The organism is Kitasatospora sp. NPDC056446, from assembly GCF_042796115.1.
In the GTDB taxonomy this organism is placed as follows: Bacteria; Actinomycetota; Actinomycetes; order Streptomycetales; family Streptomycetaceae; genus Kitasatospora.
On record NZ_JBHTRF010000072.1, the window covers coordinates 1 to 46,994 of the forward strand.

Consider the following 46,994-nt stretch of genomic DNA (forward strand, 5'->3'; position numbering starts at 1 on the left):
CTTCGCCACCGGCCTGCGGCCGGCCCTTGACCCGGACGGCCTCTTTGCCCCGGACCCCAGGCAGCTATCGGGGGGACGGGGGAGGTGCGCCCTCGAATTTGACGGTCTGTCACCCGGCTTTCCCGGGCGCCGAACCTCGCCTTCATGATTGACCAAAAACCCTCTTTGAGGTATTCTTGTCTTGTTGGCCGGGGATGGCACCCCCGACCGGCGGACCGAGGCCACAGCGCCCGTACCGAACCCCAAGAGGAGCAGCAACATGGCAGGCGAGACCAAGATGACCCTCATCGGCAACCTCGCGGACAACCCGACCCTCCAGTACACGGACGGCGGCGCGGCGGTGGTCAACATGACCGTCATCGCGAACGAGAAGACGTACGACAGCACGGCCCGCGTCTGGCGGGACGGCGACTCCCTGTCCATGCCGTGCGTTGCCTGGCGCCAGTACGCCGAGAACATCGCGGCGAGCCTGACCAAGGGCACCCGCGTGATCGTCACCGGCACGCTCAAGCAGCGCTCGTACCAGCCCGCAGACGGGCCTCGTCGCATCTACACCGAGCTGCTGATCGACGAAGTCGGCCCGGCCCTGCGCTTCGCCACCGCCGAGGTCGCCAAGGCGGCCGGAAAGCGCCCCGCCACCCAGCAGGCCGCGCCCGCCCAGGGGGCGCCCGCCGCGACGTGGCCGCCCCGCCCCACCACCCCGCCCGCCGTCAACCCTTGGCCGACCCCGGCCATGGCGGGATGATCACCAGGGCCGGGCGGCACCGAGCCGCCCGGCCCGCCGAATCCAGGCACCGAGAGGCCGCACCCGTGAGCAGCACCCCGCCCGAGTCCGGGCTGACCAGCACCATCAACACCATCCAGCGCGCCCTGTTCGCCGCCGTCCTCGCCCTCACCGGGCTCGGCGCGGCGTGCGCCATCTACGACCAACTCCTCATCACCGGCGCACTGCTGGCCGTCGTCGGCGGCCTCCTGTGGCTCCAGACGGTGGCCCTGCGCCTGCCGAAGCTCATCAACGCCGCCGCCGAAGCGCACGGCATCCCGCCGATCCTCCCCAGCACCCCAGCCGCCAGGCGCTGAACCCGAGCCGGCCGGGCCACCACGGTCCGGCCGGCCACCCGGAGAACCCTTGATCACTACCTACACCGCAAGCCGCCTGTTGCTGCGCTACGACGTCGAATACGCGCAGAACGGTCTCACGTACTACACCGTCCGTGCCCCGCACGTCTTCGGAACCGTCACCGTGCACCCCGAGCCCGCGCCAGGCGAACGCGATGATCCCGACGCCTACACCAGCCTTCGCCTCATCTCCGGCCGCTACGACCCGACCGAGAACCCGAGCGGGTACACCGACCGACTCGCGGTCTACAACGCGTGGATCTACGACGGCATCACCCTGCCGCCGCCCGGCTCGACCAGCACCCGCGACCCGTGGGAACGGCTCCACCGCAGCCCCTACGAAGTAGCGACCCAGAGCGCCCGCGCCCGCGCCCGGGACATCGGGGAGAAGCTCATCGCCGAGTACCGCGCCGACCCCCATCGCCACGCCCAACACACCAACTACCTGCGAGCCGCAGCCGACGAGCAGCTCACCAGGGCCGCACGGGAGGCGGACGAGCTTCGCCCCGCCGTCCGCCGCCTGGCCCAGCTCGAAACCCTCCTCACCCGTTGGACCCGACTCCGAGCCCCCCAGACGAGCCCGACCACCGTGGAAGTCGGCGGATTCCTCGCCGACTGGCTCAGCGGCCAACTCGCCGGACACCAGCCCCTCACCCCCGGCGCCCAGGAGTTCTACCGGGCTTGGACCGCCGCCCGTCGACTCGGCGACCCGGCAGCGGTCTTCCAGCCCCGCCGGATCATCCTGCACACCCCCGCCGCGCTCGCAGCGTTCACCGCCCACCTCACCGAGGCCGCCCGGCAGGCGCCCAGCCCCGCTGCCCGCGCCGACGCTCGCACCCGTCTGCGCCGCATCGCCGCCACCCATCCGGCGCTCGCCGTGGACATCCCCGCCCCCGAGGAGGAAAGCCCGCTCGCGGCGTGAGCCCGTGATCACCACCACCGGATCGGGCCTGGTGGTGGTGGTCGCCGCCGGGGGCGGCGGGGTTCGGGCGCGCCTTCGGCGCGGCTGCCTTTTCTGGTCCGGGCGCCCCGCTGCGCGGTTCCCCCGGCCCCCCTTCGCGGCCCAGTATCCGGAGCCGGCCGCCCGCTTCAAGGGCGCTGCGCGTGGCTTCGCCACCGGCCTGCGGCCGGCCCTTGACCCGGACGGCCTCTTTGCCCCGGACCCCAGGCAGCTATCGGGGGGACGGGGGAGGTGCGCCCTCGAATTTGACGGTCTGTCACCCGGCTTTCCCGGGCGCCGAACCTCGCCTTCATGATTGACCAAAAACCCTCTTTGAGGTATTCTTGTCTTGTTGGTCAGGGAGGGCAACCCAGACCACCGACCCACGAAGAACGGCCCGTCGAGAGGCAGCGCATGACCGAGCTGAACAGCATGAACGTCGAACCCGGGACCTGGTCCTGGGGGGCGATGCCGGAGCAGAACCGGCAGGCCAGGGGGCACGAGTTCTACCCGCCGTTCGCCGACCTCGCCAAGATCCCGGAGCTGTACGCCACGGACGGCCAGCCGTTCGAGCAGAAGGTCTGCCACCTCCACTACTTCACCGGCGGATCGGACTGGTACATCGCCGAAGTGGACCCGTCCAGCGGCCTCGCCTTCGGCTGGGCGCGGGTCAACTACCCGGAGGGCGAGTGGGGTTACATCCACCTGGTCGAACTGGAAGAGCTCTACCTCACCCCCGCCGCTCGACCCGGCGCCCTGGCGCTCCCGATCGTGGTCGAACGGGATCTCCACTTCACCCCGACCCGCGCCGCCGACATCCCCGCCATCGCCTCCTAGGTCCGCCTGTTCACCCCTTCGAGTCCGGTCGAACCGAGGAGCCCCGTCATGTCCAGTCTTGGCCCCGAGCGCACCGCCGCCGACGAAGCGGCCCGCGCGCTGCTCGCCACCCATGCGTTCACCGCCGCCACCCCCGGCACCTACCGGTGCGAACCCACCATCCCCGAGGGCGTATCCGTGGTCGTCCGCGACCTGATCACCGCACTCCTCCACCTCGCCGACGTCACGGGTGTTCAGGGCGACCGCCAAGAACTCACCTACAACGCGTACCTGCGGTACCGCGAGGAAGCCGCCTACGAGCGGCTCGCCGAACTCGCCCCCTTCTGAGCCCAGTTCCCCGGCGGTGGTGGTGGTCGCCGCCGGGGGCGGCGGGGTTCGGGCGCGCCTTCGGCGCGGCTGCCTTTTCTGGTCCGGGCGCCCCGCTGCGCGGTTCCCCCGGCCCCCCTTCGCGGCCCAGTATCCGGAGCCGGCCGCCCGCTTCAAGGGCGCTGCGCGTGGCTTCGCCACCGGCCTGCGGCCGGCCCTTGACCCGGACGGCCTCTTTGCCCCGGACCCCAGGCAGCTATCGGGGGGACGGGGGAGGTGCGCCCTCGCATCTGACGGTCTGTCACCCAGCTTTCCCGGGTGTCAGGCCCTGCCTTCATGCTTGACCAAAAACCCTCTTTGAGGTATCCTTGTCTTGTTGGTCAGGGAGGGCAGCCCAGACCAGCGACCCACGAAGAGCCGACCGAAAGGTGCCACGTGACCACGATCGACCTGGTCCGCCTGCGCGAGATCAACGACGACAAGCGGGCCGAGTGCGGCCACGCCGAGGGCCCCGGCTGTGCCTGGTGCTGGCTCACTCCCGAGGCGATCACCGAACTCCCCTTCGCCGATCGCCTGGCCGCCGCCGTCGAACTCGACCACATGCTTACCGAGATGGGTGTCCCCCGCGCGCCCCGGACTGTCGTGATCGTCCACGGTGCCCGGACCTACGCCGTCCAGATCATGTGCCAGGAACTCGGCACCTGGGAGCTGCGAATCCCTGCGTCCGGCGAGGAGTACACCCTCTATCGCGGAGCGATCTACGCCGAACCCGCCGCGCAGGTCCGCGACGAGAAGGTCCCCACGTGGACCCGGGGCAGTGACGATCTCGCCGACGTCGCCCGCAGCTTCGCGGGTCTGCTCTGGGCATCCGGCCTTCGGCGCTGATCTACCACCCGGCCCGGTGAGCCGCCGGGCCGGGCTCCGCCCTCGCTCCCGAAGGAAGACGTATGAAGATCATCGACGTTCACCACGACCTGACTGTGGACCGCCCGGCCCGCTCTCGCGAAGTCCTCGCAGTCCTGTCATACATCGGCTCTCGCTTCGACGCTGCCGCTGTCGTCGTCCGGGAGGTGGCCCCGGAGGAGCTGGCGGAGCTGCCTCCCGTTCCGGTGCTAGACATCGCCGACTGGGAGCAGGCGTGCCGCGCGCTAGTCGCGCTAGATGCCTTCCTGGCAGGTGCCGAGGCCAGGCTTGCGACCGTACGCGAGGGCGGCAGGGTCGTTGTCCCGTGGCAGGTGCGCCTGTCATTCGTCTGCGGTCTCGACACCATCGCCAGGGCTTGGAGGGATGCCTACCTGCCCGGCGCGCACTACGTGATCAGCCCCGAACTCCCAGTGCGGCCCGACCTGCGCGCGACGGCCGCGTGGGGTTCGAGCGCAGGGGGCGCCATCGCCTGCGCCCGCCGCTGGTCAAAGGTCGTCACCGTGTCCAACTTCCGCGAGCTGTCGGACGAGGCGGACGCGGGAACCGGGCATCCGCATAACCAATGACTTGACCAAAAACCCTCTTTGAGGTATTCTTGTCTTGTTGGTCGGGGAGGGCAACCCCGGCCGACGCCCGCGAACCGAACCCGTGTGAGGGGACCTCGTACATGACCATCTCCCTGGCCAAGACCTCCACCCGTAACGCCAGTCTGCGCGAGATCGTGGACATCCTGCGGGAGCAGCAGCCCCGCAAGGCCGACATCATCACCCCGGCGCAGAGCATCCGTGCCGAAGGCGGTCGACTGATCGTCAACGGCGCGGACTACGACTACGACATCACCCCGGACGGAGTCACCCGCAAGGCCGCCGAACTCCGCCTCACCGGCGTCGCCGAGTCGGGGCTGGCCGAGAAGCTGGGCATCCCGGTCGGCTACCTGCGCAAGACCCGGGTCGAGGCCCCGGAGCTGTGGGACCAGAACGTCAACGGCTGGCTCACGCACGAGAGCCGCGAGGCCAAGAGCTACATGATCCGTACGCTCCGGCCCGGCCAGGGCGAGGACACCGGTACGGCCCGCGCATTCCTGAGCGCGAGCTACCGGATCATCGACAACCTGGACATCCTGACCGCCGCCCTCCGAGGCGTCTACGACGCGGGTGTTCAGGTCCGCCTGGACAGCTGCGACCTCACCGACCAGAAGATGTACGTCCGGGTTGTCGCCGACGAAGTCCGCGCCTACGCCCCGGAGCTGCTGCGCAACTACCGCTCCCCGTTCACCGAGGCGCGCGGCAGCGACAACCCGACCGTCTTCGCCGGGTTCGAGATCAGCAACAGTGAGACCGGGTGCGGGGCGTTCACGATCGTGCCCCGGCTGGTCGTCCAGGTCTGCGACAACGGCATGACCATCACCAAGGACGCCATGAAGTCCGTGCACATCGGCGGACGCCAGGCGGACGGCGTGATCCAGTGGAGCGGCAACACCCAGGACCGCACCCTCGACCTGGTCACCTCCCAGACCGCCGACGCCGTCCGAACCTTCCTCGACCGTGACTACATCCTCCGGCAGATTCGTGACATCGAGGACAAGGCCGGAGCCCGCATCACGGACCCCGAGAAGGCGATCACCACCGTCAGCCAGCGCCTGCGCTTCTCCGAGGCGGTTCGGGCCGACGTGTTCTCCCACTTCATTCGGGGCGCCGACCTGTCCGCCGGTGGCGTCATGCACGCCGTGACCTCCGTCGCCCAGACCCTGCCCGATGCCGACGAGGCCCACGAACTCGAATCGCTCGGCATCCGCGCCATGGAGCTGGCCGCCGCGCTGTGACTGCCCCGCCGCCCGGCCCGAAAGGGCCGGGCGGCCCGTCACAGACCACCAGCCGCAGCCAGCGCGCCCGAGGGAGACCCCGCCATGAACACCACCGCCGACCGCCTGCGCGATCTGGTCGCCGAGGTCACCACCTTCGAAGAGGAGTGGGAGGAGGAGTTGCGCGCAGCTCTCCCGACGTACGACCCGAACCGCGACGGTTGCCCCGTCGAACCACGCGACGAAGTCCGGTACTTCGAGCTGTACGACGTCCGCGCCGCCGCCGCCCGTGACCTGCTCCACAGGACGACCATCGGCATCGAGAAGGTCATCAGCGAGCTGACGGAAGCCGAGCCCGAGCCCGAGGCCGACCAGCCCGGTTAACCGGTCCAACCGCCGCCCAGCGCGACGCTGGGCGGCCCACCGGCCGGGAGCGCCGAGGAGCGGGGATCGACCCCGCACCTCGGCCCAACCCCTCCCGCCGCTTTCCCATCGCAGCACCAAGCGCCGCACCGCCCGCCGGCCTCTGCCGCCCGTGGCCAGCCGGCCCCGGCCCGGGGCGCCGAGCTGCGGGGATCGACCCCGCACCTCGGCCCAACCCCGCGCGGCGCCTCCTGCTGCCCACCTTCACCTTTCGCACCACCAGGAGAACGACGTGCCGACCCTGCCCCACACCGGGCTCCAGACCCCTGACCAGCCCTGCTACGAGGTCACCGCCTGCCGCGAGTTGCTACTGCTCCGCGGAACGCCGTTCCTGGCCACCATCAGCCACGGCCGCCGCGAGATCGGCACCGCCCAGAACTACGGTGACGGCGACCTCACGGAGTTCGTGCCGCACGGCGACTTCGACACGGGGGACTTCGCGAGCTTCGCCGACGCCTGCCGCCTCGACGGCGAGCCCGTCAGCTTGTCGCTGCTGCTCGACCTGCTGATCGAGGAGTACAACGTCGCCCGCTCGCTCCGGGCCCAGCTGCGCAACGGCCGCACGATGCTGCGCGAGGTCACCGCGGCAGGCACCCGCATCACCGGCACCGCCGCGATACCTGACACCGCCGCCGGCCGAAAGCGGCTGCGCGAAGCCCTCGGCCAACCGCTGACCCCCGGCGCCGTCACCGAGTTCTGGAACGGCAGCAGCTGGGAGCCCCTGAGAGGCGCCTCCGAGTCCTGAGTCCACTCCGGGCTTGGCCCGGCAACCTCCCGGCCGCGCCGAACTCGGCCAGCCCCAAGCCCCCAACTGCCCAGGAGACCAGCAGCATGCCGAAGTACATCATTCCCATCGACGTCATCACCGTGCACGTGGTGCCCGTCCTCGCGTCCACCCCCGAAGCTGCTCAGGCTGAGGCCGAGCGCATCGTCACGGGCGACTGGGAGACCTGGTTCGACCACGCCGAGCCCGTGGTGGTCGGAGACGCCCACACAGAAGCCGAGTGGGACGCCGAGCAGGAGAGCACGAGCCGCACCGGCACCAGCGGTCAGCCCGGCCCCCTCTCGGCCAGCCGGCCGAAGGACACGGGCCCCGCGGCCAAGCCCCGCGCGCCCCGTACCGATCACCACGCGAACGGCAGCGAGTGCCCGCCCACCCACAGGCACACCAGCGCGGGCAAACCCCTCACCGAGGGGTGCCCCGGGCGGGCGTACTCCAGTGCCAGGTGCACGTGCGGCTGGACCACACGCAGCATGGTCAAGGGCTACGTCGACGAATCCCGAAAGCGGCACCTCAGCCAGCACCGCTGAGACCAGGCACACCCGGCTGATCAACCGTCGCGGCCCGGAGGGCAACCGGGCCGCGACGACCTCCCACGAACCCGGAAGACCAGCACCACGTGACCACCCCAAACCACCCCGGCGACATAGCGGGACGCGACACTGCGCCCGCAGAGTCCCCACCCACCCGGCTCCAACTCCCGCGCGACGGCGACGCGCTCACTGCGGACATCGTCGTCGGCGTCCTCGGAGTCGCCGCGTTCGCGGTCAGCTTCAAGCACGTCGTCCAGACCGCCGACCGCGCCGGCCAGACCGGATGGGTGGCCTACGCCATCGCCGTCTCCGTCGAACTGATGGCCTTGGGCGCCGTCTCCGAACTCCGTCGCCGCAAACGCCACGGACACCCCGCCCGCTGGCCCCGCGCCGTCCTGGTCCTCGGCGTCAGCATGAGCCTGGCCGCAAACCTCGCCGTCGCCCAGCCCACCCCGTGGGGGTACGTGATGGCCGCCTGGCCCGCCGTCGCATTCCTGGCCGCCGCCGGAATCATCGAGTCCCGCTCCTCGGCTCGGCCGGCTCCAAAGGCGATACCCCTCGCAACCTGCGGCCCGCCCGCCGACCCCGCCGAAGAGACCGGAGCCGACCAGGGCCCCGAGGCCGCTGCGCAGCAGCCTGGCCCAGCGCCGGCCGACGAGCCCCAGCAGCCGGAGGCGGCCGAACCGGACGTCGAGGACGAGCCCGCCGAGGACGAGCAGACCGACCCGGCACAGCCGCTCCGGCAGCGCCCGAGTCGGCTGCACGTCATGACCGAGCTGCTCGCCGCGATGACGGCCGACCCGGACTGGAAGCCCGACTACGACGAGTTGATCCGTACGACCGGCTGGGGCCGGTCGTGGTGCGAGAAGCGTGTGGGCGAGGCCCGCACGCTCCATCGGGGCCGTACGGAACCTGCCGCCCACGAGGAAGCCGCCGCCCGCACGGGCGAGCCGCAGCCCCTTCACCCGGTCCGTACGCCCCGTGACGCCGACGACCAGCCCGTACCCCCGACCTCCCAGCCCGCACCGAACCCGTACAAGGAACCCGCACGTGAGCACCACCCTCCACATACCGCCGCAGCTGCGTGACGCCGACGCGTACGTGCTGAACAACAGCGCGGGCAAGGACAGCGCCGCGATGCTCCACCTGTGGGCGAACACCGCCACCGAGGAGATGTTGGAGCGCACCGTCGTGCTCCACCTCGACCTCGGCGACGCCGAGTGGGACGGAGTGCCCGCCCTCGCCAGTGAGCAGGCGGCCGCGTACGGACTGCCCTTCGAGGTCCGCCGCCGCGAACGCGGCGGCCTGCTCGACCTCGTCCGGGCCCGCGGCCGTTGGCCTGGGCCCGGCACCCCCTTCTGCCGCAGTTACCTCAAACGGGACGTGGCCAGGAAGTTCTACACCGAGCTGACCACCCGACTCGGCATCACCGGCCGACCCGCGCACATCGTCACCGAACTCGGCCTGCGTGCCGACGAGAGCACCGTACGGGCCCGCCGCCCCGCCATCGCCCTGGACCGGGCGGCCAGCTCCGGACGACGCCAGATCACCACATGGCTGCCCATCCACCAGCTCAGCACCGACGACGTGTGGAAGACCGTACGGACCAGCGGCATCCCGCCCCACCCCGTCTACCAGCACCTGCCCCGTCTGAGCTGCCGCCTGTGCCCGTTCGCCGGACGCGCCCACCTCATTACGGCCGCACGGATGGCACCGGACACCGCACTCGACTACGCCCTGGTCGAGGACGAGATCCGCCAGCCCTTCCGCCGCGACCTCTCCATGGCCGAGATCATCGATGCCGCCGAGCGTACGGACGACGACCCCGTACGGGCCCTGCGCCCCTGCGGGACGCCAACCCGTACGCTCCGGCGCCGTACGGAGGGTTGCGCCGCATGAACCGCACCGCCCCTGTAGGGGCCGACACCGAGATGCCCATCGTGCTGAGCTACGGGATGGGCCTGGACAGCGCCGCCGTCCTCACCCGCTGGCTCACCGAGCCGGCCACCCGCACCTTCCCGCTCGACAAGTTGACCGTGCTCACCGCGATGACCGGCGACGAGCCGGACGTCACCCGGCGCCTCAACGAGAACCACGTGCTGCCGCTGCTGCGCGACACCGGCACGCGCTTTGTCCAGATCAGCCGCACCAGTCAGAGCGGCGGGTACACCGTGCTGGACGACTCCCGCACCGCGAGCCGACTGATCATGAAAGGCCCGTGGCGGCTGTCCGACGAGCTCCGCACCAGCGGCACCGTCCCCCAGATCGCGGCCAAACGCCGACTGTGCAGCCTGCACGCGAAAGGCCAGGTGCTCGATGAGTGGCTGGCCGACGAGTTCGGCGGCCGACCCTTCCGACATGCCCTCGGCTTCGCCGCCGAGGAGCTGCGCCGCGCGGAACGCGACGAGGGATTCACCGCCACCGGCCGCCGCCCCGAGTACCCGCTGATCGACCCCTGGGGATGGGACCGGCACCAGTGCGCGCAGTACCTGCTCGACCGCTTCGGCGAGCCCTGGTCGCGCTCCGCGTGCGGCTACTGCCCCTTCTCCGCCGGGCACCGCGGCCGGGCCGAGCTGGTCGAACGCTGGCGCGCGGAGCCGGCCATCGGTGCCCAGGCCCTCGCCCTGGAGTACACCGCCATGGCCCTCAACCGCCGCTCGAAGCTCTACGGCACCGTCGCCGCCCAGGACCTCGCCCGCACCCACGACCTGACCGACGTCCTCGCCCGGTTCGAGGAGGACCTCCAGCGGCAACGGTGGAGCGTCTACGAGGTGCGCCGCATCATCCACCCCCGCCGCGACGACCCCGCGGCCAAGGGCCCGGCCTGGCGCAGCGTCCGCACGGTGTTCACCGGGCACCGAGACGACGCCCAGCTCATGCTCCGCGCGGCCTCCGCCGGAACCGCCGTCACCGACACGTACGGCATCACCAGGGCCGAGATCATCCCGCGGACCAGCGGCTACCCGGCGATCGAGATGGCGCTCGCCCTCGCACCGGCCGGCGTTCGCGACAAGGAGCGGCCCGCGTTCGGCTCCTGGTGGGAACGACTCCACCACCAGGCCGCGCCCGGAGCCCGGCGCAGGGTCACCCTCGCGGCGTGACCGAACGGAAGACGGGGGCCAGCAGCACGGCCGAAGCCGTGCCGACCTCGCGGATCGGCTGGGCAAGCCGCTGGCCCCCTCCCACGAAGTCGATCCCGAAGGAGCGCTACCTCGCGTACGTAAACTAGTACACGCCGAGCCGGGGAAGCGCGTCCCCCTGAACTCTCACCCAAAGGAGACCCGCTGATGGCCCCCGCCCCGACGCTCGCCGAGCGGCTGGCCGCCGCCCCCACCGACCGCCTCAGCGTCGCCGACATCGCCAGCGTGACTGGCCTGTCCGAGCAAACCGTCCGCCGCCTCACCCAGGACCCGCAGTGGCCCGGAGCAGACGGAACCGGTGACCGTGGCGAGCAGCGGTTCGAGCGCGACGCCTGCGCCCAATGGATGCGCGACCACCAGGCTGCGCGGGTCGACGTCACCGAGCTGCCCGGGGCCGACACCGACCGGGTCACCATCACCGACATCGCTCACCGAACCGGCATCCCGCGCGCCACGATCAGCCCGATGCCCGCGAAGTACAAGGACAGCAACGACCCGTTCCCGGCCGCCGATGTCCTCAGCACCTACAACTGGGGCGAGGTCAAGTCGTGGCTGGGCCGGCGGTCCAGCCGCACCGGCCCGCGCGGCACTACCGCGGTCCCGGTTCCGGCCGAGGTTCCGACCACCACGCCGGTGCTCGACGTGCTCACCACCGCCATGATCGAGCGGCTCACCGGCCGGGGCAAGGAAGCCGTCAAGACCCTGGTCCGCCGCCCCGAGATCGCCGACCTCAGCAGCGGCAAGGTCGGCCGCTCACGGGTGTGGCCCGCCGCTGCCCTGCTGCCGGTGCTCTGGCGACTCGGCTACCTGCCCGAGACGGGCCCGCTCTCCCTGGAGCAGACCGCCGTCCTCGTCGAACTCGGTTACCTCCCCGCGAAGGGGAAGCCAACCCCCGAACAGGCCGCCGTGCTGCTTGACTTCGGCTACGACCCCAAGGGCACCGTCGAGCACAGGGCGTGGCTGGCCGGCCCCCTCCGCTCGGCGACCGAGCTGGCCGCCCACTACGGCGTCACCATCAGCGCGGTCAGCCGACGGCTCAGTCGCGCTCGGGACGCAGGCGAGCCGGTCCCGACCCCGATCGACACCGAGGACGGCAAGCGCTATGACCCCCGGGTGTTCGACAACTTCTGGAAGTAGAAAGCCCGGACCGGCAAGTGCCGTCTCTGCGGGCTCAGGCGGTTGTCGCCTCGGGCTGGCCGGAACCGGTTGAGTCCTCCTGCTCGTCGCCAGCCGTCTCGGTGGAAGGCAGGCCGGCTCGGGCGCGCACCATCTCAGCGCGAGCCTGAATCAAAACGGCGCAAGCCTTGATGATTCCTGCCACGCCTGCCGCTCCTGCTGCGACTGCACCACCGATCGCAGTGATCACCTGTGCTGTGTCGGACGGGCTGAACCGCGCGGTAGCGATGTCTTCGAGAACGGAGTACGCGGCGATGTAGGCGACCAAGTAGGCAACCGCTGCGACCAGTAGAAGCACAGCTGCTTCGACTAGCTCAGCCCGGCGCCGCTGGTTGAGGCTCGGCGCGAGCAGTGGGCCACGATGCGGCGTCCCGGCCGTGACGAGGGTTGCGCCGCCAGCGCCCCAGTCGTGCGCCGGGGCCACCAGCTCGGGGTCGACAAGGTTCAGAGTGGTCTGCGGATCACTGGTCGGCTGGGCAACGTGTTGAAGGACCGAGGCAATGATCGCCACGAGCTGTCGATGAGATTCCGGATCACCCCACAAGCTCTGTTCCCGCAACGCGAGAACGCGTTCAACGACCTGCCGGGCCCGCTCCCGAAGGTGGTCCCGGTGGGCTGGGTCTGTTCGGCGCGGTTCACATTCCGCATGAACGGTCAGCGCGGTGCAGAAGCGGCCCACGGCGTCCGAGACAATCGATGCCCTCGATTTCCCGCGTACCTCACCAAGATCAGGAGCTGTGAGAGCCTCCAGCGCGGCCACCGCCGCCATTGCGGTGTGCTCGTGCGGGACCGAGCGGGTGTAGGCCCGTCCGTCGAGAGCAGCCAGAAATCCGGTCACGGCAATGAGCACGAGGATCACAGCGAGCGGCCACACCGACGCGTGAACGGCGATGCTCAGCTGCAGGGACACGACCAGAGCCAACGCCGGGATCGTCCAGCGCGCCCCAAGCGCAATGCGGCCGGCGATCGCTCCCGCGAGTCGCCGCCGCATAGCGCTTAGATTCGGCACACCAGACTCTGGAACGCCGGCTTGCAACAAGCGTTCCCGCGTACGGATGGCGCGTTGCGCCGCAGCCCTCCGAACTAACCTGTTTCGCTCCAGGGCAAAAGCCCTGCCAGGAACGCGTGGTCTGCCTCCCCACGGCAACAGGAAGATAAGCACGACCAGCAGGTCTGCGATGTAGACCACCAGGCACCACGCGAGGACGTTCACGGCCATGAGCGCGATGCTAGCGACCGTGACAGACAGGTACGGCGGATTCGTCAGGAAGAGACGCTCTGAGTGCCCGCGCAGTGCAACGCTCAACTCGGATCTCCGCACGTCGTTCTGCGGCTGCCTGGCGGACCCTCGTCGAAGCACGCCGAGACCAACCGATGGCTCTCGTTGCGACGCTGCCAGCCGACCGAGCTCTACCCTGCTGTGGTGCCACTGCCGCCCGATGACTCCGGCCGCTCTCCAGCAACCGGGACCGACGCAACGGCCAAGGTGCCCCCCTCGTCAACAGGCGGCTTCTTGTCGCCGGCCGCCTCTGCTAGGACCGCCCGCACCTCCGCCAGCGGCAGCCCCGTCAGCTCCGCGATCTGATCGCGCGGCTCACCCAGAGCCTGGAGCCTCACGACGGCCAGCTTCGCCCGCTGTTCCGGCTCCTTAGCCGCCGCCTCCGCGTCCGCCAAGACCTTCGCTGCCCGCGCGCTCGCGCTCGCCCGCAGCTGCTCCGCCCTCCCCGTCTGCTCGTAGAAGTCGGCCAGCGCCGACTCCACCCGCCGCTCGCGCTGGAGACGCTCCGCGTCCCGCGCTGCCTTCGCCTGCTGCGCCGCTCGAACCGCACTGGCCCGCGACGCCGAAATTCGTCCGCTCATGCCGGAACCATAACCGCAAAACCCCAGGTGATAAACCCCGTAGATTCCCTATCGATAAGCGTTGATAAACGTCGAGAAGTCTCGATAGGAAAACCGAGACGCGCATCACCGGAGCAGTCACGAAGGCGCTCTGACCTGGCCATCTGCTAGCCATGACAAGTCATCCAGACACCTCTTGCAGATATTCTGAGCATGGTCCGCTGCGCGGGGCTAAAGTGCCTGTATGACATTTGGTGGGGCAGGTGAATCGGCGGCGCGAATAGCCGTCGAACCCTGCCTTACTCGGGATCGGAAAAGCAGCTGGGGGTGGTCGCGTTGATGACCATCCACAAGCTCACCGCAGGTGCCTACACGTACCTGACGCGGCAGGTCGCGGGCGGCGACGTGCAGCGCCAGCGGGGACAGTCGGCAGCGGACTACTACACCCAGAAGGGCAACCCCGCGGGCATCTGGCTCGGCCGCGGTGCCCCGCTGCTCGGAGTCGACGGCACCACCGTCACCGAACAGCACATGAAGCACCTGTTCGGCCTCGGCCAGCACCCGGACGCCGAGCGGATCATCGCCGAGCACCTGGCCGCCAACGTGCGCGCCGACATGGACGCCGAGCAGCTCGCCGACGTACGCGCCGCCGCGATCAAGGCCGCCACCCTCGGCCGCAAGTACCCGGAGTACAAGCCGCTCGACGCGTTCGCCGAGCGCGTCGAGAAGCGCCTGGCCGTCATCGAGAAGCAGGCCCGCCGCGAGCCCACCCGCGCCGAGATCAAGAAGGTTCAGCACGAGGAGTCGCGCCGGCAGCGCTCCACCGTCGCCGGCTTCGACCTCGTTTTCGCCCCGGTTAAGTCCGCCGCGGTGCTGTGGGCGCTGGACGAGCGCGAGGAGGTCCGCGCCGCCGTCCGCCAGGCCCACGAGGCCGCCCGCGACGCCGCGCTGGAGCTGCTGGAGGAGCACGCCGCGTTCACCCGCACCGGCAGCACCGGCCAGGCCCAGATCGAGACCAAGGGCCTGATCGCCGTCGCCTTCGACCACTTCGACTCCCGGGCCGGCGACCCCAACCTGCACACCCACGTCGTCGTCAGCAACAAGATCCAGGGCATCGACGGCCGGTGGCGCTCGCTGGACGCGCGCCCCCTGCACGCGATGACCGTGGCCGCCTCCGAGTACTACAACTCGCGCTTCGAGACCGAGCTGACCGCCCGGCTCGGCGTCACCTTCGAGGCCCGCGAGGACGCCGTCACCAAGCGCCAGCCGGTGCGCGAGATCGTCGGCGTGCCCGTCGAGACGATCACCCACTTCTCCTCCCGCCGGACCGAGATCGAAGCCCGCTACGAGCAGCTGCTGCGCGAGTACCGGCGCGACCACGGCCACGACCCGTCGACGGGCACCTCCCACAAGCTTGCGCGCCAGGCCAACCTCGACACCCGCGAAGGCAAGAAGGCCGCTCGCTCGCTTGAGGAGATGCGCGCCGACTGGACCACGACCGTCACCGCCGCCCACGGCCAGGACGTCATCCGCCGCGTGATGGCCGCCGTTCCCGCCGCCGGAACCAGCCCCGCCCACGTGGAAGAGCAGGCCCAGAACGAGGTCGACATCCCGACCCTCGCCGGCACCGTGCTGCTCACCGTCGCGGAGGAACGCGCGGTGTGGACAGTGTGGAACCTGCGCGCCCACGCCGAGCGCCTCGCCCGCTCCGAGCACCCCACGAACAGCACCGACGAGCACCACCAACTGGTCGAGGCGATCGTCACCGAGGCGATCTCCCCGGTCCACAGCATCCGCGTCGACGCCCCGGCGCTGCTCTCCGAACCCGAGGAACTCCGGCGGTCCAACGGCGACTCCGTGTTCGTCCAGCACGCGTCCGCCCGCTACACCAGCAGCACCATCCTGGACGCCGAGCGCCGCCTGGTCGACGCCGCCCTCACCCCCTTCACCGGCGGCCTGAACCCTGCCTTCGTGGGTGCTGCGATCGACGGCTTCGAAGCCCGCAACCGCGCCCTGGACGACGGCCAGCGCGCCCTCGTCACCAGCTTCGCCACCGACAAGCGACTGCTCGCGGTCGGCCTCGGCCCGGCTGGCTCCGGCAAGACCACCGCCATGCAGGCGTACGTCCACGTCGCCGCCCAGGCCGGGCAGCGTGTCGTCCCGCTCGCCACCTCCGCGGCAGCCGCCGCCGTCCTCGCCAAGGACCTCAAGCAGCCCGCCGAGAACCTCCACAAGTTCCTCTGGGAGTACACCGGCGGCACCTACGCCCCCCAGCTCAACCGCGGCCAGGACGTGCCGAAGAGCCGGGCCGGCTTTGCGCTGAACCCGGGCGACGTGGTCCTGGTGGACGAGGCCGGGATGGCAGGCACCCTCAACCTGGACACCCTCACCCGGATCGCCGCCCAGCGCGGCGCGACCGTGCGCCTGCTCGGTGACTACCACCAGCTCAGCTCCGTCGAATCCGGCGGCGCCCTGCGCCTGATCGCCGCCGAAGCCGGCGCCGTCGAACTGACCGAACTCCACCGGTTCAGCAACAAGGCCGAAGCCACTGCCACCCTCAAGATCCGCGTCGGCGACGGCAGCGGCCTGGACTTCTACTTCACCAACCAGCGGGTCGTCAGCGGCTCGCGCACCGCCATGATCGAGGCCGCGTACGACGGCTGGAAGACCGACATGCTCGCGGGCAAGACCACACTGATCAGCGCCGCCGCCGGTGCCGACGTCACCACCCTCTCCGCTCGCGCCCGCGAGGAGCGCGTGGCCGCCGGCCAGGTCGAGGCGGACGGCGTCCTGCTGCGCGACGGCAACCGCGCCGGCCGAGGCGACTGGATCGTCACCCGAGACAACAACCGCAAGATCACCACCAACCGGGGCGCCGACTTCGTCAAGAACGGCGACGCCTGGCAGGTCCTGCACCGCTCCGAGGACGGCGCCCTGCGGGTCCGGCACATGGGCCACCGCGGCTGCGTTCAGCTTCCCGCCGAGTACGTCGCCGCCCACGTCCAGCTGCTCTACGCCTCCACCGTCATGCGCTCCCAGGGCGGCACCGTGGACACCGCCCACCCGCTGGTCACCGAGGACATGACCCGCGAGGACCTGTACGTCCAGCTCAGCCGGGCCCGCCACAAGACCACCATCTACACGGCCACCCACGACCTGCTGCCGTTCGACACCGACGACCAGCTCGACAAGCCGAAGAACGACCCCGACGCCTTCGCCGCCCGCGAGGTGCTGGAGCGCGTTCTGAGCCGCGAGGGCGCCCAGCTCTCCGCCACCGACACGATCCGCAACGCCCAGGAGGACGCCGTCTCCCTGGCCACGCTCGCGCCCCAGCACCAGCACGCCACCGAGGCCCTCACCACCCCGCACTACCACCAGCTCATCCACCGGCTCCTCGGCCCCGCCCTCGCCGAGCAGATCACCACCGACGACGCCTTCACCGCCGTCGCCCGCGCCCTGCGTAACGCCGAAGCCGGCGGCTGGCAGCCCGAGCGACTCCTCGCCGCCGCCACCTGGCGAGGCGACCTGACCACAGCCGACTCCCCGGCCCAGACCCTCGCCTGGCGCCTGAACACCATCACCAACGACCGCCCGGCCCCGGCCCACCTCAACGCCCCGACCGCCGCCGACACCACCCGCTACGCCGCCCTGGTCGCGGCGCACACCGACCTGCCCGCCCACCGCTTCGACCCCGAGGCCGCGACCACCGAACCGGCCGCCCTGCGCATCGCACCCGCCGCTGCCCAGGCCGCCGACGCGCACCCGCACGTCTCCGCCGACACTCTCAACCACTACGCCGTCACCGCCGCCACCGCGCTCAACACCACCACCGACAAGGTCACCGCCCACCCCCAGTGGCCCCACCTCGCAGGCGCCCTGGCCGCCGCCGACCGAACCGGCCACGACACCACCAACCTGCTCACCGCCGCCGCAATCCAGACCACCGGCACGAGCGACCCGGTCACCGCCCTGACCCGCACCGCCCGCACCACCCTGGCCGCAGCCGGCATCCCCGAGAACCACCAGCAGGCCCCCGAAGCCCTCCGCCACCAGGCCCTCGCCGCCGATGTCCTCGGCAACGAGAACGCCACCCGCGCCCGCAACGAGAACACCTGGCCCGCCCTCACCGCAGCCCTGCGCCGCGCCGAGACCGCCGGCCACGAACCCGCCACCCTGCTGCGCCAGGTCGCCGAGAGCCGTCCGCTCACCGGCGCCGACAGCCTCAGCCAGGTCCTCGCCTGGCGCATCGGCCGCTCCCTTGCCGTGCAGGCCCCCGCGACCGTCGACCAGCAGAGCGACCGCGCGCAGACCGAGCTGTGGCGCACCCTCGCCTGGACCCTCAAGGCCATCGAGAACACCGGCACCACCGCGGAAACCGCCTTCGCCGAGGTGACCGGCCGTACCGCACTGCCCGAACTGCTCCACCACGCCCAGCAGCAGGCCCTCGCCCACACCCGCGCCGCCTCCGGCCGCGCTGACCTCCCGGCGTGGATCAGCGCCGTACCGCGCTCCACCACGGCCAACCCGCTCCACCACGAGTACCTCACCGACAGCGCCGCCCTGATCGCGAACCGGCTCTCGGTGCTCGCTGACCGCACCGTGGAGACCCGCCCGGAGTGGAGCCGGACCCTCGGCGAAGCCCCGGCCGACCCCACCCAGCGTGCCCAGTGGCAGCGGCAGCTCGCCCTCGTCGCCGCCTACCGCGACCAGTACAAGGTCACCGACGACAACGCCGCCCAGCCCGCTGGCCCCTACATCGAGGAAGGCCGCACCGGCCACGACGCCTACTGGCAGGCCACCGCCGCTGCGATCGCCGCCCGACGCGCCGCCTCCGCACCAGCGAGCGCGGAGACCACTCCCGTGACCACCGACCAGCAGGCCCGCCGCCAGCTCGCCGCCGACGTGTACCGCGCCCTGCCCGAAGCAGACCAGACCGAGATCCTGCGCACCGTCGCGGCCCGGACCGGCGCCACCTGGCTCGCCAGCCTTCCGCGCCTGGACGACGCCGCCCTCGCCCAGCAGAACGTCGCCGAGCAGGTCACCACCGTGCTCGCCGAGCGCCGCCAGCTCACCGCGGAGGCCGTCCGGCCCGAGCAGCCGCAGGCGGAGGAACAGCGTCAGCCGACCCTCGCCGAGCGCCGCCGAGCCGGCCGCCAGGCCGAGCGCCAGGCCCACCGTGACCAGCTCCAGCAGCGCGGCGGACAGCCCACCCGGACCGCCCGACACGTGCCCGGCCGCCGCCCCGAGCCCGTCGAACAGCGCCAGGTTCAGGCCCCGGCCCAGCGCCATGCCGCTCCGCAGCAGCAAGTCCAGCCGCCGCCGCAGGCCCGCCAGGACCAGCACGGTCCGCGCATCCGCTGACGATCACGACGCTTCGAGCCCGAGGCGCCCAGGCTCGGCGCAGGGGTCAGAGCCGTCGAAGCGCCCGCTCGCACTCACGGCATCGCCGGTCCTCGAACTCTGCTGGATACCACGCCTCCCCGTAACCGCCCCGGTAGTGCGTGTGCACCAACGGGTCGGTACGGATGCCACAGAGCGTCGTCGGCAGCGGGTCCTCCGGCACCTCAGGATCGCTCGCGGCGGCGTGGACCGACCGGATGAAGCCGGGGTCTGCTTCATCCGGGTCGAACCCCTCAAGAACCTCCAGTAGCACCAGTACACCCATACCTCGACGGTGCCCGCAGCGACTGGAGAGCGCACGCTGAGAACCCTCCGAGCGGGGTTGCCGAACGCGGCTCGGTAACCCCGCTAGCTGGGGCGGGCCAGCTCGATGGCGGCCGGCCCGAGCCTCAGCACACTGACGTCGAGCCCGTCAGGGTCGGAGACGTGGACAGCGTCGGCGATCCGGATGGCGCTGTTGACGAGAAGTTCCCCCACCTCCGTGCAGGACGGCCCCTTTCGCCAGGTCAGGCAACGGCTGGTGTTGCTCCGGCGGGCGGGAACGATCTCGGCGGTGTGGGGCCAGTGCCTCCACCAGGTGCTCGCGCGCACCATCAGCCGACTGCGCAACGGCGTACACGGAGTGGGGGCCCAGTGCGGGGAAGCACTTTCCTCTGCACCCGTGACACCCGAGGTGTGCCAGAACGAGAGGTTCTCCGGGGTCTCGTCGGAGCCGGTTTCCCACCGCAGGCGGTGGTTCATCGAACGCACGCTGCCGCGGTGGAATTCGCGCAGTTCAAGACGCCCTTGCGTGGGCAGGTGGAGCAGGTGGACGGCGCGAGAAGAGACGCGTTCGATCCGCAGGCCGGGGATGCCGAAGTGCACATGTGAGCCGTCAGCGTAGGTCACGGTTTTCGGTAGCAGGTAGTTCGCTACCCGTGGGGCCACGCTCACCTGCATCGTCAGCTGATGTGGCGCGGGCATGATCCACTCGTAGTACCCGGCGAGACCACGGAAGGACCGTCCGCCGCGATGGTCCCAGGGGTGGGAGTGACTGGAGCTGAACAGCAGGTCCCACAGCAGGGCCTGGAAGTTCTCCTGGCCGGCGTCCTTGGTGTCCAGCTCGATCCGCCCGTTGACTGCGGTCGCCCACAGCACACGCTCGGGCACGGACAGCAGAGCCAGGTACGACTTGAGGCGCGCACGGTCGTTGGCATGCGGCATTGAAGATCCTCGCTGGCGACAGCCCGGACTGCGCCGCGAAGTGAGACGGTGGTGTCGTCTGAGGGCACGGCGAATCTTGAGGAGGTTGGGCATCCCACCCGTCGGCTCCGAGCACAATTCGTCCGGGCGAACGGCCAGCCGTGGACCACCTCCGGGCCCAAGTAAGAGGGTAGGGGTACCTGCTGCGATCAGCGCCTCGCCACGCCGCGGACCAGCAGAGCCCACGCCTTCGCCAGGAGAACCAACCTGACCGAGCGTGCCGACCCGGTTGGTTCTAGTGAACCTGCCGGTGGCTGTCCGAGGCGCGGCGTAGTCTTCGCGCGGGCACGGACGTCCCGACGCGCGGTGCGCCGGACTCCTGCCGTTGAGGAGTGGGGCATGCCACTGACGTCGCAGCAGCGGATCGAGAAGCTGAGCCGCTGGACGAAGCCTCCAAGTAAGGCAGAGGAGGAACGCCTGGACCGTGCAAAGCGCATGGTCACCAACGCGGTCCGTCGACACCCGCCCTTCGCGAACTTGGGGCTGATCGTTGAGCCGAAGGGCTCCTGGGCGAACAACACGAATGTCAGCAGCGACAGCGACATGGACATCAAGGTGGAGTTCACCCAGCGAGTCTTCCGCGGCAACGTGGGCGGGATGGAGTTCTGGCAACTGGCCTTGCAGAAGGGCAGTTACACGGGCTCCTGGACACCGGAGGTATTCAGGAGCGAACTCAGGATTGCGCTCAAGTCGGCCTCCGACCGCGTCGACGCCAGCCACAACGTGGCCTTCTACGTCCCGAGCGTTCCCGGTAGCCGGCCTGACACCGACGTGGTGCCCTGCTTCACCTACCAGTACGAGCCCGTCTTCGGCCCGCCCAGCCGGGGCACAGTCGTGTTCACCCAGGACGGCAAGCACATAGTGAACTGGTCCCAGCAGCAGTTGGAGAACGGCCGGGCGAAGAACAACCGGACCGGCCGCGGCTACAAGTTCGCGGTGCGCGCGTTGAAGTCGGTGGAGAACGACCTCGCCGCCATGGGGGCGATCAAGGAACTCCCCTCGTACTTCATGGAGTGCCTGATCTACAACGTCCCGGACGACGTCTTGAAGGCGCCCTCGTTTGACAGGACCTTCGAAGGGGCCCTCGCACATCTCAGGTACCAGTTCAACTTCTGGGCGTGGAACGCTGACCCGAACGGCATGGTCGAGCCCAACGGCATTAAGAAGCTCTTCGGCCCCACTCAGAAGTGGAGCAAGGACGACGCCAAGCAGCTGCTCGACGCTGCCTGGAAGTACCTCGGCTACGAAGGATGACACCGCGATGAGCTCGCCTGCCCAGTCGGTCCGATGGGGCGCCGGTACCGCCTCCACCCTGTACGGGGTACTTCTCTACGTCCTCGGGCTACACCCCGAGGAGCACCTCAAGTACGCCTTCGCCTACACCCCCGCCCTTCTCAGCTACCTGGTCATCGTCTTCGACAAGTGGGCCTGGAGATGGCCGGGCATCCACCGCATCGTCGGGCACCCGCGTATGGAGGGTACTTGGCGCACGACCCTTCATCCCAGCCCGGAGAGCCACATCCCGGCCGGCGGGAACCGCGGCCCGATACGGGCATACCTGACGATCGAGCAGTCCTACTGGACGCTCCACGCCACCTTGAGGACGGCGGAGAGCGCCTCCCGCTCCAGCAACTCGACGATCGAGAAGCGGGACGGCTCCGGCATCACCGAGCTGAGGTTCCTCTACGAGAACACCCCGCAGGTCGTCCACCAGAACCGCAGCCCGGTTCACACCGGCGCGTGCCGGATCACGCTGGCCGGTAGGTCGCCCAGGTCCATGAACGGCCGTTACTACACCGACCGCTTCACCGCTGGCGACATGGAGCTGGTCTTGGTCGACAGGAACACCGAGCACAGCACCTTCGCAGAGGCCGAAACCGCGGATACCTCCAACACGTGAACCAAGCGGGCCTGTTGAGCCCGCTTGGCCAGGCTGTACGCGGAGGGTGCGGGTGGCGTTGCCACCCGCACCCTTGCGATAGGCCAGCCAGCTGGTACCGGTCAGCCCCCGGTCGCGGTCAGGACCGCCGGTTGCCCGGTCGGGATCGGTCGCCAGTCCTGCGCCGCGGTGCCAGCAGGGGCCGTGCGGGAACCACCGGCGCGGGCTGTGCTGCCCGGCGGGTAATGCGGTTCTTCACGCGGTGCAGTTCCTCAGCCCGGCCACGGTGTTGGCGCTGCACCGTGCGCGGGGACGACTTCGAGGGCTTGGCCGTAGGCTCCTCGCGCCACGGCCGGTCGGTAGTGGACCGCTGGCGGCCCGTCCGCGTCGCCGCCCGCTGGCCGAGGGCCTGCCGGATCAGGTCGACGATGAAGGTCAGGGTGAAGACGAGCACCTTCGCGGTGACCTCGTCGGAGAACGTCGGCAGGAGGTGGTGCACGGTGGGCCCCCAGTGTGAGGTGGTGCCGCCTCGATGGCGGTGATGTGACGGCTCGTCCGGCCCGCAGTCGGTGGGACGGTGTGCCGAGGCGGCACCGGGCGGTGGCCTGGACCGGAAGTGGCCTGGGCGCGAACGGGGTCGGGAGAGATGCCTCTAACACCCGGTGGCCTGCGGTTTCCGCAGCCGGGAGTGGTCGGACATACTGGGGGCGCTCCTGTTCATGGGAATGGCGGTGAGCAGGCTGACCCGCGGCGCCTGAGAAACGTGCGGGTGGCCAAGGTTGGACTGAGGCCGGGGGCTGGAACCCCTGGCCTCAGCTCTTGGTCGAGGTGAAGGTGCCGTCTGGGTTGGGCCAGACAACTTCGATCCCGAGTCCCGCGCACAGGTCGCGCAGGTCGGAGAGGGGATCGGACGGCAGGAGGACCGCCATGTTGGCCGGTGCGCCCGGTCGCCGGTGTAGGTCGAGAAGGTAGCCGATCGCGGATCGTACGGCTTCGCGAGAGACGGAGGACTTCACCTCGTACACGGTGTCGCTGGTGGCGTCCACCAAGTCCGTAGTGATGGTGTTGCTCCCGTCTCTGGTGGTGAGCCGCAGCCGGGTTGTGGTGTGACCGAGATTGGCCAGGTGGGCCCCGAGGCTTTGGAGGAGGACACCTTCGCGTCGGACGCTCGACTCCCGGGCGACAACCGCGCTCGGCCGGCGGGCCAATGCGGAGGCTTCCTGCCACATCCGCTCGGAAGGGCGAGGGGGAATCGTCTTGTGGGTTTCGGCGGCGGAATCGGACAGCACACACGAGAGATGGATGACGCCGGGCTGAGGGCGCAACCGGAAGATGATCACGCGCCGGTCCTGGCCGCGCTTGTCCGGGGAGTCCACCAGGTAGTAGGGCTCGTTGTAGTCGATCTCGTACCGACCGACGTACCGGAAGCGCTCCTCAGCGAGGGAGCCGTCGTAGAGCGCAGTACACGCCTCAAAGACGTGGATCGGGCGGCCGGTTCGCTTGTGGTCCAGGACTGCCTTGTTGGACTGAGCGAATTGGTGGTCGCCGTCGTTGCCCTCTCCGAGCAGGTGCAGGACGCCCTCGCCGTCTTGTGCGTTGACGGGGAGGTTGGGGTCGATGTTGTGGTCGTGTCGGTAGCTGAGGAAGACGAGGATGCCGTTGTCCTTGGTGGGCGAAATTGCACCCTGAGGGCGCCCGCCGAAGGTCTTGTGAACCTCCCTGCGGGTGAGCTCAGCACCAGGTTTCAACTTCTCCGTCATCGTCACCTCCATGCCAGTAATCTACCCCCCTCCAAGCTTAGGTGCAACAAGAGCTAAACGCGTCACCTAGGTCTTGTTGCACCTTCCCTTTCCTGTAGTGGGTCCGGCATGAGCGATGGCCAGGTGCCGCCGCAGGTGCCGCCATCGCCTGGCGGCTGGCCGACGCCGCCGAACTGCGGCCCGCCATGCCGACTTGCCGCGCTCCAGCGGGTGCAGTACGGGGGCGGGAGGCGGCCCCATCGCGGCCCGCCGCCGGTAGCGGATAGGACCGTCGCCTGGATCGAGCGGCTCATCGAGCCGCCCCAGTGCCCCTGGCCGACGCATGGCTGCTGGTGCACGCTGCCTTGAGCTGCGAATCGCACCGACTGTCAAGACACCTTGACAGCGCGTCACAGGCTGAGAACCCTGGTGCCCGTACTCCCTGGACGCGAGGGGCACGGCATGCCATGGATTGACGAGAGCAAGCGCCACCGGGGTTTCCCGGCGGCGGTGTTGGCGGACGGCAGCGAGCCGGCACCGCTGCCGGACGGACGCACCACCTGGTGGCTCTACAACGGTGCGGATGGCCCGCGGGCCACTGCGGTGCGCGGCGGTTGCGGCTGCGGCTGGCGGGGTGAGCGGCTGCACCTGTTGGACTTCGGTGACGACGTGGCGACCGAGGCGGTCGGCGAGGCTAACGGTCCGTTCGCGGACTGGGAGTGTCACGTCGACCTGGTCGAGGGTGTCGTGCCGCGCGAGGTCGAGGAGCTGGTCGCGGCTCTGGTTGACCAGATCTGCGACCTGACGGAGAGCAGGCCGTACGCCGCCGCCCGTGCGGCGGCCCGGTTCGAGCGCGCCGCCGGCTCGACCGCGCTGCTGGCAGGCCGCAAGGCCCGCAGCAGCATGATGACCTGGGAGTACATCGGCCGCGCCTTCGGCTGCTCGCCAGAAGCGGCGTTGGAGCGGTTTGGCGAGGAGCTGCCCGACGTCGACCAGGGTGAAGAGGTGTAGGTCGCGAGCCATCACGCGTCGCGCCGGTCGCCGGTGGCAGGCCCGATTGGCTGATCGGAGCCCTGGGCCCGGACGCCGCGGTCCGGGCCCGCCATGCTGTCGAGAGGTTCGGCACCGTACCCGCCGGGCTCTGTCGGCCGACCCTCGCCGTGCCGCTCTCCTGGTCCGGCCAGGTTGGTCACGCACCAGCCCTTAGCGGAGGGCCGACCGCCCGACCGTCTGCATCGCGAGCGCGTGGGCGAGGTGCGCGCTTGTGGCAAGGAGGTCTTCGCGCGCGAGACGGCCGACGTTGTCCAGGACGGTGCGCTCCTCGGAGATCAGTTCGCTCGTAAGACGAGTAAGGACGGGCGTGCCGAAGTCGGCAAGCCGGGTGTCGGCGGCGTCCCGGAATTCCAAGGAGGGCTGGGGATGCCCGCCCGCCGGAACGAGAATCAGGCCGGCCACCGGGATGTCGTTTGCCAGTGTGCGGAGATTCCGCTCTCGCCATACCGTCGCGGACTCGGCTGGAGTCAGATCCACGTGGCGGCCCGAGTCCGTGGCATGTAGGCCGCCGGCACTCGCGACAGCGATCGTGGTTGTGTAGCCCGGGTCCTCCACCGCGACCACGAACCGATCGGTGATGCCGTCGAGCATCGTGGGACCCAGGAATCCGCGGTAGTTGTCCGAGATGCTGTCCGCCAGGATGATCCAGTCGAAGTCGGCTCGGGCCTGCGGGATGAGCTTCTCCAACGTTTCCCAGGAGTGGCTTCCCACGTGGAGGTGAAGCTCTCCCGGGCCATTGGTGAGGCGAAGACGCTGCCAGGGTGCATCGCCTGTCGGGGCCATCGGACGGGTGCGTACCGGCCACGTCGGAGCGGGATACGCCGCTGGCTGCCTGGATGCCTCCATGACGTCGTGAACGACGAGCACCCGCCACCCCTGCAGGGCCCAGCCGGCGGCTACATGCAGGGCGATCTTCCAGGACGAGGTCTTGCTCAGGGAGCAGCCCACCGACTCAAGCTGCACGACCAGTCCGGGGTTCCGGCCGTGCCCGTCCGAGGGCGGAAGCATGCTCTTGCGTCCGGGATGGAGCGGCGAGATCTTGTTCCTCACAAGGGTTTCCGCGAGGACGGTGAACGGCCTGGGACGGCGTGCTGGCCGGTGCTCTGAGATGGCCCGAACAGTTCGTACGGTCAGCACTCCGTTCCACCCGTGGCCAGACTCCCGGGGGACGAACCGCATCCGGCACTCCTCCGGTCCACACGCGTGGCTCGCCCGATCCCAGATGAGGTCGGGCCCTGCAATCGCGTCGCCCAGGAGTCGGGGAATGCGTTCGTCGTGGACTGCGGTCCTCGGGGTGACGATGCGGTCGAGCAGCCAGTCGACGCCGTGCTCGACTTCCGAACTGGAGATCCTCAGATCCAGATGGCCCTCCAGACGTGTCCAGATTCCAGGACGGCGCAGCAGGGTGCTAGCCAGGAACTGCGAGGTCCTAACCGGCGGTGTGACGGGGCTGGGCTTTTGTCGGCTCACCCGAAGAACGGCCCTGCGGCCGTGCACAAGCTTCGGCTTAGGCAGCGGCGAACTGGTGCTCCAGAGAACCCGATGCCCTCGCGCTTTGGTGACTACCGCGTGTTCTGCCAGGAGTTCAGCCAGGTCAGCACCTTCGGTCCACAGCCGCAATTCCCCGCTGGCCTGCTTGTGGTCGAAGGCCACGTGCACAGCGGTACGGACGGGTCGGGCCAGGAGGCCGGCGATCCCGTGGATTGTCTTGTCTCGGGCCCGGGCCGGGAGTAGATCGAGCACTGGTCGGAATGCCTCGGGCCCGGCGAGATGGACGTCCAGCCGATTCGGCAGCGGGCTCACATCGATGACGCCGAACGGAGCCGTGCCCAGATCAACGCTAGTTGTGCTGCGGGCGACCGTGGAGAGAAAAAGGGCTTCGAGAAGCGCCTGTGTCCCCTCGGCCTGGGGAATGAGGCGAGCGAAGCTGTCGAACTGGCCAATGTGGAGTCGGACCACTTCGAGCGGCTCTTGGGTGAAGTCGGCGCGCGCGGCTGCCGCTTGCTGGTGCATCATGATCGCTTCCACTCTGGAGAAGTGAGGTGCCCCGACCCGGCGCGAGCTGACGCAAATACGTGATGTGTTGTCCCTGGCGATGGCATGCGGACAAACGCGAAGAAGGTTCTCCGACGGTGCCGACAGGTCGGATAAGGCACCCGGATCTGGCCCCTCGCACGGGCCAGGCTGATGCCAGACAATAGAGCATTGCGGCTGGCGCCTTCCGCGTCCGGTGGACTTATTCACCCGATCGGGGGATGAGGTGAGTGGCCGACAAGCCCGCGGTGCGCAGTCGCCACCGCGGTCCTGTGGAACCGGATGGTTCAGCTGGCACGGCCTTCGGAGGGGCTGTGGGCTGGGGCTGCGCCAGATTCGTGGAGCGAAGCAAGCGCCCGTGAACAAGCAGGTGGACCTCCAAGCGAGATCGCTAACTTGAGCTGAGTCGCTATCACGAGGTCGGATAGTTGTCGACGACGTCGAGCACCAGTGCTGCATGCGAGATGTTGAAGTACTCGCGCCCGCGTATCGGAGTTGCCCCCGAAAGTCGAAGCGCGGCTCTCACTGCCCGCTCCATCTCCAATGCGACACCGTCCGGAAGGTCAGTCAGCACTCGAAGTCGGGTCGTATATCCATCGCTCGCATGATTGTTCAGCCGGGGCTCAGGGGACCCAGAAGTGATTCCGAACTTGAGTGCGCCTATGGGGCCGTTCATGACGACATAGAAGACGTCCCAAGATTTTCCCGCACATGCCGAGCAGATTCCCTGACCGCGCTTTACGTCGCTGGGGGTCGGAGTGGATTGGTGACCGAATTCGCACCGGACGAGGTGGGGAAATTTTGCTCCAAGCCACTTTCTTGTGAGAACCTGCCCGCTCTGCTCTGCCACTAGGCGATGGAATTCTATGAAGGCCGCTGATGGGCTCCGTCTGGCGCATGCGGCGCAAACTCCACCTCCCTGTTGCACGGCACTCGGCGTTGGTGTGCCGGTATGGCCTTGAGCGCAGCGCACTCGATGCGGAACGCTGTTCCCAAGCCAGTCCTGTTCGAGGACAGTCCCGCCTTGCTCGGCCACACGGTCTTGGAACGCCACCCATGCCGTCTCCGAATCGCGGCCTACACAAGTTGGGCAGAATCCGCCGCGCTGCTGCACGTTGTTCGGCCTCGGCGTGCTCGCATGTCCTGCGGAACAGATCACCCGATGGCCCGTCAAGGCGCCGAGCCAGTGTGGTTCAACTACGGTCCCACCCGACTCCGCGATGTGATCTCGGAAATCCCGCCAAGCCACCTCAGGGTCGAGGCCGACGCACGTCAGGCAGATTCCCTGGCCCTTCTTTACATTGCTTGGTGTAGGGGCCGTCTGGTGGCCGTTGCGGCAGATCGCGCGGTGTGGTGATCTGGCGCCGAGCCAGTCGTCTTCCAGGAGGGTTGCACCCATCTGCTCCATCTGGAGTTGGAAGGATTTCCAGGCGCGCATTGATCGCGCGATCAACATTCGACGTTCTTTCGCTAGAGATCGGTTCGACGGATGTCGTTGGCCAGCTGCGGATCGCGCCGGGGGCGGATGCTCCGCCGGTAGCTGCCTAATAACAGAAGGGCGTAGCAGTGGAGCCAGACATTACTGCACACCGAGGATCGGCTAGAATGCGTCGCCGAAAGAAAGCTGGCCCGGTGATTCTTGATGCGACCGCGCCTTGCGGCCGTATCGGAATCGGATTCCCAACAATCTGGCAGGTGGACGGAGTCGATAGTTCAGAAATCGGCCATCCGTAGTGTGGTGGCCTTCGGATGCGTTGCACCAGATGCAAAGATAGCCACGCAGCATGCCGGTGGCGTGATCGTGGTCCTGAACCAATCTGAATTCTCGGAGGCGGCCGACCGCGGACTGATCTTCCCGCCACCAACAGATCGCACAGCGACCCTGCTGCCAATCGAACAGGGAGGCGGTATCCGACGCCCAGTGCGCTCCTCCCGTGTCGGGGAGCGGCCAAAACCAGCATGCCGGCCAGATGTGCGGCAGCCATCGATTGACAAACGGCTCTGCCCATCGGCGCAGCAAGATCACACCTTCCCGCTCCTCGGCGGTCATGCATTGGTGGCAGGAAGGTGTCCCTGCTGCGACGTGTCCATTGCAGCTGCTGGCTGCTTCACAGCGGGCTCCCACCCAGTCGCGCCTCACAATGGCTCGCGCGGCCAGCACCTGCTCCACGAAGTCGGGAGTCATGACGGAAGAGTCAGCGATCAACTGGCCCTCGCAAAGTAGTCGCTCGCCTACCCTGCGCAAACGAGCCCGATTGCATCATGGCTGGCTGCACTGACAACTGACCCAGGTCAGCCGTGACGGCTGGTGGCGGGCAGGGCGACCGACTGCGAGGGCGGCACCGTTCAGCGTCAGGGCGGAGTGTGAGTGACTGGCGGGGGGTGTCCAAGGCTCAGGAGATGACGCAAGTGGGGCCCGTCACCCTCTGTGGCGAGAGCAACGGGCCCCGAGGCCGATCAGTTTGACTGACGCCTCGTTAGCTACTGGCGTCGCCATTTCACACTCGTTTCACACGAGGGCGAGGACGGGCGAGTAAAAGCGAGAGCTTCTGAGAGGCGTTTTCGCAGGTCAGAGGCCATGAAAGGGGCCCCTGGCCAAGTGGCCCATGGAGGCCGATCTAGAGGTCGTAGTAGAGCTCGAACTCGTGGGGGTGGGGGCGCAGGGCGATCGGGGCGATCTCGTTGGTGCGCTTGAAGTCGATCCAGGTCTCGATCAGGTCCGGGGTGAAGACGTTGCCCGCGAGCAGGTACTCGTGGTCGGCCTCCAGGGCCTCCAGGACGGCCGGGAGGGAGGAGGGCACCTGGGGGACGTTGGCGTGCTCCTCGGGGGCCAGCTCGTAGAGGTCCTTGTCGACCGGCTGCAGCGGCTCGATCTTGTTGCGGATGCCGTCGAGGCCGGCCATCAGCATGGCGGAGAAGGCCAGGTAGGGGTTGGAGGACGGGTCCGGTGCGCGGAACTCGATGCGCTTGGCCTTGGCGTTGGAGCCGGTGATCGGGATGCGGATCGCGGCCGAGCGGTTGCGCTGCGAGTAGACCAGGTTGACCGGCGCCTCGAAGCCCGGCACCAGGCGGTGGTAGGAGTTCACCGAGGGGTTGGTGAAGGCCAGCAGCGAGGGGGCGTGCCGCAGGAGGCCGCCGATGTAGTAGCGGGCGGTGTCGGAGAGTCCGGCGTAGCCCTGCTCGTCGTAGAAGAGCGGCGAGCCGTCGGTCCACAGCGACTGGTGGACGTGCATGCCCGAGCCGTTGTCGCCGAAGATCGGCTTCGGCATGAAGGTGGCGGTCTTGCCGTTCCGCCAGGCGACGTTCTTGATGATGTACTTGAACAGCATCAGGTCGTCGGCGGCGTGCAGCAGGGTGTTGAACTTGTAGTTGATCTCCGCCTGCCCGGCCGTGCCGACCTCGTGGTGCTGGCGCTCGACCTCCAGTCCGGCCTTGGCCAGCTCCAGCGACATCTCGGCGCGCAGGTCGGCGAAGTGGTCGACCGGCGGGACGGGGAAGTAGCCGCCCTTGTACTTGACCTTGTAGCCGCGTGCGTCGCCCTCGGCGGTGCCGCTGTTCCAGGCGCCGGCCTCCGAGTCGATGTGGTAGAAGGACGCGTTGGCGCTGGTCTCGAAGCGGACCGAGTCGAAGACGTAGAACTCGGCCTCGGGGCCGAAGAACGCGGTGTCGGCGATGCCGGAGGAGGCGAGGTAGGCCTCGGCCTTCTTGGCGACGTTGCGCGGGTCGCGGCTGTACGCCTCGCCGGTGACCGGGTCCTGGATGAAGAAGTTGATGTTGAGGTGCTTCTCGGTCCGGAAGGGGTCGAGCCGGGCCGTGGCGAGGTCCGGGACCAGGGCCATGTCGGACTCGTGGATGGCCTGGAAACCGCGGATCGACGAGCCGTCGAACATCAGGATCTCGGACGGATCGAAGGTCGCCGCAGGTACGGAGAAGTGCTGCAGGACGCCAGGCAGGTCACAGAAACGGACATCGACGAATTTCACGTCGTTGTCCTGGATGAACTGCTTCACTTCGGCGGCGTTGTTGAACATCCATCCTCCTCGGTGTTGCGAATTTGGCTCACCCTAGGAATGGGGCGTTTCCAGTCGGTGACCCGCTCGTTTCCTAGATGTTAACCGCGCCCCCCGGGCGGGTGGCAAAGGCGTACGGGACGGGGCAAATCACCCCGCCCACCTGGGCGGGTGTCTCCAAGTGGTCTGGACCACTTGGAAAGCCGCCGGGAACGCCCGGCCGCAGGATTCACCCGGTCGGGGACGGCACCCCGTCCGGAGGGGTGCCGGTGACGGCGCGGGCCGTCAGCCCGGTTAGTGTGGATTCGTGGACACCAGAGAAGCGTTGGGATCGTGGATCGACGGCCCCAAGGCGGCCGCCGAGAAGATGGGCACCGACTTCGGCTATCGCGGCGAGCGCCTCGGACTGCCCGAGCAGGGCTCCGGCTCGATCGCCGGGCCCGGTCGCCGGATCGGCGCGCTGTTCGTCGACGGCTGGCTGGTCGCGCTGATCTCCTACGGGCTCATCGCCCGGGGCGACCAGGCCGAGGCCAACCTGTGGACCAGCCCGCTGTACTTCGTCGTCGTGGCCCTGCTGCTCGCCACGACCGGCACCACGGTCGGCAAGCGGCTGTTCGGCCTGCGGGTGATCCGCCTGGACGGCGGCCGCGCGACCATCCCGCAGGTCCTGCTGCGCACCCTGCTGCTCTGCCTGGTGGTGCCCCCGCTGGTCTGGGACCGCGACACCCGGGGCCTGCACGACAAGGCCGTCGGCACCGTCGAGGTCCGGATCTGAGGTCCGGGCCTGACGTCGGGGTCCGAGGTCCGGATCCCGAGGTCGGGGCCTGCGGGCTGTCTGTCGGCACGAGCGGAACGCCGTACACCTGGAACGGCCGGAAACAACGGAACGGCCCCGCTGCGGAGTTTCCGCGGCGGGGCCGTTCCGTGTCGTAGGGGGGAAAGTCAGCGGACCTGGCCGCCCTTGGGCATCCGGGCGCCCTTGGGCATCGGGCCCTTGGGGATCGGCGCCTTGGAGAGCAGGTCGCCCAGCGCGCGCAGGCGGTCGTTGGTCTCGGTGACCTGGGCCGCGGAGATGGCGCGGGGCAGGCGCATGAGGTGGATCTGCAGCTTCTTCAGCGGGATCTCACCCTCGCCGGTGCCCACCACGATGTCGTGGACCGGCACGTCGCCGACCACACGGGCCATCTTCTTCTTCTCGGACGCCAGCAGCTGGCGGACCCGGTTCGGGTTGCCCTCGCCGATCAGCGCGATGCCGGCCCGGCCCACCGCGCGGTAGACCGCGTCCTGGTTGCGGGTGACCGCGACCGGGGTGGTGTTGGAGCTCCAGCCGCGCCGGATGTTGTTCAGCACCGCGGCGACCGCGCCCGGCTGCCCCTCCATCTGTCCGAACGCCGCGCGCTCGGCCCGGCGCCCGAAGACGATCGCCATGGCCAGTACGGCCACGATGAAGCCCAGGATCCCCAGGTAGACGGGGTGGTCGATCGCGAAGCCGATGGCGAGGAACACGCCGAAGGTCAGCAGGCCGACGCCGGCGATGATCAGGCCGATCTTGGTGTCGACCTTCTTGGTCATGGTGTATGCCAAGCGGATCTGCTTCAGCCGCCCGGGGTTCTCGGATGTTTCCCTCGCCATAACGCTCATGGTACGTGGCACGGGTACGGGATATCCAAGCCCGGGTACCCGTTCGCCCGAACCGTGACCCGTGTGCCCGTACTCGGTCGCGCACAGCGACGCTGGGGCGGGGTCGGCGTCGCGCTGAGCGACGCCCGGCCTCCCCGGGGTACGGACGCGCCGTCACATCCGTCGGGACGGTGCCGTCACCGCCGTACGGACCGGGCTCCCGCCGTCCCCGCCGCACCGCCGGCCGTCCCGCTCTCCGTCGCGTCGTGCCGCCGGTCCGCCGCGTGCCGACGGTCCTCGCACACCGCCGTCCAGGCGTTGCGCCGCGCGTGCCGCTGGCCGGGCGCCAGCAGGACGCTTTCGGCGAACCGCAGCGCCACCCCCACCGACCGGATCCGCATCTCCATGCCGAACAGCTCCTCTCGTGGCTGAGAAGAATCGAACGCTTGCTGGGCGTCCATCGTCCCCACCCCGTGTTACCAGTCCGTGACCAGGCAGTCAAAGCGTGGTGAAACCCCGAAGGGCGGAGCCGTGGCTCCGCCCTTCGCATGGCTCGATTCCGGCGGGGTCACCGGAAGCCGGTGGCCGACCGCCCGCAGACGACCGCCCGCAGACGACCGACCGCCCGCAGACGACCGTCAGACGCCGGCCTGCGCGCGCCGCTCCAGCGCCTGCCGGTACAGCCGGCCGGCCCGGTACGACGAGCGGACCAGCGGGCCCGACATGACGCCCGCGAAGCCCAGCTCCTCGGCCTCCTGCTGGAGCTCGACGAACTCCTGCGGCTTGACCCAGCGCTCGACCGGGTGGTGGCGCAGCGAGGGGCGCAGGTACTGGGTGATGGTGATGAGCTCGCAGCCGGCGCCGACCAGGTCGGCGAGCGCCTGGCTGACCTCCTCGCGGGTCTCGCCCATGCCGAGGATCAGGTTGGACTTGGTCACCAGCCCGGCCGCCCGGGCCTGGGTGATGACGTCCAGCGAGCGCTCGTAGCGGAACGCCGGGCGGATCCGCTTGAAGATCCGCGGCACCGTCTCGACGTTGTGCGCGAGCACCTCGGGGCGGGAGGAGAAGACCTCGGCCAGCTGCTCGGGCACCGCGTTGAAGTCGGGGATGAGCAGCTCGACGCCGGTGCGGCCGGCCTCGCGCGCGGCGGTCATCGCGTGGACCTGGCGCACGGTCTCGGCGTACAGCCAGGCACCGCCGTCCTCCAGGTCGTCACGGGCGACGCCGGTGATGGTGGCGTAGTTGAGGTCCATGGTGACGATGGACTCGGCGACCCGGCGCGGCTCGTCGCGGTCGAACTCGGCGGGCTTGCCGGTGTCGATCTGGCAGAAGTCGCAGCGGCGGGTGCACTGGTCGCCGCCGATGAGGAACGTCGCCTCGCGGTCCTCCCAGCACTCGAAGATGTTGGGGCAGCCGGCCTCCTGGCAGACCGTGTGCAGCCCCTCCTTCTTCACCAGCGACTGGAGGGCGTTGTACTCCGGGCCCATCTTCGCGCGGGTCTTGATCCACTCGGGCTTCCGCTCGATGGGGGTCTCGCTGTTGCGGACCTCCAGGCGGAGCAGCTTCCTGCCGTCGGGCGCGACAGCGGACACGTGCGACTCCTAGAACTAGACGGGGTACCCCCAGGGTACGCCTGTGGTTGTACGGCCTTTGCCGGGCCTGCCGCCCTGCAATCGCAGGGCAACACGGCTACCGGTCAGTAGATTCCCAGTGGCTCGGTGCGGGTGCGAAACGCTCCGGTACCGGTCCGATGTCGGCCGGGCGCCGGTGCGGTACCGGCCCGATGTCGGCGCGGTTCCGGCCGGGCGCCGGCCCGGGCCCGGCCGGGCGTCGGCTCAGCGCCGGCTGGGCGCGGGATCGGGCAGCTCGGCGAAGACCTCCGCCAGGTGCCGCTCGACCACCGGCGCCGCCTCGGCGACGGACAGCCGGCGGTTCAGCTCGCCGGAGAGCGAGGCCACGCCCGCGTCCCGGATGCCGCACGGAACGATCTTGTCGAACCAGGTCATGTCCGGGTCGCAGTTGAGTGCGAAGCCGTGCATCGTGACCCCGCGGGCGACCCGCACGCCGATCGCGGCGAGCTTGCGGTCGTCGCCGCGCTGTCCGGCGTTGGACGGCGCGTACTCGGGGCCGGCCAGCCGCGGGTCGATGCCCAGCGGCAGGCCCATCCGCAGGGTCAGCTTGCCGATGTCCACCACCTGCGCCGGGTCCACCACGGCGTCCGGGATGGACCGGCCCAGCACCCAGACGCCGCTGCGGCCCTCGACCCGGGCGGTGCCGACGCCGAACCCGTCGGCGGCGCGGATCAGCGACTCCTCCAGCCGGCGGACGTAGGCGATCACGTCGATCGGGTCGGGCAGCTTGACGATCGGGTAGCCGACCAGCTGGCCGGGGCCGTGCCAGGTGATCTCCCCGCCCCGGTTGACCTCGACCACCGGGGTACCGTCCAGCGGCAGGTCGGCGGGGTTGGTGCGCTTGCCCATGGTGTACACGGACTGGTGCTCCAGCAGCAGGACGGTGTCGGGGATCTCGTCCGCGACCCGCAGCGCGTGCAGCCGCTGCTGCTCCTCCCACGCCTCCTGATAGGGCACGGTGCGCTCACCTATGCCCATGTGAACAAAACGCACGTTCTCGCTCACCGCTTTGAGCTCCTTGCCAGGCGTTCGAGAGACCAACCTCGCCACTGTACGCCCAGCCCGAACCGTCCCCGTCGGCCCTCCCGCTCAGCCGTCGGCCAGCAACTGCAGCCGCAGCGCGAGCTGGAGCTCCAGGGACCGCTCCGGGTGGTTCCAGTCGGGCCCGAGCAGCGCCTCCACCCGGTCCAGCCGCTGGACGACCGTGTTCACGTGCACATGCAGCTCGTCCTTGGCCCGGGTGAGGCTGCCGCCGCAGTCGAAGTAGGCGCGCAGCGTGCGGACCAGCTCGGTGCCGCGCCGGGCGTCGTAGACCAGCAGCGGGCCGAGGGCGGCGCCGACGAAGCCGTCCACGTCGTGGCCGTCGCCGAGCAGCACGCCGAGGAAGCCGAGGGCGCGGGCCGAGGCGCCCTCCCCGGCGCGGCCGAGCACCCGCAGGGCCCGGACGCAGCGCAGGCCCTCGGCGTACGAGGCGGCGAGCGCGGACGGGCCGGCGGACGGGCGTCCGGCGCCGACGGTGACCGGGAACCCGGCCAGCCGGGCCAGCCGCTCGGCGGCCTGCCGGGCGGTCTCCTCGGGGTCGTCGGCGTCCGGGACCAGCAGGACCACGGCCTCGGCGTGCTCGGCGCTGACGCCCCGGGAGCCGAACAGGTAGCGCCGGGCGGCGCCGGCCAGCCGTCCGCGGTCGTCGCCGGCCGGGTCGGCGGGTTCCGCGACCAGCACCAGGTGCGGCCGGGCGAGGTCGACGCCGAGCCGGCGGCCGCGCGCGGTGAGGCCGGCGGGGTCGCGTCCGGGGGCGGTGAGCAGGTCGGTGAGCAGTTCGCCGCGGACCCGGTTCTCGGTCTCGGCGACCGAGCGGCGCAGCAGCAGGAGCAGCGCGGTCACCACACTGGCCCGCTCGAACAGCCGCCGGTCGGCGTCGTCCAGGCCGGGCCGTCCGCGCAGCACCATGGTGCCGAGCGCGTCGTGTCCGGCCAGCACCGCGCAGACCCACAGCTCGCCGTGCCGGACGGACCGGCCCTCGGCGCGGGAGGCGGCGACCGCTCCGGCCAGTTCGGCGGCGGGCGCGGACCGTCCGGCCAGCGGCTCGCCCTCGGCGTCGAGGACCGCTATCTCCCCGTCCAGCAGCGCGGCGACGGCGGCGGCGACGTCGGGCACCTCGGCGCCGCGCAGCACCAGGTCGGTGAGCCGGTCGTGCGCCTGCTCGGCGCGCTGGACGGCGGCGGAGTGGGCCCGGACGAGTTCGTTGGCGGCGTTCAGTTCGGCGAGCGCGGCCCGGGTGTCGGCCAGGGACTTGGCGGTGTCCAGGGCGATCGCGGCGTGCGCGGCGAGCGTGCAGAGCAGTGCGACCTCGTCGGGGGAGAAGGCGCGCGGCGAGCGGTCGGCGGCGAACAGCACCCCGATGACCTGCCCGCCGAGCAGCAGCGGCACCCCGATGATCGCCACCAGGCCCTCGTCCAGCACGCCCGCGTCGATGGTGCCGGTGTGGTGGAAGCGTTCGTCGGTGCGGTAGTCGGGGGTGGCGTACGGGCGGGCGGTCTGCGCGACCAGTCCGCCCAGGCCGTCGCCGAGGCTGAGCCGCAGGGTCTGGAACAGGACGGAGACCGAGCCGTCGGTGACCCGCATGTAGGTGTCGCCCGCGGCCTCGTCCGGCAGGGTCAGGTACGCGGTGTCGGTGCCGAGCAGCATCCGGGCCCGGCGGACGATGGCCTGGAGCACGGTGTCCAGCTCCCGGGAGGCGGCGAGGTCCCCGGCGGTGTCGAAGAGCGCGGTCAACTCGGTCTCCCGGCGCCGGTGCTGACGCAGGGTGCGGTGCACCCGCAGGGCTTGCCAGGTGGCGTCGTCGATCTCGGCGAGGACGGCGGCCGGCGCCCCGCGGCGGCGGGCGTCGGCCAGCACGTCGGCGAAGTCCTCGGTGGCGGCGCCCGAGGCGAGCAGGTCGAGCAGCCGCCGCAGCGCGGGCGCGGCGCTTTCCTGGGGGTGGTTCATGGTGCGTGCCGCCAATCGGCGTCGGTCCGTCGATTCAGGGGAATCGCGATGGTAGCGGCTCGGCCCGCGGCCTCCGGCTGCGCGTTCTCGGGCCGCCCGTCCTCCAGAAGCCCGTCCGTCGGCGGCCCGTCTCCCGGAAGCCCGGCCTCCGGCTGCCCGTCGTCAGGCGACGGCGGGCTTCCCGGCCGCCCCGGCGTCGGCGGGCTGCCCCTCCGGTCCGCCCCGCTCCTCGACCTCGGCGAGGTCCCGTCCTCTGGTCTCCCGTCCGCAGAGCACCGCCAGTACGGTGACCCCGGCCGCGATCGCCACGTACACCGAGATCGGGGTGGCGCTGCCGTAGTCCTTGAGCAGTGCGGTGGCGATCAGCGGGGCGGGGGCGCCGGCCGCGACCGAGGAGAACTGGGCCCCGATCGAGGCGCCCGAGTACCGCATCCGGGTGGCGAACAGCTCGGAGAAGAAGGCGGCTTGGGGCGCGTACATGGCGCTGTGGAAGACCAGGCCGACGGTCACCGCGAGCAGCAGCGACCCGAACGACCCGCCGTCCACCATCCCGAAGAACACGAACGCCCAGACGCCGACCCCGACCGCGCCGACCAGGTACACCGGTTTGCGCCCGACCCGGTCGGACAGCGCGCCGAACAGCGGGATCAGCGCGAACTGGATCGCGGAGGCGATCAGGACGGCGTTCAGCGCGCTCTGCTTGTCGAAGTGCGCGTGCGTGACCGCGTACGTCAGCACAAACGTGGTCATCACGTAGTACGAGATGTTCTCCGCCATCCGCGCGCCCATGGCCACCAGCACCTCGCGCCAGTGGTTGCGCAACACGCTGACCAGCGGCGGCTGTTCGACGGTCTTCCGGCTCTGCTGCGCCGCCAGCGCGGCCCGGAACAGCGGCGACTCGTCCACCGCGAGCCGGATCCACATCCCCACCCCGACCAGCAGCGCCGACAGCAGGAACGGCACCCGCCAGCCCCACGACAGGAACGCCGCGTCCGACTGCACCGAGGTCATCAGCGACAGCACCCCCGCCGCCAGCAGGTTCCCGGCGGGCGCCCCGCCCTGCGGCCAGGACGCCCAGAACCCCCGCCGCCGCTGGTCCCCGTGCTCGGACACCAGCAGCACGGCCCCGCCCCACTCGCCGCCGAGCGCGAACCCCTGCACCAGCCGCAGCGTGGTCAGCAGCACCGGCGCGGCGACGCCGACCGAGTCGTAGGTCGGCAGCAGCCCGATCGCCGTGGTCGAGCCGCCCATCAGCAGCAGGCTCACCACCAGCAGCTTCTTGCGCCCCACCCGGTCCCCGAAGTGCCCGAACACCAGGGCGCCGAGCGGCCGGGCCGCGAACCCGATCGCGTAGGTCAGGAAGGACAGCAGCGTGCCGGTCAGCGGATCGCTGTGCGGGAAGAACACCTTCCCGAACACCAGCGCCGCGGCCGTGCCGTACAAGAAGTAGTCGTACCACTCGATGGTCGTGCCGATCAGGCTGGCGGCCACCACTCGGGGGAGTGAGGTGCGGGCAGCCGTACCGCTTGCAGAGGCGTTCATGTGCCACCACTTCCGGGGCCGGGGGAGTCGATGTCGCCACACGGGAGGAATCCGCCGGGCGGAGTCCCGTGTGGGTGGAGCACGGGCTGTGCGAGCCGGGCACGGCGTCCGCCGCCATCCGGCCGTCGCTGGTGCGCGGTCCAGCCGCCGCCGGTCAGTGCGCGGTCCAGCCGCCGTCGACGGGGAGGCTGGCGCCGGTGATGTACGAGGCAGCGGGGGAGCAGAGCCAGAGGGCGAGTTGGGCGACCTCGTCGGGTTCGATGAGGCGCTTCACCGCGGTGCGGTCGAGCATGATCTGCTCGACGACCTCGTCCTCCCGGATGCCGTGGGCGAGCGCCTGCGCGGCGATCTGCTTCTCCACCAGGGGAGTCCGGACGTAGCCCGGGTTGACGCAGTTGCTGGTGACGCCGTACGGCGCACCCTCCAGGGCGACCGTCTTGCTCAGGCCCTCCAGCGCGTGCTTCGCGGTGACGTACGCGGACTTGAAGGGGCTGGCCCGCAGGCCGTGGACGGAGGAGATGTTGACGACCCGCCCCCACTCCCGCTCGTACATGTGCGGCAGGGTCCGGCGCAGGATCCGGAAGGGGGCCTCGACCATGACGCGCTGGATCAGCGTGAAGCGGTCGGGCGGGAACTCGTGCACCGGCGCGACGTGCTGGAGCCCGGCGTTGTTGACCACGATGTCGGCGTCGTCCGGCAGGGCGTCCACGGCCTCGGGGACGGAGAGGTCGGTGACGATCGCGTGCCCGCCGATCCGTTCCGCGAGCTCCTCGGCCGGACCGGCCGCGAGGTCGACGACGTAGACCCGGGCGCCGGCCCCGGCGAAGGCCTCGGCGCAGGCCCGGCCGATGCCCGAGGCGGCGCCGGTGACGAGGGCCGTCCGGCCGTCGAGCGGGCGGGCTGTAGTGGTGTCCATGGCCGAGAACGGTAGGAATCCGACGGTCCGGCTCCCATGTGGCGGGACACCACAGCATGCCGCCCTGCTGTAGCGGTGACCACTACCCACCTCGCTCGACGGTTCGACGGCGGAACGCCAAACCGCCCCCGGTCCCGCTTCCCCACAATGGGCGCGGTTGCTTCACCCGTTCGGAGGATTGCTCGGTCAGATCCGCCCATAGCGCCCGAATGCTCGCTACATTCACGCCGATTCCCGACAGGGGGCGCCGCCCCAGGCAGCCGAAGTGCTGGTAGAGCCCGGTGCGACGTCCGAGAGGTGTTGACAGACATGCCCCAACGGCCTGCAACCGACAGCCCGGCGTACGGACCGCTCGACCCGCTCGGCCGGCCCCGAGGTCCGGTCGGCCGGAGCCTTCCGGACGCCCCCGACGCCATGGCCCCCGACGCCCAGACCGGCGACACGCTGACCGCCGACGCCCCGGCCGCAGACGGACTCCGGCTGCCCGAGCAGGCCGCACCCGACCGGCGCGAGCCCCCCGCCGCGCCCGCCCGGGGCACCGGCCACACCGGCCCGTCCCCGCAGAACGGCCAGCTCGCCGCGCTGATCGAGGAGGCCGGCTTCTCGCACGCCGGCCTGGCCCGCCGGGTCGACCAGCTCGGCCTGGAGCACGGCCTCGACCTGCGCTACGACAAGACCTCGGTCACCCGCTGGCTGCGCGGCCAGCAGCCCCGCGGCGCCACCCCGGCCCTGATCGCGGAGGTCTTCACCCGCCGCCTCGGCCGCCGCCTCACCGCCCAGGACCTCGGCCTGGACGCCTGCGCCCCGGTCTACGCCGGTCTGGAGTTCGCCGAGACCCCGCAGGAAGCGGTGGACATCGTGGCGAGCATGTGGCGCAAGGACAACGGGCCCCAGTCAGAGCTGCGCCGGATCGCCTTCACCCCGGCCGGCCTGGTCGTGCCCAGCCGGGACTGGCTGATCGGCCGCACCGACGAGCGGGTCGCCCGCGACGGTTCCACCCTCGCCCGCCCGGACGCCGCCACCGGTCCGCCGCCCGCCGGCGCGACCCCGGCCGCCGTCACCGGCGCACCCGCGCAGAGCGCGCCCGGCGCGCCTCCCGCAGGCCCGGCGCGCGGCCCCGCCGTCGGCGCCCCCGGCACGCCCGTCGCGCGCAGCACGGCCGGGACGACCGGGACGACCGGCACCGCCCCCACCATCGGCCGGGTGCCCACCCAGAGCCGCCGCCCGCCGACCGCCGTCGAGCCCCCGTACACCGACCCGGCCCGGGAGTCCCGCCCCACCCTGCGGGTCGGCCGAGGCGACATCGCCGCCATCCGGGCCGTCGGCGACCTCTTCCGCGCGCTCGACCACGCCTACGGCGGCGGCCACGCCCGCCAGGCACTGGTGCGCTACCTGGAGAGCGAGGCCGAGCCGATGCTGCGCGGCCGCTACGGCGAGCAGATCGGCCGGGCCCTGTTCGGCGCCGTCGCCGACCTGACCCGGCTGGCCGGCTGGACGTCCTTCGACATCGCCGCGCACGGCCTCGCCCAGCGCTACTTCGTCCAGGCGCTGCGCCTGTCCCAGGCCGCGGGGGACCGCGCGCTCGGCGGCTACGTGCTGGTGACGATGAGCCAGCAGGCCGTGCACCTCGGCCACGGCCGGGAGGCGGTCCAGCTCGCCCGGGTCGCCCAGCAGGGCGTCGGCACCGCCGTGCCGCCGGTCTTCCAGTCGCTGATGCACGCCGCCGAGGCGCGCGGACACGGCCTGCTCGGCGACGTCCGCTCCTGCACCACCGCCCTGGTGCGGGCCGAACGGGCCCTGGCGGCGGCCCGCACCGGCGACGAACTTCCCTCCTGGGCACGGTACTTCGACGAGGCGCAGCTCTCCGACGAGTTCGCCCACTGCTACCGGGACCTCCAGCAGTGGCGCACCGCCGCGCAGCACGCCGAGAAGTCGCTGCGGCTGCGCTCGCCCGCCTACGCCCGCAGTCGGATCTTCTGCCGGCTGGTGCTGGCCACCGCCCGGCTCGGCATGGGCGACCTCGACGAGGCCTGCACGATGGCCACCGACGCGCTGCGGGCGGCGGGGGAGATGCGCTCGGCCCGCTCGCTGGAGTACGTCCGCGACTTCCACCGCCGGCTCACCCCGTACCGCGGCAGCCCGGTGGCCCGCGCCTTCGAGGAGACGGCCCGCCAGGCCGGGGTGATCTGACCGGGCGAGCCGGGGCGGCGCGGAGCCCCGGTCACCCGACGCCCCCGGCGTCCAGGACCCGGCCACCCGGAACCCCCGGCCGCTCGGGACCCGGGCCGTCCAAGCCCTGGATCGTCCAAGCCCCGGGCCGCTCAGGACCCGGGCCGTTCCGTGCGAGGTCCGGGCCGAGCCCTCACCAGCTCTCGGCCCGGACCCTCGGCCTCCCGTCCCCCGCCGCCGGCGGCGGCCGCTCGCCACCGCGCACCCGCTGCGCGGCCAGCGGGAACACCAGCACCGACAGCATCCCGGCGCCGACCAGCGCCGCCGCCGTCGAGGACGGCAGGTGGCCGTCGTCCACCTCGATGGTGGTGATCACCACGACCAGCGGCAGCGCCGTCGCCCCGTACAGCGCGAGCGCCGCGCGGTCGCGCCGTCCGAGCCCGGCCGGGGCGAGCAGCCCGGCGGGCAGCCCGCGCACGACCAGGAAGAGCAGCAGGAACACCGGCACGAGCAGCAGCGTGCCCGGGTCGTCCAGCAGTGCGTCCAGGTCGAAGTTCATCCCGCTGACCACAAAGAAGATCGGCACCAGGAAGCCGAAGCCGATGCTCTCCAGCTTGGCCTCGATCACCTCCTCCTCCGCCCGCCGGATGTCGGAGAGCAGCAGCCGGGAGACGATCCCGGCGGTGAAGGCGCCGAGCAGCATGTCGAGGTCGAGCCAGAGCGCGGCGGCGACCATGACGGCCAGTACCAGGATCACCGCGCGGATGGCGAACTGCCCGGAGGTGCGCAGGGTCCGTTCGATCAGCCGGGTGGCCCAGGCCGGTCGGGGCCGGCGGGCGCCGAGCACGGCGACGGTGGTGATCACCGCGAAGGCGCCGAGGATGACCGCGGTCCGCACGGGGGAGTTGCCGCTGAGCAGCACGGCGATCGCGATGATCGGCCCGAACTCGCCGACCGCCCCGGTGGCCATCACCAGGGAGCCGAAGGGCGTGGGGAGTTCGCCCGAGTCGCGGAGGATCGGCAGGATCGTGCCGAGTGCCGTGGTGGTGAGCACCAGCCCCGCGAAGGCGCCGTTCAGCGGGTCCGGGTTGACCAGCGCGCCGACGCCGAGGGCGGCGACCAGCGAGAGCAGCCACGCGGCGCCCGCCCGTTTCAGCGGGCCGCCGCGCAGCTTGCCGAAGTCGATCTCGTACCCGGCCAGGAACATCAGCATGGCCAGGCCGAACTGGGAGAGCGCGTCGACCAGGGAGTCGACGCGCGCCCAGTCCAGGACGTCCGGGCCGATCAGCACCCCGAGCACGATCTCGACCACGACGGTCGGGACGGCGACCCACCGCAGCAGCCGGTCGGCCAGCAGTGGCGCGGCGACGGCTGCGGCGGGGATCAGTACCAGGGTCAGCGGCTGGGCGGCACCGGCGCTCACCGGGCAACCGGCCGAACGGTCGATTCCATCCGATGAGCGGTCAGAGCGGTCAGAGCGGTTGAAACGGCCGGAGCGGTCGAAACGGTCAGAGCGGTCACCTCGGCATCCTGGCACGCCGCCGGTCCGTCACCCCGGCGGGCCGCTGGCGTGTCCGGAGGCGCGGACCGGTCCCGACCCCGCCCCCGGCCGGGAGCCCCGGGCCGCCCCGACGGGCGCAGGCCGCGCCAGGCCGCCCCAGGGGGCCTCAGGCCGCCGCCTCCGCCTCCCGTGCGTCGGTCGGGACGCCGAGGTCGCGCAGCACCGCCTGCGCGGCCCGCCGCCCGGACACCAGCGCGCCCTGCACGGTGCTGGTGTCCCGGTGGTCCCCGGCGGCGTACAGCCCGGCGAGCAGCCGCACCGGGCGCCGGGGGTTGTGCGGCGGCGGCATCGCGGGCAGCGCGTCCGGGACGTGCCGCACGCTGAGGAACTGCCAGTCCGCCGTCGTGGTGCCGTACAGCTCGGCGAGCCGGGTCCGGACGGCCGGTTCCAGTCCGGCCGGGCCGCCCGCGTCGAAGGCGCGCCGCCCGAGCACGGTGGTGGCGATCAGGGCCTGGCCGGCCGGGGCGTAGGACGGGTGCAGCTCGCTGAGCACCAGGGAGTGCGAGACCAGGGGCGGGTGCCCGTTCGGCCGGTCGCCGTCGAGCAGCAGGACGGCCTCGCCCACGGGAGCGCGGTCGGCCGCGTGGTAGAAGGTCGTGACGGGGTGGAAGGCCGGCAGCCGCAGGCCGGGCAGCAGTCCGGTGGCGGAGCGGGCGTCGGTGGCGACGATGACGGCCTGGGCGCCGATCCGCCCGTGGGCGAGGGTCTCCACGCCGTCCGCGGTGATCGAGGTGACCTGCACCCCGGTGCGGACGGTGCCGGCGGGCAGGGCGGCGGCCAGTTGGGCCGGCACGGCCGCGATCCCGCCGGCGGGCAGACAGAGCCGTCCCCGGGCGTACGAGCGCAGCACCAGGTCGGCGACCCGGCTGCTGGTGCCGAGCGCGGGATCGCTGAGCAGCGCGCTGAGCAGGGGGCGCAGGAAGCCGTCGACGGTGCGGGGGGCGAGCCCGTGGCCGGCCAGTGCGCGGGCGGCGGTGGTCTCGGGCCGGGCTTGCAGCCGGCTGACCGGGGTGGTGGCGAGCCGGCCGAGCCAGCTGCCCAGGCGGGCCTTGTCCAGCGGGCTGCCGAGCGGGGCCCGGGTGGCGGCCTGCCGGGCGGCGGTGAGCTGCGGGTCCCCGGCGCGGTAGCGGCGGCCGCCGCTGTGCACGAGTACGCCGGGCGCGAGCAGGCGCAGGTCGAGACGGTCGAGGTCGAGCACCCGGCGCAGCTCGGGGAAGGCGGTGTTCAGCAGGTGACTGCCGTCGTCGAGGCGGAATCCGTCCAGTTCGCGGGTGGCCATCCGGCCGCCGATCCGGTCGCTGGTCTCCAGGAGCCGGACGGTGAGGCCGTGGCCGGTGAGTGCGCGGGCGGCGGCCAGGCCCGCGAGTCCGGCACCGACCACGACGACGTCCGGATCGGACGGCCGACGGGCGCGGCGGGTGAAGTCGTACGTGGGCACGGGCGTGCTCCCTCCCTGGTCCCGGGGCTCCGGCCGACGCAGGCAGCGGGGTGCCGGGACACGGTCCGAGGAGGGTGATGCCCAGTCAGTGTGAGCATCAGACAAGCGGGCCGGGCCGGATTCGGGGGCCGGGAGGGGTTGTGCGACACCGGGCGGGGACGCGGTCACGGACAGTGCGCCGTGACCGCCGGGTTCGGGGTCGGCGGGCGCGTACGGTCACCGGGGGCGTGCGACGCGCCCGCCGTGTGCTCCCGTGCGCCCCCTCCCGGAGCCCCGTCCGACCTCCGCCCGGCATATGCCCCTGGCCAGGGCGGATGCCGTAGCCGGAGTACGTCCGGGCGGCGCGAGGACGTCACCGCGGGGCGCGTCCGGCCGCGAACGCTACCCCCGCCGCCTCAGAGCGCTGCCGCCCCGTGCCGCCGCCCCGCCGCCGCCCCGCCGCGGCCTCCCGCAGCCCCGAGCCGCGCCGCAGCCCCGTCCCCGCGCCGCCGCCTCAGAGCGCCGCGAGCGCCGCCGAGTACACGTCCGGGTGCGTGAAGCGGAAGCCCGCGTCCAGCAGGCGCCTCGGCACCACCCGGTGGCTGCCGACCACCTCGACGGCCAGCTCGCCCAGCACCGCCTTGAGCACCGCCTCCGGCACCGGGAACGGCGTCGGCCGCCGCAGCGCCCGCCCGAGTGCGGCGGTCAGTTCGGCGTTGGTCGCCGGGTTCGGCGCCGTCAGGTTGAAGGCGCCGGAGAGGTCGTCGTGGTCGAGCAGGAAGCGGAGCGCGGCCACCTCGTCGTGCAGCGAGATGAAGCTCCAGTACTGCTGCCCGCTGCCGAGCCGCCCGCCCAGGCCCAGCTTGAACAGCGGGAAGAGCCGCCCGCCGGCCCCGCCGGCCGAGGACAGCACCATCCCGGTGCGCGGGTGGACGACCCGGATCCCGGCCCGCTCGGCGGGCCGGGCGGCGGCCTCCCACTCCACGCAGACCTCGGCGAGGAAGTCGTCGCCGGCCGGGGAGTCCTCGTCGATGACCCGGTCGCCGGTCTGTCCGTACCAGCCGACCGCGGAGGCGCTCACGAGCACCTGCGGCGGCTCCTTCAGCCCGGCCAGTGCGACGGCCAGGGTCTCGGTGCCGTGGACCCGGCTCTCCCGGATCTCCCGCTTGTAGGAGTCCGTCCAGCGGTGGTCGCCGACCCCGGCGCCGGCCAGGTGCACCACGGCCGCGACCCCGGCCAGTCCGTCCCGGTCGACCTCGCCGCGCGACGGGTTCCACCCGATCGCCGTGCTGCCGTCGGGCTGCGGGCCCGTCCTGGACCGGTGCCGGACCAGCCGGACCACCTCATGGCCGTCCGCCAGCAGGGAGCGGACGAGCGCCGAACCGATCAAACCCGTGGAACCCGTGACAGCGATGCGCATGCGTCCATCCTCGCAGTTCATCGAGTCCTCCAAGGAAGCCCCGGCTCTTCAGGCCGGGGAGGTCTTGGATTGCCCGCGTAGCGGGACAGGGGGTAGCGATTCGTCGTCAAGGCGGACCGCGGTGGTTACGGCCTGTGGTTTCTGAGTTTGCGTCAGATAGTCCGGGCGTACTAGGTTCGTTGATGTGAAGATTGTTGCGCAGGTGAAGTTGCTGCCTCGGTCCGCGTACGACGCGGACGCGATGGCTGCGACACTGCGCGCCTGCAACCGGGGCGCGTGTGCCGCCTCGGAGGTGGCGTTCCGGACGGGAAAGATGCGCCGGAACGACTTGCAGGACGAGGTGTACTACCGACTGAAGAACGAGTTCGACCTCGGCGCCCAGGCCGCCGTACGGACCGTCAAGAAGGTCGTGGACGCCTACAACACGCTGCGCGGGAACATCCGCAACGGACACCTGATGGGCAAGGCCCTGCGGAAGGCGCAGTCGAAGCCGATCGGGTTCCGCGACGATGCGGCGCAGCCGTTCGATGACCGGATGCTGACCTGGAACCTGG

40 protein-coding genes and 1 pseudogene are annotated in these 46,994 nt (G+C 70.9%); 22 read left to right on the plus strand and 19 right to left on the minus strand.

Annotated features, from left to right (window positions below; genetic code table 11):
- Positions 1–259 precede the first annotated feature (259 nt).
- The 15 genes from ssb (at position 260) to ACFQ6N_RS31890 (ending at position 11,941) form a co-directional block, all read left to right on the plus strand.
- Positions 260–745: a single-stranded DNA-binding protein gene (gene ssb, locus ACFQ6N_RS31820; protein ID WP_380656617.1), complete on the plus strand. Its 486-nt coding sequence runs from the start codon at positions 260–262 to the stop codon at positions 743–745.
- 65 nt (positions 746–810) lie between these two features.
- A complete protein-coding gene (locus ACFQ6N_RS31825) occupies positions 811–1,080 on the plus strand; it encodes a hypothetical protein (protein ID WP_380656619.1) in 270 nt (89 codons plus the stop codon).
- A gap of 49 nt (positions 1,081–1,129) precedes the next feature.
- Positions 1,130–2,041: a hypothetical protein gene (locus tag ACFQ6N_RS31830; RefSeq protein WP_380656621.1), complete on the plus strand. Its 912-nt coding sequence runs from the start codon at positions 1,130–1,132 to the stop codon at positions 2,039–2,041.
- Positions 2,042–2,473: 432 nt separating this feature from the next.
- On the plus strand, positions 2,474–2,896 hold the full coding sequence (locus ACFQ6N_RS31835; RefSeq protein ID WP_380656624.1) for a DUF2958 domain-containing protein: 423 nt from the start codon (positions 2,474–2,476) through the stop codon (positions 2,894–2,896).
- 48 nt (positions 2,897–2,944) lie between these two features.
- Positions 2,945–3,223 (plus strand): hypothetical protein, encoded by a 279-nt coding sequence (locus ACFQ6N_RS31840; RefSeq protein ID WP_380656626.1) that lies wholly within the window; start codon positions 2,945–2,947, stop codon positions 3,221–3,223.
- A 414-nt stretch (positions 3,224–3,637) separates the two neighbouring features.
- Positions 3,638–4,087 carry a hypothetical protein gene (locus ACFQ6N_RS31845; protein ID WP_380656628.1) on the plus strand — a complete coding sequence of 150 codons (450 nt, stop codon included), beginning with the start codon at positions 3,638–3,640 and terminating at the stop codon, positions 4,085–4,087.
- 62 nt (positions 4,088–4,149) lie between these two features.
- Positions 4,150–4,692 carry a hypothetical protein gene (locus tag ACFQ6N_RS31850; protein ID WP_380656631.1) on the plus strand — a complete coding sequence of 181 codons (543 nt, stop codon included), beginning with the start codon at positions 4,150–4,152 and terminating at the stop codon, positions 4,690–4,692.
- A 101-nt stretch (positions 4,693–4,793) separates the two neighbouring features.
- On the plus strand, positions 4,794–5,948 hold the full coding sequence (locus ACFQ6N_RS31855) for a DUF932 domain-containing protein (RefSeq protein ID WP_380656634.1): 1,155 nt from the start codon (positions 4,794–4,796) through the stop codon (positions 5,946–5,948).
- Positions 5,949–6,032: 84 nt separating this feature from the next.
- Complete coding sequence (locus ACFQ6N_RS31860) at positions 6,033–6,311, plus strand: hypothetical protein (RefSeq protein ID WP_380656637.1); 279 nt, start codon at positions 6,033–6,035, stop codon at positions 6,309–6,311.
- Positions 6,312–6,582: 271 nt separating this feature from the next.
- The gene (locus ACFQ6N_RS31865) at positions 6,583–7,095 is read left to right on the plus strand and encodes a hypothetical protein (protein ID WP_380656640.1); all 513 of its coding nucleotides are present in this window, start codon (positions 6,583–6,585) and stop codon (positions 7,093–7,095) included.
- Positions 7,096–7,181: 86 nt separating this feature from the next.
- Complete coding sequence (locus ACFQ6N_RS31870; RefSeq protein ID WP_380656643.1) at positions 7,182–7,661, plus strand: hypothetical protein; 480 nt, start codon at positions 7,182–7,184, stop codon at positions 7,659–7,661.
- 89 nt (positions 7,662–7,750) lie between these two features.
- The gene (locus ACFQ6N_RS31875; RefSeq protein ID WP_380656645.1) at positions 7,751–8,752 is read left to right on the plus strand and encodes a DUF2637 domain-containing protein; all 1,002 of its coding nucleotides are present in this window, start codon (positions 7,751–7,753) and stop codon (positions 8,750–8,752) included.
- Positions 8,715–9,563: a phosphoadenosine phosphosulfate reductase family protein gene (locus ACFQ6N_RS31880; RefSeq protein WP_380656648.1), complete on the plus strand. Its 849-nt coding sequence runs from the start codon at positions 8,715–8,717 to the stop codon at positions 9,561–9,563. The genes ACFQ6N_RS31875 and ACFQ6N_RS31880 overlap by 38 nt, the downstream gene beginning before the upstream one ends.
- The gene (locus ACFQ6N_RS31885; RefSeq protein WP_380656651.1) at positions 9,560–10,765 is read left to right on the plus strand and encodes a hypothetical protein; all 1,206 of its coding nucleotides are present in this window, start codon (positions 9,560–9,562) and stop codon (positions 10,763–10,765) included. Before ACFQ6N_RS31880 ends, ACFQ6N_RS31885 begins: the two co-directional genes overlap by 4 nt.
- Positions 10,766–10,951: 186 nt before the next feature.
- Positions 10,952–11,941 carry a helix-turn-helix transcriptional regulator gene (locus ACFQ6N_RS31890; protein ID WP_380656654.1) on the plus strand — a complete coding sequence of 330 codons (990 nt, stop codon included), beginning with the start codon at positions 10,952–10,954 and terminating at the stop codon, positions 11,939–11,941.
- A 34-nt stretch (positions 11,942–11,975) separates the two neighbouring features.
- Here ACFQ6N_RS31890 and ACFQ6N_RS31895 read toward each other — a convergent pair whose 3' ends face one another.
- Positions 11,976–13,199, minus strand: a complete 1,224-nt coding sequence (locus ACFQ6N_RS31895) for a hypothetical protein (RefSeq protein WP_380656656.1) — start codon at positions 13,197–13,199, stop codon at positions 11,976–11,978.
- Positions 13,200–13,390: 191 nt separating this feature from the next.
- Positions 13,391–13,840: a hypothetical protein gene (locus ACFQ6N_RS31900; RefSeq protein WP_380656659.1), complete on the minus strand. Its 450-nt coding sequence runs from the start codon at positions 13,838–13,840 to the stop codon at positions 13,391–13,393.
- A gap of 318 nt (positions 13,841–14,158) precedes the next feature.
- On the opposite strand from ACFQ6N_RS31900, the gene mobF reads away from it, so the two are divergent.
- The gene (mobF, locus tag ACFQ6N_RS31905; protein WP_380656662.1) at positions 14,159–19,180 is read left to right on the plus strand and encodes a MobF family relaxase; all 5,022 of its coding nucleotides are present in this window, start codon (positions 14,159–14,161) and stop codon (positions 19,178–19,180) included.
- A gap of 46 nt (positions 19,181–19,226) precedes the next feature.
- Here mobF and ACFQ6N_RS31910 read toward each other — a convergent pair whose 3' ends face one another.
- Entirely contained in the window at positions 19,227–19,484 is a 258-nt protein-coding gene (locus ACFQ6N_RS31910) for a hypothetical protein (RefSeq protein WP_380656665.1), read from the minus strand.
- Positions 19,485–19,567: 83 nt separating this feature from the next.
- Positions 19,568–20,422 (minus strand): hypothetical protein, encoded by an 855-nt coding sequence (locus tag ACFQ6N_RS31915; protein WP_380656667.1) that lies wholly within the window; start codon positions 20,420–20,422, stop codon positions 19,568–19,570.
- Between the two features lie 378 nt (positions 20,423–20,800).
- Between ACFQ6N_RS31915 and ACFQ6N_RS31920 the strand changes: the two genes are divergently transcribed.
- Together ACFQ6N_RS31920 and ACFQ6N_RS31925 are read left to right on the plus strand one after the other, a co-directional pair.
- Complete coding sequence (locus ACFQ6N_RS31920) at positions 20,801–21,715, plus strand: hypothetical protein (protein WP_380656670.1); 915 nt, start codon at positions 20,801–20,803, stop codon at positions 21,713–21,715.
- Positions 21,716–21,722: 7 nt separating this feature from the next.
- Positions 21,723–22,361 (plus strand): hypothetical protein, encoded by a 639-nt coding sequence (locus tag ACFQ6N_RS31925; RefSeq protein ID WP_380656673.1) that lies wholly within the window; start codon positions 21,723–21,725, stop codon positions 22,359–22,361.
- Positions 22,362–22,479: 118 nt separating this feature from the next.
- On the opposite strand, the gene ACFQ6N_RS31930 is transcribed toward ACFQ6N_RS31925, so the two are convergent.
- Positions 22,480–22,839 (minus strand): hypothetical protein, encoded by a 360-nt coding sequence (locus tag ACFQ6N_RS31930; RefSeq protein WP_380656676.1) that lies wholly within the window; start codon positions 22,837–22,839, stop codon positions 22,480–22,482.
- A gap of 313 nt (positions 22,840–23,152) precedes the next feature.
- A complete protein-coding gene (locus tag ACFQ6N_RS31935; protein ID WP_380656679.1) occupies positions 23,153–24,112 on the minus strand; it encodes a hypothetical protein in 960 nt (319 codons plus the stop codon).
- A 429-nt stretch (positions 24,113–24,541) separates the two neighbouring features.
- On the opposite strand from ACFQ6N_RS31935, the gene ACFQ6N_RS31940 reads away from it, so the two are divergent.
- Complete coding sequence (locus tag ACFQ6N_RS31940) at positions 24,542–25,090, plus strand: hypothetical protein (protein ID WP_380656682.1); 549 nt, start codon at positions 24,542–24,544, stop codon at positions 25,088–25,090.
- 192 nt (positions 25,091–25,282) lie between these two features.
- Here ACFQ6N_RS31940 and ACFQ6N_RS31945 read toward each other — a convergent pair whose 3' ends face one another.
- The 3 genes from ACFQ6N_RS31945 to glnA all read right to left on the minus strand — a co-directional run bounded on the left by ACFQ6N_RS31945 (position 25,283) and on the right by glnA (position 31,197).
- Positions 25,283–27,160 carry a hypothetical protein gene (locus tag ACFQ6N_RS31945; protein WP_380656684.1) on the minus strand — a complete coding sequence of 626 codons (1,878 nt, stop codon included), beginning with the start codon at positions 27,158–27,160 and terminating at the stop codon, positions 25,283–25,285.
- Between the two features lie 1,606 nt (positions 27,161–28,766).
- Positions 28,767–29,351, minus strand: coding sequence for an endonuclease domain-containing protein (locus ACFQ6N_RS31950; RefSeq protein ID WP_380656687.1), 585 nt, complete (start codon positions 29,349–29,351; stop codon positions 28,767–28,769).
- A 433-nt stretch (positions 29,352–29,784) separates the two neighbouring features.
- A complete protein-coding gene (gene glnA, locus ACFQ6N_RS31955) occupies positions 29,785–31,197 on the minus strand; it encodes a type I glutamate--ammonia ligase (RefSeq protein WP_380656690.1) in 1,413 nt (470 codons plus the stop codon).
- A gap of 286 nt (positions 31,198–31,483) precedes the next feature.
- On the opposite strand from glnA, the gene ACFQ6N_RS31960 reads away from it, so the two are divergent.
- Positions 31,484–31,951, plus strand: a complete 468-nt coding sequence (locus ACFQ6N_RS31960) for an RDD family protein (RefSeq protein WP_380656693.1) — start codon at positions 31,484–31,486, stop codon at positions 31,949–31,951.
- 167 nt (positions 31,952–32,118) lie between these two features.
- On the opposite strand, the gene ACFQ6N_RS31965 is transcribed toward ACFQ6N_RS31960, so the two are convergent.
- The 7 genes from ACFQ6N_RS31965 to ACFQ6N_RS31995 all read right to left on the minus strand — a co-directional run bounded on the left by ACFQ6N_RS31965 (position 32,119) and on the right by ACFQ6N_RS31995 (position 39,873).
- A complete protein-coding gene (locus ACFQ6N_RS31965; protein WP_380656696.1) occupies positions 32,119–32,808 on the minus strand; it encodes a DUF4191 domain-containing protein in 690 nt (229 codons plus the stop codon).
- 185 nt (positions 32,809–32,993) lie between these two features.
- Positions 32,994–33,203 (minus strand): hypothetical protein, encoded by a 210-nt coding sequence (locus tag ACFQ6N_RS31970; RefSeq protein ID WP_380656721.1) that lies wholly within the window; start codon positions 33,201–33,203, stop codon positions 32,994–32,996.
- Between the two features lie 231 nt (positions 33,204–33,434).
- Complete coding sequence (gene lipA, locus ACFQ6N_RS31975) at positions 33,435–34,388, minus strand: lipoyl synthase (RefSeq protein WP_380656699.1); 954 nt, start codon at positions 34,386–34,388, stop codon at positions 33,435–33,437.
- Positions 34,389–34,631: 243 nt separating this feature from the next.
- Complete coding sequence (gene lipB, locus ACFQ6N_RS31980) at positions 34,632–35,405, minus strand: lipoyl(octanoyl) transferase LipB (protein ID WP_380656724.1); 774 nt, start codon at positions 35,403–35,405, stop codon at positions 34,632–34,634.
- A 111-nt stretch (positions 35,406–35,516) separates the two neighbouring features.
- Positions 35,517–37,415 (minus strand): helix-turn-helix domain-containing protein, encoded by a 1,899-nt coding sequence (locus tag ACFQ6N_RS31985; RefSeq protein ID WP_380656702.1) that lies wholly within the window; start codon positions 37,413–37,415, stop codon positions 35,517–35,519.
- A 162-nt stretch (positions 37,416–37,577) separates the two neighbouring features.
- The gene (locus ACFQ6N_RS31990) at positions 37,578–38,957 is read right to left on the minus strand and encodes an MFS transporter (RefSeq protein WP_380656704.1); all 1,380 of its coding nucleotides are present in this window, start codon (positions 38,955–38,957) and stop codon (positions 37,578–37,580) included.
- Positions 38,958–39,111: 154 nt separating this feature from the next.
- Entirely contained in the window at positions 39,112–39,873 is a 762-nt protein-coding gene (locus ACFQ6N_RS31995) for a 3-hydroxybutyrate dehydrogenase (protein ID WP_380656707.1), read from the minus strand.
- A 309-nt stretch (positions 39,874–40,182) separates the two neighbouring features.
- Here ACFQ6N_RS31995 and ACFQ6N_RS32000 point away from each other — a divergent pair, with 309 nt between their 5' ends.
- Entirely contained in the window at positions 40,183–42,063 is a 1,881-nt protein-coding gene (locus ACFQ6N_RS32000; protein WP_380656710.1) for a regulator, read from the plus strand.
- A gap of 172 nt (positions 42,064–42,235) precedes the next feature.
- Here ACFQ6N_RS32000 and ACFQ6N_RS32005 read toward each other — a convergent pair whose 3' ends face one another.
- From ACFQ6N_RS32005 to ACFQ6N_RS32015, 3 genes are all read right to left on the minus strand, one after another.
- Positions 42,236–43,465 carry a cation:proton antiporter gene (locus ACFQ6N_RS32005; RefSeq protein ID WP_380656712.1) on the minus strand — a complete coding sequence of 410 codons (1,230 nt, stop codon included), beginning with the start codon at positions 43,463–43,465 and terminating at the stop codon, positions 42,236–42,238.
- Between the two features lie 244 nt (positions 43,466–43,709).
- Positions 43,710–45,041, minus strand: a complete 1,332-nt coding sequence (locus tag ACFQ6N_RS32010; RefSeq protein ID WP_380656715.1) for an FAD-dependent oxidoreductase — start codon at positions 45,039–45,041, stop codon at positions 43,710–43,712.
- 493 nt (positions 45,042–45,534) lie between these two features.
- On the minus strand, positions 45,535–46,440 hold the full coding sequence (locus ACFQ6N_RS32015; protein ID WP_380656718.1) for a TIGR01777 family oxidoreductase: 906 nt from the start codon (positions 46,438–46,440) through the stop codon (positions 45,535–45,537).
- A 202-nt stretch (positions 46,441–46,642) separates the two neighbouring features.
- On the opposite strand from ACFQ6N_RS32015, the pseudogene ACFQ6N_RS32020 reads away from it, so the two are divergent.
- Positions 46,643–46,994, plus strand: a pseudogene (locus tag ACFQ6N_RS32020) (RNA-guided endonuclease TnpB family protein); the annotation flags it as partial.

What these genes read in the sequence shown, in the direction of transcription:
- ssb (WP_380656617.1), top strand. Translation starts at nt 260, where the DNA reads ATGGCAGGCGAGACCAAGATGACCCTCATCGGCAACCTCGCGGACAAC.
- ACFQ6N_RS31835 (WP_380656624.1), top strand. Translation starts at nt 2,474, where the DNA reads ATGACCGAGCTGAACAGCATGAACGTCGAACCCGGGACCTGGTCCTGG.
- ACFQ6N_RS31840 (WP_380656626.1), top strand. Translation starts at nt 2,945, where the DNA reads ATGTCCAGTCTTGGCCCCGAGCGCACCGCCGCCGACGAAGCGGCCCGC.
- ACFQ6N_RS31850 (WP_380656631.1), top strand. Translation starts at nt 4,150, where the DNA reads ATGAAGATCATCGACGTTCACCACGACCTGACTGTGGACCGCCCGGCC.
- ACFQ6N_RS31855 (WP_380656634.1), top strand. Translation starts at nt 4,794, where the DNA reads ATGACCATCTCCCTGGCCAAGACCTCCACCCGTAACGCCAGTCTGCGC.
- ACFQ6N_RS31860 (WP_380656637.1), top strand. Translation starts at nt 6,033, where the DNA reads ATGAACACCACCGCCGACCGCCTGCGCGATCTGGTCGCCGAGGTCACC.
- ACFQ6N_RS31870 (WP_380656643.1), top strand. Translation starts at nt 7,182, where the DNA reads ATGCCGAAGTACATCATTCCCATCGACGTCATCACCGTGCACGTGGTG.
- ACFQ6N_RS31885 (WP_380656651.1), top strand. Translation starts at nt 9,560, where the DNA reads ATGAACCGCACCGCCCCTGTAGGGGCCGACACCGAGATGCCCATCGTG.
- ACFQ6N_RS31890 (WP_380656654.1), top strand. Translation starts at nt 10,952, where the DNA reads ATGGCCCCCGCCCCGACGCTCGCCGAGCGGCTGGCCGCCGCCCCCACC.
- ACFQ6N_RS31895 (WP_380656656.1), bottom strand. Translation starts at nt 13,199, where the DNA reads ATGGCCGTGAACGTCCTCGCGTGGTGCCTGGTGGTCTACATCGCAGAC.
- ACFQ6N_RS31900 (WP_380656659.1), bottom strand. Translation starts at nt 13,840, where the DNA reads ATGAGCGGACGAATTTCGGCGTCGCGGGCCAGTGCGGTTCGAGCGGCG.
- mobF (WP_380656662.1), top strand. Translation starts at nt 14,159, where the DNA reads ATGACCATCCACAAGCTCACCGCAGGTGCCTACACGTACCTGACGCGG.
- ACFQ6N_RS31910 (WP_380656665.1), bottom strand. Translation starts at nt 19,484, where the DNA reads ATGGGTGTACTGGTGCTACTGGAGGTTCTTGAGGGGTTCGACCCGGAT.
- ACFQ6N_RS31915 (WP_380656667.1), bottom strand. Translation starts at nt 20,422, where the DNA reads ATGCCGCATGCCAACGACCGTGCGCGCCTCAAGTCGTACCTGGCTCTG.
- ACFQ6N_RS31920 (WP_380656670.1), top strand. Translation starts at nt 20,801, where the DNA reads ATGCCACTGACGTCGCAGCAGCGGATCGAGAAGCTGAGCCGCTGGACG.
- ACFQ6N_RS31925 (WP_380656673.1), top strand. Translation starts at nt 21,723, where the DNA reads ATGAGCTCGCCTGCCCAGTCGGTCCGATGGGGCGCCGGTACCGCCTCC.
- ACFQ6N_RS31935 (WP_380656679.1), bottom strand. Translation starts at nt 24,112, where the DNA reads ATGGAGGTGACGATGACGGAGAAGTTGAAACCTGGTGCTGAGCTCACC.
- ACFQ6N_RS31940 (WP_380656682.1), top strand. Translation starts at nt 24,542, where the DNA reads ATGCCATGGATTGACGAGAGCAAGCGCCACCGGGGTTTCCCGGCGGCG.
- ACFQ6N_RS31950 (WP_380656687.1), bottom strand. Translation starts at nt 29,351, where the DNA reads ATGACTCCCGACTTCGTGGAGCAGGTGCTGGCCGCGCGAGCCATTGTG.
- glnA (WP_380656690.1), bottom strand. Translation starts at nt 31,197, where the DNA reads ATGTTCAACAACGCCGCCGAAGTGAAGCAGTTCATCCAGGACAACGAC.
- ACFQ6N_RS31965 (WP_380656696.1), bottom strand. Translation starts at nt 32,808, where the DNA reads ATGGCGAGGGAAACATCCGAGAACCCCGGGCGGCTGAAGCAGATCCGC.
- ACFQ6N_RS31970 (WP_380656721.1), bottom strand. Translation starts at nt 33,203, where the DNA reads ATGGAGATGCGGATCCGGTCGGTGGGGGTGGCGCTGCGGTTCGCCGAA.
- lipB (WP_380656724.1), bottom strand. Translation starts at nt 35,405, where the DNA reads ATGGGCATAGGTGAGCGCACCGTGCCCTATCAGGAGGCGTGGGAGGAG.
- ACFQ6N_RS31985 (WP_380656702.1), bottom strand. Translation starts at nt 37,415, where the DNA reads ATGAACCACCCCCAGGAAAGCGCCGCGCCCGCGCTGCGGCGGCTGCTC.
- ACFQ6N_RS31990 (WP_380656704.1), bottom strand. Translation starts at nt 38,957, where the DNA reads ATGAACGCCTCTGCAAGCGGTACGGCTGCCCGCACCTCACTCCCCCGA.
- ACFQ6N_RS31995 (WP_380656707.1), bottom strand. Translation starts at nt 39,873, where the DNA reads ATGGACACCACTACAGCCCGCCCGCTCGACGGCCGGACGGCCCTCGTC.
- ACFQ6N_RS32000 (WP_380656710.1), top strand. Translation starts at nt 40,183, where the DNA reads ATGCCCCAACGGCCTGCAACCGACAGCCCGGCGTACGGACCGCTCGAC.
- ACFQ6N_RS32015 (WP_380656718.1), bottom strand. Translation starts at nt 46,440, where the DNA reads ATGCGCATCGCTGTCACGGGTTCCACGGGTTTGATCGGTTCGGCGCTC.